The sequence below is a fragment of the Microbacterium sp. SYP-A9085 genome (assembly GCF_009649635.1).
In the GTDB taxonomy this organism is placed as follows: Bacteria; Actinomycetota; Actinomycetes; order Actinomycetales; family Microbacteriaceae; genus Microbacterium.
Window position 1 is genome coordinate 508,629 of sequence record NZ_WJII01000001.1, and the last position, 57,671, is coordinate 566,299.

At 72.0% G+C, this 57,671-nt stretch carries 42 protein-coding genes and 1 pseudogene (2 of these 43 cut by a window edge); 20 read left to right on the plus strand and 23 right to left on the minus strand.

The annotated features are described in order from the left end of the window. The 4 genes in view from GH740_RS02475 to GH740_RS02490 are tightly spaced (at most 45 nt apart) and all read right to left on the minus strand, a layout consistent with a single transcriptional unit that may run on beyond the window. On the minus strand, positions 1-420 hold the 5' end (the start) of the coding sequence (locus GH740_RS02475) for a DegT/DnrJ/EryC1/StrS aminotransferase family protein (protein WP_253941160.1). It extends 726 nt beyond the left edge of the window; only the first 420 of its 1,146 coding nucleotides appear in the window; its start codon is at positions 418-420; the stop codon falls past the left edge of the window. After that, positions 417-1,412, minus strand: coding sequence for an NAD-dependent epimerase/dehydratase family protein (locus tag GH740_RS02480; RefSeq protein ID WP_153744482.1), 996 nt, complete (start codon positions 1,410-1,412; stop codon positions 417-419). The genes GH740_RS02475 and GH740_RS02480 overlap by 4 nt, the downstream gene beginning before the upstream one ends. Beyond that, a complete protein-coding gene (locus tag GH740_RS02485; protein ID WP_367640376.1) occupies positions 1,409-2,491 on the minus strand; it encodes a Gfo/Idh/MocA family protein in 1,083 nt (360 codons plus the stop codon). The genes GH740_RS02480 and GH740_RS02485 overlap by 4 nt, the downstream gene beginning before the upstream one ends. A 45-nt stretch (positions 2,492-2,536) precedes the next feature. Further along, positions 2,537-7,852 (minus strand): DUF4082 domain-containing protein, encoded by a 5,316-nt coding sequence (locus tag GH740_RS02490; RefSeq protein ID WP_153744483.1) that lies wholly within the window; start codon positions 7,850-7,852, stop codon positions 2,537-2,539. Positions 7,853-8,060: 208 nt separating this feature from the next. Here GH740_RS02490 and GH740_RS02495 point away from each other — a divergent pair, with 208 nt between their 5' ends. Beyond that, positions 8,061-8,663, plus strand: coding sequence for an acyltransferase (locus tag GH740_RS02495; RefSeq protein ID WP_367640379.1), 603 nt, complete (start codon positions 8,061-8,063; stop codon positions 8,661-8,663). Between the two features lie 10 nt (positions 8,664-8,673). Here the strand turns inward: GH740_RS02495 and GH740_RS02500 are convergent, their stop codons facing one another. Next, positions 8,674-9,816, minus strand: coding sequence for a glycosyltransferase family 2 protein (locus GH740_RS02500; protein ID WP_153744485.1), 1,143 nt, complete (start codon positions 9,814-9,816; stop codon positions 8,674-8,676). Positions 9,817-9,961: 145 nt separating this feature from the next. On the opposite strand from GH740_RS02500, the gene GH740_RS02505 reads away from it, so the two are divergent. The 8 genes from GH740_RS02505 (at position 9,962) to GH740_RS02540 (ending at position 19,948) form a co-directional block, all read left to right on the plus strand. Continuing rightward, positions 9,962-11,278 (plus strand): UDP-glucose/GDP-mannose dehydrogenase family protein, encoded by a 1,317-nt coding sequence (locus GH740_RS02505; protein WP_153744486.1) that lies wholly within the window; start codon positions 9,962-9,964, stop codon positions 11,276-11,278. A gap of 64 nt (positions 11,279-11,342) precedes the next feature. Continuing rightward, entirely contained in the window at positions 11,343-11,603 is a 261-nt protein-coding gene (locus GH740_RS02510; protein WP_153744487.1) for a glutaredoxin domain-containing protein, read from the plus strand. A gap of 222 nt (positions 11,604-11,825) precedes the next feature. Then, positions 11,826-12,686 carry a tryptophan 2,3-dioxygenase gene (gene kynA / locus GH740_RS02515; protein WP_367640382.1) on the plus strand — a complete coding sequence of 287 codons (861 nt, stop codon included), beginning with the start codon at positions 11,826-11,828 and terminating at the stop codon, positions 12,684-12,686. A gap of 2 nt (positions 12,687-12,688) precedes the next feature. Beyond that, positions 12,689-13,660 (plus strand): hypothetical protein, encoded by a 972-nt coding sequence (locus GH740_RS02520; RefSeq protein ID WP_367640384.1) that lies wholly within the window; start codon positions 12,689-12,691, stop codon positions 13,658-13,660. Beyond that, positions 13,650-14,906: a kynureninase gene (locus GH740_RS02525; RefSeq protein WP_367640386.1), complete on the plus strand. Its 1,257-nt coding sequence runs from the start codon at positions 13,650-13,652 to the stop codon at positions 14,904-14,906. Before GH740_RS02520 ends, GH740_RS02525 begins: the two co-directional genes overlap by 11 nt. Before the next feature lie 122 nt (positions 14,907-15,028). Beyond that, positions 15,029-16,489, plus strand: a complete 1,461-nt coding sequence (locus GH740_RS02530) for an MFS transporter (RefSeq protein ID WP_153744489.1) — start codon at positions 15,029-15,031, stop codon at positions 16,487-16,489. A 79-nt stretch (positions 16,490-16,568) separates the two neighbouring features. Continuing rightward, positions 16,569-18,341 carry an aldehyde dehydrogenase family protein gene (locus tag GH740_RS02535; RefSeq protein WP_367640389.1) on the plus strand — a complete coding sequence of 591 codons (1,773 nt, stop codon included), beginning with the start codon at positions 16,569-16,571 and terminating at the stop codon, positions 18,339-18,341. Continuing rightward, positions 18,338-19,948: a GMC family oxidoreductase gene (locus tag GH740_RS02540; RefSeq protein ID WP_153744490.1), complete on the plus strand. Its 1,611-nt coding sequence runs from the start codon at positions 18,338-18,340 to the stop codon at positions 19,946-19,948. Before GH740_RS02535 ends, GH740_RS02540 begins: the two co-directional genes overlap by 4 nt. Positions 19,949-19,965: 17 nt before the next feature. On the opposite strand, the gene pip is transcribed toward GH740_RS02540, so the two are convergent. Together pip and GH740_RS02550 are read right to left on the minus strand one after the other, a co-directional pair. Beyond that, positions 19,966-20,946: a prolyl aminopeptidase gene (pip, locus tag GH740_RS02545; RefSeq protein WP_367640391.1), complete on the minus strand. Its 981-nt coding sequence runs from the start codon at positions 20,944-20,946 to the stop codon at positions 19,966-19,968. Continuing rightward, positions 20,943-21,809 carry a neutral zinc metallopeptidase gene (locus tag GH740_RS02550; protein WP_153744491.1) on the minus strand — a complete coding sequence of 289 codons (867 nt, stop codon included), beginning with the start codon at positions 21,807-21,809 and terminating at the stop codon, positions 20,943-20,945. The genes pip and GH740_RS02550 overlap by 4 nt, the downstream gene beginning before the upstream one ends. Before the next feature lie 100 nt (positions 21,810-21,909). On the opposite strand from GH740_RS02550, the gene GH740_RS02555 reads away from it, so the two are divergent. Then, positions 21,910-22,335, plus strand: coding sequence for a recombinase family protein (locus GH740_RS02555; RefSeq protein WP_153744492.1), 426 nt, complete (start codon positions 21,910-21,912; stop codon positions 22,333-22,335). Here the strand turns inward: GH740_RS02555 and GH740_RS02560 are convergent. The 6 genes from GH740_RS02560 to GH740_RS02585 are packed head-to-tail and all read right to left on the minus strand — an operon-like array spanning position 22,332 to position 32,093. Next, positions 22,332-23,009: an ABC transporter ATP-binding protein gene (locus tag GH740_RS02560; protein WP_153744493.1), complete on the minus strand. Its 678-nt coding sequence runs from the start codon at positions 23,007-23,009 to the stop codon at positions 22,332-22,334. The genes GH740_RS02555 and GH740_RS02560 overlap by 4 nt on opposite strands. Beyond that, entirely contained in the window at positions 23,006-23,902 is an 897-nt protein-coding gene (locus GH740_RS02565; protein ID WP_367640394.1) for an ABC transporter ATP-binding protein, read from the minus strand. Before GH740_RS02565 ends, GH740_RS02560 begins: the two co-directional genes overlap by 4 nt. Before the next feature lie 16 nt (positions 23,903-23,918). Beyond that, entirely contained in the window at positions 23,919-26,630 is a 2,712-nt protein-coding gene (locus GH740_RS02570) for an FtsX-like permease family protein (RefSeq protein WP_153744494.1), read from the minus strand. After that, positions 26,627-29,314: a hypothetical protein gene (locus GH740_RS02575; RefSeq protein WP_153744495.1), complete on the minus strand. Its 2,688-nt coding sequence runs from the start codon at positions 29,312-29,314 to the stop codon at positions 26,627-26,629. Before GH740_RS02575 ends, GH740_RS02570 begins: the two co-directional genes overlap by 4 nt. A gap of 30 nt (positions 29,315-29,344) precedes the next feature. Next, positions 29,345-29,905 carry a DNA-3-methyladenine glycosylase I gene (locus GH740_RS02580; protein ID WP_367640683.1) on the minus strand — a complete coding sequence of 187 codons (561 nt, stop codon included), beginning with the start codon at positions 29,903-29,905 and terminating at the stop codon, positions 29,345-29,347. Positions 29,906-29,930: 25 nt separating this feature from the next. Then, positions 29,931-32,093 carry an acyl-CoA dehydrogenase gene (locus GH740_RS02585; protein WP_153744496.1) on the minus strand — a complete coding sequence of 721 codons (2,163 nt, stop codon included), beginning with the start codon at positions 32,091-32,093 and terminating at the stop codon, positions 29,931-29,933. Between the two features lie 154 nt (positions 32,094-32,247). Here GH740_RS02585 and GH740_RS02590 point away from each other — a divergent pair, with 154 nt between their 5' ends. Then, complete coding sequence (locus GH740_RS02590) at positions 32,248-32,760, plus strand: GNAT family N-acetyltransferase (RefSeq protein WP_153744497.1); 513 nt, start codon at positions 32,248-32,250, stop codon at positions 32,758-32,760. On the opposite strand, the gene GH740_RS02595 is transcribed toward GH740_RS02590, so the two are convergent. The 3 genes from GH740_RS02595 to GH740_RS02605 form a co-directional block, all read right to left on the minus strand. After that, the gene (locus GH740_RS02595) at positions 32,744-34,426 is read right to left on the minus strand and encodes a formate--tetrahydrofolate ligase (protein ID WP_153744498.1); all 1,683 of its coding nucleotides are present in this window, start codon (positions 34,424-34,426) and stop codon (positions 32,744-32,746) included. The genes GH740_RS02590 and GH740_RS02595 overlap by 17 nt on opposite strands. A 93-nt stretch (positions 34,427-34,519) precedes the next feature. Then, a complete protein-coding gene (gene recQ, locus GH740_RS02600) occupies positions 34,520-36,523 on the minus strand; it encodes a DNA helicase RecQ (protein WP_367640398.1) in 2,004 nt (667 codons plus the stop codon). Between the two features lie 70 nt (positions 36,524-36,593). Beyond that, the gene (locus tag GH740_RS02605; protein ID WP_367640400.1) at positions 36,594-39,212 is read right to left on the minus strand and encodes a DEAD/DEAH box helicase; all 2,619 of its coding nucleotides are present in this window, start codon (positions 39,210-39,212) and stop codon (positions 36,594-36,596) included. A gap of 121 nt (positions 39,213-39,333) precedes the next feature. Here GH740_RS02605 and GH740_RS02610 point away from each other — a divergent pair, with 121 nt between their 5' ends. From GH740_RS02610 to GH740_RS02625, 4 genes are read left to right on the plus strand one after another with little or no spacing between them, the layout of a single operon-like run. Further along, a complete protein-coding gene (locus tag GH740_RS02610) occupies positions 39,334-39,630 on the plus strand; it encodes a GNAT family N-acetyltransferase (protein WP_153744500.1) in 297 nt (98 codons plus the stop codon). Positions 39,631-39,661: 31 nt separating this feature from the next. Next, positions 39,662-40,216: an ECF transporter S component gene (locus GH740_RS02615; RefSeq protein WP_153744501.1), complete on the plus strand. Its 555-nt coding sequence runs from the start codon at positions 39,662-39,664 to the stop codon at positions 40,214-40,216. After that, on the plus strand, positions 40,216-41,994 hold the full coding sequence (locus GH740_RS02620) for an ABC transporter ATP-binding protein (protein WP_153744502.1): 1,779 nt from the start codon (positions 40,216-40,218) through the stop codon (positions 41,992-41,994). Before GH740_RS02615 ends, GH740_RS02620 begins: the two co-directional genes overlap by 1 nt. Then, positions 41,991-42,809, plus strand: coding sequence for an energy-coupling factor transporter transmembrane protein EcfT (locus tag GH740_RS02625; RefSeq protein WP_153744503.1), 819 nt, complete (start codon positions 41,991-41,993; stop codon positions 42,807-42,809). The genes GH740_RS02620 and GH740_RS02625 overlap by 4 nt, the downstream gene beginning before the upstream one ends. A 129-nt stretch (positions 42,810-42,938) precedes the next feature. On the opposite strand, the gene GH740_RS02630 is transcribed toward GH740_RS02625, so the two are convergent. Then, positions 42,939-44,102, minus strand: a complete 1,164-nt coding sequence (locus GH740_RS02630) for an acyl-CoA dehydrogenase family protein (protein WP_153744504.1) — start codon at positions 44,100-44,102, stop codon at positions 42,939-42,941. Between the two features lie 174 nt (positions 44,103-44,276). Next, a complete protein-coding gene (locus tag GH740_RS14180) occupies positions 44,277-45,572 on the minus strand; it encodes a M15 family metallopeptidase (RefSeq protein ID WP_153744505.1) in 1,296 nt (431 codons plus the stop codon). A gap of 110 nt (positions 45,573-45,682) precedes the next feature. On the opposite strand from GH740_RS14180, the gene GH740_RS02640 reads away from it, so the two are divergent. Further along, positions 45,683-46,741, plus strand: coding sequence for an Rv2578c family radical SAM protein (locus GH740_RS02640; protein WP_153744506.1), 1,059 nt, complete (start codon positions 45,683-45,685; stop codon positions 46,739-46,741). A 101-nt stretch (positions 46,742-46,842) separates the two neighbouring features. Here GH740_RS02640 and GH740_RS02645 read toward each other — a convergent pair whose 3' ends face one another. Continuing rightward, entirely contained in the window at positions 46,843-48,696 is a 1,854-nt protein-coding gene (locus tag GH740_RS02645) for a DEAD/DEAH box helicase (protein ID WP_367640404.1), read from the minus strand. A gap of 458 nt (positions 48,697-49,154) precedes the next feature. Between GH740_RS02645 and GH740_RS14275 the strand changes: the two are divergent. Continuing rightward, positions 49,155-49,676: pseudogene (locus GH740_RS14275) on the plus strand (DUF998 domain-containing protein); the annotation flags it as partial. 107 nt (positions 49,677-49,783) lie between these two features. Here the strand turns inward: GH740_RS14275 and GH740_RS02655 are convergent. Beyond that, complete coding sequence (locus tag GH740_RS02655) at positions 49,784-53,161, minus strand: efflux RND transporter permease subunit (protein ID WP_367640406.1); 3,378 nt, start codon at positions 53,159-53,161, stop codon at positions 49,784-49,786. 92 nt (positions 53,162-53,253) lie between these two features. Then, positions 53,254-54,213 (minus strand): DNA topoisomerase IB, encoded by a 960-nt coding sequence (locus tag GH740_RS02660; protein ID WP_153744508.1) that lies wholly within the window; start codon positions 54,211-54,213, stop codon positions 53,254-53,256. Between the two features lie 227 nt (positions 54,214-54,440). On the opposite strand from GH740_RS02660, the gene GH740_RS13845 reads away from it, so the two are divergent. Continuing rightward, a complete protein-coding gene (locus GH740_RS13845) occupies positions 54,441-54,605 on the plus strand; it encodes a hypothetical protein (protein ID WP_172978263.1) in 165 nt (54 codons plus the stop codon). A gap of 107 nt (positions 54,606-54,712) precedes the next feature. After that, a complete protein-coding gene (locus GH740_RS02665; RefSeq protein ID WP_367640408.1) occupies positions 54,713-55,957 on the plus strand; it encodes a CynX/NimT family MFS transporter in 1,245 nt (414 codons plus the stop codon). An 11-nt stretch (positions 55,958-55,968) separates the two neighbouring features. On the opposite strand, the gene GH740_RS02670 is transcribed toward GH740_RS02665, so the two are convergent. Together GH740_RS02670 and GH740_RS02675 are read right to left on the minus strand one after the other, a co-directional pair. Next, a complete protein-coding gene (locus tag GH740_RS02670) occupies positions 55,969-56,202 on the minus strand; it encodes a hypothetical protein (RefSeq protein ID WP_153744509.1) in 234 nt (77 codons plus the stop codon). A 35-nt stretch (positions 56,203-56,237) separates the two neighbouring features. Then, a complete protein-coding gene (locus GH740_RS02675) occupies positions 56,238-56,981 on the minus strand; it encodes a MerR family transcriptional regulator (RefSeq protein WP_153744510.1) in 744 nt (247 codons plus the stop codon). A gap of 126 nt (positions 56,982-57,107) precedes the next feature. On the opposite strand from GH740_RS02675, the gene GH740_RS02680 reads away from it, so the two are divergent. Next, positions 57,108-57,671, plus strand: partial view of a DUF4097 family beta strand repeat-containing protein gene (locus tag GH740_RS02680; RefSeq protein WP_153744511.1) — the 5' portion only. The gene runs 291 nt beyond the window's last position; only the first 564 of its 855 coding nucleotides appear in the window; the start codon lies at positions 57,108-57,110; its stop codon lies off the right edge, out of view.

The following is a 57,671-nucleotide window of genomic DNA, read 5'->3' on the forward strand; positions in this document are numbered from 1 at the left end:
CACGTCGTCGAGGTCGAGCGGCACGCCGCCCTGGTCGACCCCGATCACCGCGCGGGTCGCCGGGGTCAGCGCGGCGCGCACGGTCTCGCCTGTGACGTTCCCGGTGAGCGGGTCGACGTCGGCGAACACCGGGGTGGCGCCGACGTACCGGACGGCGTTCGTGGTCGCGATGAACGAGAACGACGGCACCACGACGTCGGCGCCGGGCCCGATCCCGGCGACGATCAGGGCGAGATGCAGTGCGGTCGTGCAGCTGGTCGTGGCCACCGCGAACGGCGACTGCATGGCGCTCGCGAACTCCTGCTCGAACCGCGCGACCCGGGGGCCCTGCGCCACCCAGCCGCTGGCGATCGCCTCGGCGACGGCATCCGCCTCCTCCTGCCCCAGCCACGGGACCATCACGTTGATGCGCTCGCTCATGACGCGGCCACCGCCCGGCCCGTCGCTATCTCGTCGCGCAGCGGACGCCACCAGTCCACGAGCTGCCGCAGCCCCTCGTCCAGGTCGATCGTGGGCCGCCATCCTAGGTCGCGCTCCGCGGCGCGGATGTCGGCGAGGCGGCGTGCGACGTTGTTGACGACGCGCGCCGGGCCGAACTCGACGCCGAGGTCGGAGTCCATCACTCGCAGCAGGGCCTGGGCGAGCGCGAGGAGGCTGGTCTCGGTGCCGCTGGCGATGTTGTACGTGCCCTCGACCATGCCGCTGCGCGCCGCCAGGACGTTGGCGCGGGCTATGTCCGGCACGCACACGAAGTCCATCGTCTGCTGCCCGTCGCCGAAGATCAGCGGCGGCTTCCCGTCGACGATCCGCTCCATCCAGCGCACCAGCACCTCCGTGTACAGCCCGTGCACGTCCATCCGCGGGCCGTACACGTTGAAGTAGCGCAGCAGCACGTAGTCGATGCCCTTCATCGCCCGGAAGCTGCGGACCAGGCCCTCGTTGAACGTCTTGGCCGCGCCGTACAGCGTGTCGTTGTTCTCGTGGTGATGACGCTCCGTGGTGGGGAACTCCTCCGCCATCCCGTACACCGAGGCGCTGGAGGCCGCCACGAGCTTGCCGACGTTGTGTTTCGCTGCCGCCTCGACGATGTTGAAAGTGCCGTCGACGAGGACCTCGAGGGCCAGCCGCGGCTCCTCCGCGCACTGCGTGATCCGGATCGCGGCCTGGTGGAACACGATGTCCTTGCCGGCGGTGACCTCGTCCACCACACGACGGTCCCGGATGTCGCCGTCGATGAGCGTCGCCCGCCCCGTGGCGATGGCGTCGTCGAGGTTCGCCACGCGTCCGCGCACGAGGTTGTCCAGCACGTCGACGTGTGCGGCCCCGGCATCCAGGAGCTGGTCGACCAGCGTGGACCCGATAGTGCCGGCGCCGCCGGTGACGAGGATGTTCGCGCCTTCGATGCGGGTCATGACTGCTCCACTCGCTCCAGGATCTCCACCGGGTAGGGGGCACCGCCGGCGCCGAGGCTGCCCTTCGCGGCCTCGAGAATCGACAGCACCCGCAGGCCGGAGGCGCCGTCGGTGCGCGCCTGCCGCTTCTCCCGGATCGCGGAGGCGAACTCCGCCGTCATGTTCGAGAGCGCCTCGGTCTCGGCGAGGGCGGGAGCCCATGTGTCGCCGAGCCGGTACGAGATCCGCGCGGCGTGCACGTCGCTGGCCGTGGCCTGTGACTGGCCGGCCAGGTCGACGCCGCGGTCGTAGACGCTGACCCGCTGCTGCGGGTTCAGATCGTCCCAGACCAGGGTCCGCTTCGTGCCGCCGATCACCATCTGCCGGATCTTCGTCGGGCTGAGCCAGTTCACGTGGATGTGGGCTATGGCGCCGCCGGACAGCGGCATCGTCAGGTAGCCGATGCACGACTTGCCGGTGCCGAGGGGGTCCGCGCCGTGCGCGGCTACGCTCGTCGCGTCGATGCCGCCGGGCAGCACGAAGTCGATGATCGACAGGTCGTGGGGCGCGAGGTCCCAGAACACGTCGACATCCGGCTGGATGAGGCCGAGGTTGATGCGGACGCTGTCCACGAACAGGATGTCGCCGAGGTCCCCGGCCGCGATGAGTTCGCGGATCTTCAGCACGGCCGGGGTGTAGCAGTACGTGTGGTCGGCCATCAGCACGAGCCCGTTCGCCCGCGCGGTGTCCACCATCTCGGCGCCGCGCCGCTGCTCGTCGGCGAACGGCTTCTCCACCGTGACGTGCTTGCCGGCGGCAAGGGCCGCCATCACGATCGGATGGTGGGTGCGCGCGGGCGTCGCTATCGCGACGGCGTCGATCGCAGGGTCGGCGAGCACCTCGTCGAGGCTCTGCGAGATCGGCACACCGCCGACGCGGTCGGCGACCCGCTGGGCGCGGTCGGCGTCCAGGTCGCAGATCACGGCGAGGTCCCAGTCCGGGCTCGCGGCGAAGTTGCGGGCCAGGTTCGGCCCCCAGTAGCCGGCGCCGACCACGCCCACGCGCAGGCGCGGCGACACGCTGATTGTTTTCTCGTTCACGGACACGCTCCCCACGTGATCCGATGTCCGACAGCCGACGAGTCGTCAGTTGTCGGGATCGAAGATGATATCGACCCAGTAGTTGTTCCGGGACGTCGTACTCGGATAGGACGTACTGTTGCTGGACGCACCACCGGTGGCGAGCGTGGTGATAGGTCCGTTCGTCACGGCTGCGGTCAGCCCGTTGGTGGTCAGCGCGTAGAACTTCGACGTGCTGTACATGCCGACCCGGTACTCGGTGCCGACCGTGAGCCGCACGGGGGTGGACAGGACGGCGGTCTGCCACCCGGACGCGGTCTCACCCGTGAACGTCACGGTCGCGAGCTTCGTCCCGCCTGCTCGCCAGAGGTACCCGGTGTGGGTGCCGGTGTTCGAGCTGCCCTTGTAGAACCTGATGGCCGTGACCACGCCGGGCGCGGTGGCCTTGAAGCGGGTCGCGACCTGGATCGCGAGGGTCGAGGACGTGTTGGGGGCCGTCGGCGTGCCGGTCGGGAACAGGCTGACCTGGTCCTGCTTGGCCATCGTCGTGAACGACCATGTTCCGCCGGTGACCGCCGCCCCGTTGGCCGTGACGGTCGCAGTGTACGTGGTCGTCCAGCCCAGCGCCGCCGTGGGCGTGAACGTCGCGACTCCCGTCGTGGCGTTGAAGCTGGACGTTCCCGCCACCGTCGTCGTGCCGGTCTTCACGGTGATCGCCGCGGACGTGGCGTTCGTCAGCGTCGCGGTCACCGCCTTCGCCGGGTCCACGCCGGTCGCCCCGGATGCCGGAGTCGTCGCTGTCAGGGCCGGCGTCGGCGTCGGCGTCGGAGTCGGCGTCGGCGTCGGCGTCGGAGTGGGCGTCGGCGTCGGGCTCGGGCTGGGCGACGGGCTCGGATCCGGTGCTGCGCCGAACGCTATCTCGACGTCGGCGAAGTAGGCCGACGACTGGTACGACTGGGTCGGGAATCCGCCACTGGCACCGTAGACGAAGACGCCGTTCGTTCCGGTGATGTCGCCGTTCACCACCGGCGACGTGAAGAAGTTCCGCGTCATCGCGTACCCGCCTCCAGGCGCGAAGTACGACACGGTGTAGGTCTGTCCCGGCGAGACGGCCACGGGAGTGGACAGCGTGGCGCGCACCCACCCGGTCGACGAGCTCGAGAACGTCACCTGCGCCAACCGCGAGCCGCCGCTCGACCACAGCGATCCCGTCGTGGCGCCGGCGGCTCCGGCGCCACGGTAGTACCGCAGGGCCGTCACGCTGCCCGATTGGGCGACCGTGAACGTCGTGCCGACCTCGATCGCGGCCGTGTCCGACGTCGACGCGATGTCCGGTGCGGTCGTGCCGAACAGCGTCGCCACGGGAGCCGTCGCCGGACCGGCCGTGAACTCCACGTCGACGAAGTAGTTCGTCGAGTTCCACGAGGATGTCGGTCGTCCGCTGGTCCCGTACGAGTACAGGCCGTTCGCACCGACGACCGTCGACAACGGGCCGCTGGTCACGGCCGACGCGAGGCCGGCGCTCTGGTACGAGTAGTTCCCGTTCGGAGCGAGGTACGACACCGTGTACGTCTGCCCCGGGTCGATCGTCACCGGCGTGTCGAGGACGGCACGCTGCCACCCGCTGGAGGTCTCGTCCTGGAACGTCACCGTCGCCAGTGGCGTGCTGCCCGCGCCCCACAGCCAGCCGATATGCGTTCCGGTGTTCTCGGGTGCCTTCAGGAAGCGGATCGCGGACACCTCCCCGGAGGTCGACGTCGTGAACGACATCCCGAGGATGACGGCGGTGGTGTCGCTGGTGGCGGTCGTCGGCGTGATGGTCTGCTGCCCGAAGAACGTGATCGGGCCGGACCCGCTTCCGGCCGCGGCGGTCTGGAACGACCAGGACACCGGACCACCCGCCACGCCGTTGGCGCCGGTCACCCCGGTGACGGACACGGCGATCAGGGCGCCGCCGGGAAGCGCGGCGGACGGCGTGAAGGTGACCGTCTTCCCATCGGTGCTGTACGCGGTGCTCCCGGCGATCTGCGTTCCGGAGGAACTCACACCGAACGTCGCGGCCGAGACGGCGCTGTTGAACGTGACGGTGATCGGGCTCGCCGTGCTCACCCCGACGCTTCCGCTCGCGGGCGTCGCCGAGACGACGACCGGCCCGGTGGGCGCGCCCTGGAACACCACATCGACGCCGTAGTCCGTCGTGGACGTGCTGTTCGGGAAGCCACCGGCGTACGTGTACACCGCGCCGTTCGCCGGCACCTGCAGGGGCCCGCGCGTGTAGCTGGAGTTGTACGCCCCGGCGTTCACCGAGTACGCCCCGACCGGAGCGGTGTAGGACGCTATGTACTGCGTGCCCGCGGTGATCGACACCGGTGCGGACAGCACACCCGTCTGCCATCCCTGGGTGCTCTCACCGGTGAACGTCACGGATGCCAGCGCCGTGCCGGAGCTGCTCCACAGCGTGCCCACATGCGTTCCGGTGTTCGCCGAGCCCTTGTAGAAGCGCAGCGCCGTGATGGTCCCCGCCAGCGTGCTCGAGAAGCGCACGCCGAGGGTCACCGAGGCGGTGTCCGCCGCGGAGGCTATCACCGGGGTCGACGTATCGGGGTACAGCGAGCAGGGGCACGTTCCGTCCGGAAGCGTCTGCGCCGCCGTGGAGAACGACCACACGCCACCGCCCGCGGCGAAGCCCACACCGGCCGAGTCGACCGCGGATATCGTGACCGTGTACGTCACGCTCGAGTCCAGCGCCGCCGTCGGAGTGAAGCGGATCGTCTTCGCCGTGGTGTCGACCGTCGTCGTTCCCGCCACGGCTGTGCCCGATGCTGTCTTCACCGTCACGGACACCGACGAGGCGACCGGGGCGCGGTTGAGCGTGGCGACGACGGGGCTGCTGACGAGGTTGCTCGAGGAGCCCGGGGTCGGGGTCGCGGAGACGATCTTCAGCGGCGAGTTGTCGGTCTTGTCGAACAGGACGTCGACGTAGTAGTTGCCGTCCTGGTACGTGTCGGTGGGGAATGTCCCGGGGTCGCCGTACACGCCGGGGTTCGCCGCACCGACGCCGCTGGGCACCGTGACCGGCGTACTCGGGCGCGCTTTGTACGGCCAGTAGAGGGGATCGGCGGCATAGCCGCCGTTGGGCGCGGTGTAGGACACCGTGTACTTCGCTCCGGCGTCCACCGCGATCGGCGCGGCGAACTTCGCCGTCTGCCAGCCGGTCGCCGTCTCACCGGTGAACGTCACGGTGCCCAGACGCGCCCCCGTGCTGCTCCACAGCGAGCCGACGTGGGTGCCGGTGTTGCGCGTCCCCTTGTAGAAGCGCACGCCGGTGATGAAGCCGTCCGTATCCGGCACGAACCGCAGTCCCAGTTCGACGGACGACGTGTCGCTGACCGTCGGCGTCGTGGGCACGGTGGCGCCGAACACCGAGGCGCTCCCGGTCACGGCGACGGTCCGCGACGTTCCGGCCGCCGCGTAGTTCGCGCTGTCGTCGATCGCGCGCGCGATGATCGACGCGGTGCCGGTGCCCTGCTGGATGTACGTGTAGCTCCACGCCGTCGTGCCCGTGGCGGGGTGCCAGGTGGTTCCGCCGTCCGTGGACACTTCGACACCGGCGACGACTCCGCCGCCATCGGATGCCGTCCCGGTGACCGTCACGGAGGTGCCGTTCGCTATCGACGCTCCGGCGGCGGGGCTGGTGATCTGGGTGGTCGGTGCTGTCGTGTCGCTGCTCTTGGCCGTGGCGACGAGGCCGCTCATGAGGGTGGTCGGCTGGGCGCCCATGTCCGCGAACATGTTGACCTGGGCCTGCTGCATCCGCACATCGGCGGGTGCGCCGTTGCCGTCGTGGGTCTGGTCGAGGCCCCACGCCCACTGGATGGTGCCCGCGCCGAACACGAGAGCGCCGCTGGCCGCCCGGTACAGCGTGACGTGATGCTGCGTCGTGCCGGGAACCACCACGCTGCCGTAGTCGGTCAGATACTGCGGTGTGGACCCCACGGTCGTGGAGAGCCGGACGAGGCCCGCCGGCCGGAATCCGTTGTCGACATCCTCATCGGACTCGTAGCCGACGGTGTGCGCGGCGAGCGCCTGCGACGTGCCGGCGGCGAGGGAGGTCAGCGACGTGTTGCGCCACAGTCGCGTCTTGCCTTCCGCACTGCTGACGGTGACCGGAAGGTCCGTGTCGTTGCTCATGTACATGGTGCCGGTGAGCCCGTTCTCGGGCATCGTGCCGCCGTTGGCGGCCGTCGCGAATCGGGGATCGCGCCACGTGCCGGTCCACTCCGGCGTGGAGGTGTCGATCTTGCCGCCGTTCGGGTTGGCGGAGTTGCCCCACGTCTCCTTGTACGACACCAGGGTGCGGTAGGGCGTGCTGGTGCCGCTGGCCGAGGATGCCTCGTAGCGGGTGTGCCAGTAGATCTCGTTGCCGGAGAGGAACTGCAGGTTCACACCGGCATCCCGTGCGGCCGTCACGTTCGTGCGCTGCGCCGCCGACCAGTATTCGTCATGGCCGACGGACAGGAAGACCTTGTGATTGAGCAGCTGCGCTCCGTACCGGTCGCTGTCGACGCCGGCCATGTAGCTCACGTCGTAGCCGTTGCGCTCGAGGAAGCGCACCATGGCGAACTCGCTGCTGAAGTAGAAGTCGCGCCCATTCGTGTTGCCGCGCGTGGCGAACGGACGGTTGTAGCTGATCTTGTAGGCGCGGCCGTTCGCGGCGCCCTGATAGAAGTCCGACCCGCCGTACGTGTTGTACGCCTGCCACGTGGGATCGGAGGTCTGGAAGACGATGTCCGAGTGATTCCCGTCATTGCGGACGATGAAGATGATGTGGCTGTCATCGCCGTTGTCGTTGCGGGTGAGCTTGGCGATGTAGACGCCCGACACCGCGGTGGACGGCACGGTCCAGGACGCCGACACGCCCCAGTTGCCGCAGTCGTAGAGTTCGGTGGTGGTGTCCGAGATGCACTGCGGCTGGCGCTGCGGCAGGGGTGCCGTGACGGGGACCGATGTGATGTACCGGGCACCCAGTCCCTGGTACCACCCGGTGCGGTAGATGTCGATCTTGTACGACGTCGCGCTCGTGTCGATCTTGAAGTCGATGCGGCTGCCCGCGTTCACGCTGATGTCGGTGGCGAAGCCCTGGATGTCGGCGTCGCCGGCACCGTCGATGTCCCAGATGCTGGGATCGGTGCCCGGCTTCGAGTTCTCGCAGGCGATCGGGTTGATGGTCGCCCCGCACGAACTGCCGCCGTCGGCCATGACCGCGGTCGGCACGTCGACGACGATGAGCGCACTCGCGACGACGGCGAGAACCGCCCCCACGGTGATGGCGCGCCAACCGCGCCGTTGCGTGCCGAGACGCCGTTCCCCAGTTTTCAGCATGTCCCCAGTCCCCAGCCGGGGGGATCCCCACAGATCTCCCCAATTCTTCAAGACACCCACACCGACGCCCTGATTGCCCCAGCGGACGACGAGGATGAGTGTCTCCCCGCTGTGCAGTATAGCCACGGACGCCGATGTGCGGCAGTACCCATTTCGAAGTTCCCGCACGGTCCCTATGCTGAGGGGCACCCATCCCTGGAGGTCCGCCGTGAGCATCGCCCCATCCGCCACCGTCCAGGCCACATCCGACATCGACGAGCACGCCGAGATCGGCGAGAACACGCGGGTCTGGCACCTCGCCCAGATCCGCGAAGGGGCGCGCGTGGGCGCCGACTGCAACATCGGCCGCGGGGCGTACGTCGGGCCGGATGTCGTGATCGGGGATGCCTGCAAGCTGCAGAACTACGCCCTGGTGTACGAGCCGGCGCGGCTCGGCGACGGCGTGTTCATCGGGCCGGCGGCGGTGCTGACCAACGACGAGTTCCCGCGTGCGGCGAACCCGGACGGGTCGCTCAAGTCGGCCGACGACTGGCATCCGGTCGGCGTGGTCATCGAGGACGGCGCGTCGATCGGCGCGCGCGCGGTGTGCATAGCCCCCGTGAGGATCGGGGCGTGGGCGCTGGTGGCCGCCGGCGCCGTCGTGACGAAGGACGTCCCGGCCCACGCACTCGTGGTGGGTGTCCCCGCCCGCCGGATCGGCTGGGTCGGCCGGGTGGGTCGGCCGCTCGAGCGGCGCGGCGACGAATGGGTGTGCCCGGACAGCGGTGAACGCTACCGCCAGGACGGGGAGACGCTGACGCTCATGCCGTGACGACGGGCTGTCACAGCTCGCCCGGGGACATGAGCTGCGCGTCGATCTCGTCGACGAGTTCGCGGGCGGCCGACGGTGCGCCGGCCCGCCGCGGGGCGTAGACCACGAGCGAGTGGAACATGAACCGCACGACGAACGCCACGATCAGCGTGATGGCCGCTGCTATCACGCTGGACAGATGCCACGTGTTCACCAGGAGCGCTATCACGGGGATCCGCACGATGGCCTCGACGTTGTTGAACGCGAACGACTTCGCGAAGCGGGTCCACGTGCCCGCGGCATCCGCCCGCATGTCTTGGAAGACGAACCGCTCCTGCAGCAGGAAGTTTCCGATGATCGTGACCTCGGAGCCGATGATGGCGGCCGGGATGTAATGCATCCCCAGCTCGGTCAGGGCCCACATGATGGCGAGGTTCGTCAGGGCGCCGAGCCCGCCGATGACCGCGAACAGCGACATCTTGCCGAACCGCAGGCCGGTCAGCTGGACGAGGAAGTTCACGCCCTGGCGCACCGAGGCCTTCGACTCCCCGGCGAACCGGTCCGCGAACCGGAACGGGATCTCCGCCACCCGCAGGCTGCGGCGCGCGAGCATCTCCAGGAGGATCTTGAACCCCCGCGGCCGCAGGCCGTCCAGGTCAACGCTGCGCCGGTCGACGAGGAAGAAGCCGGTCATCGGGTCGGACACGCCGCGCAGCCGGATCGGGAACATGGCGCGGGTCAGCAGCGTCGACAGCTTCGAGACGAACACGCGGGTGCGGTCGGCCAGTCCCTGCGCCGAGCCGTCACCGATGTAGCGGGATGCCACGACGATGTCGACATCCCCGGCCGCGTGCCGGGCCAGGAGCGCGGGGATGTCCTCCGGGGGATGCTGCAGGTCGCCGTCCATCACGAGGCAGAGATCGAATGCCGCCGCCTGCATCCCCGCCACGACCGCGCCGCCCAGGCCCGCGGTGGCGACATCCCGATGGATGAGCCGCACCGGCAGGGGCGCGGCGGTGGCGACCTCGCGCACGACGTCGGGCGTGGCATCCGTGCTGTCGTCCACGAACAGGATCTCGGCGTCCACGCCGCGCGTCGCCACGGCGATGCGACGCACGAGCTCGGCCACATTGGGCGCCTCGTTGTACGTCGGGACGATGATCGACAGCTGCATGGGTCTTCCGGTTCTGCGGCGGGCGCGGTGGCTCCATCGTCCCATGCGCGCCTGGACATCTCCCGGTCTGCGGACAACTGCATAGCGGATCCGGAGGGACCGCCCCGTCTGCGGGCGGCGACGCGTGTCCCGTAATGTGCTGACCATGCGAATCTCCGTGATCGGATGCGGCTACCTGGGGGCGGTCCATGCGGCCGCGCTCGCGACACTGGGCCACGACGTGGTGGGGGTGGATGTCGATCCGGTCAAGCTGGCGGCGCTCCGACGCGGGGAGGCGCCGTTCTTCGAACCCGGCCTTCCGGAACTGCTGGTGGAGGCCGGCGCCACCGGGCGGCTGACCTTCACGGACGACATCTCGGCGGTGCGGGGCGCCCGCGTGCACTTCATCACGGTGGGCACGCCGCAGCTGAAGGGCTCGAACGCGGCCGACCTGCGGTACGTGGATGCGGCGTTCGACCAGCTGCTGCCGCAGCTGTCGGCGGGGGATGTCGTGGTGGGCAAATCCACGGTGCCGGTGGGCACGGCCGCGCGGCTCGCCGCGAAGGTCGCCGACGGCGGATCCGGCGCGGTGCTGGCCTGGAACCCGGAGTTCCTGCGCGAGGGCTTCGCCGTGAAGGACTCGCTCACGCCGGATCGCCTGGTGTTCGGCCTCCCGCCGCGGCCGGAGGCGGCATCCACCGCCGAGACCGCGCTGCGCGAGGTGTACGCCGCCGCACTCGCCGACGACACCCCGCTCGTGCTCACCGACTATGCGACGGCGGAGCTGGTCAAGGTATCGGCGAACGCGTTCCTCGCGACGAAGATCTCGTTCATCAACGCGATGGCGGAGATAGCGGAGACGACCGGCGCCGACGTCACCCAGCTGGCCGACGCGATCGGCTTCGACGGCCGCATCGGGCGGCGGTTCCTCGGCGCCGGAGTCGGCTTCGGCGGCGGATGTCTGCCCAAGGACATCCGGGGGTTCATGGCGCGGGCGGAGGAGCTCGGACGCGGCGAGTCGGTGGCGTTCCTCAAGGAAGTGGATGCCATCAACCTGCGACGTCGCGCGAAGGTCGTCGACCACGTCGTCGACCTGCTGGACCACGAGCCGTACGGCAAGACCGTCGCTGTGCTCGGGCTGGCGTTCAAGCCGCACTCGGACGACGTGCGGGACTCGCCCGCCCTGGACGTGGCCGTGCGGCTGACGGGGCTCGGCGCGCGTGTCCGGGCCACCGATCCGGAGGCGATAGCGAACGCCCGCGCGCTGCACCCGCAGCTGGACTACCGTGCCTCGTTCGAGGAGGCGGTGGCGGGCGCCGACGTCATGGTGCTCGTCACCGAGTGGGACCAGTACCGTTACCTCGACCCGGACGCTGTCGCCCCGCTCGTGGCTGCGCGCAATGTCGTCGACGGGCGCAACAGCTACGACCCGGCGCGCTGGCGCGCGGCCGGCTGGACGTACCGCGGCCTTGGGCGCCCCTGACCCGGGTTCGGGGCGCGGCGGCGCGCTCGGCGCCCACCCAGCCGGGCTCCGCGAGAATGGAGGCATGACGACCTCTACGACCCGCATCACGATGTTCGGCGCCGACTGGTGCCGCGATTGCCGCCGCACCAAGACCCAGCTCGACGAGTTGGGCATCGACTACGACTACATCGACCTCGTCGCCGACCCTGCGGCCGCGGATGTCGCCAAGGAGATCTCGGGCCGCACGAACATCCCCGTGGTGGTCTACCCGGACGCGAGCCACCAGGTCGAGCCCTCGAACGCCGACGTGGACGCGAAGCTCCGCGAGCTCGCCCTCATCTGAGTCGCGCCGGCGCGCGCCGCGCGCGACGTGTCACACAACCTGCGGGTTGCGTCACCGACATCCCGCACCGTGTGCGACGCGGTGCTGGGGATGTCGCAGCACCTGCGGCTTCGGTGCCCCGGATGCCGCATCTTGTGCGACACGTGAGGGCGGCGCCGTCCGCGCCGTCGCGCCGGGATCGAGTCGGCGATCACGCCGCAGACCGCGCTCTAGAGTGGACACGTGGACGACGGAGTCGAGCGGAACACCCGGACGATCGAAGACACGGTGGTCACCGACTTCGAAGATCGCATGAGCTATGGCGGATATCTCGAGCTGCACACCCTGCTGTCGGCGCAGCATCCCCTGAGCTCCCCCGAGCATCACGACGAGCTGCTGTTCATCGTGCAGCACCAGACCACGGAGCTGTGGCTGAAGCTGATCCTCCACGAGCTCGCGGCGGCGTGCGCCCACCTCCGGGACGACGAGCTCGCACAGGCGCTGAAGTGCGTCGCGCGGGTCAAGCACATCCAGAAGACGATCACCGACCAGTGGTCGGTGCTGGCCACGCTCACCCCCGCCGAATACGCGGAGTTCCGCGGCATCCTCGGCAACGCCAGCGGGTTCCAATCCGCCCAGTACCGGGCCGTCGAATTCATGCTCGGCAACAAGCACGCCGGGATGCTGCGGGTCTTCGCCGCGGATCCCGACAGCCTCGCTCTCGTGCGCACTGCGCTGGAGGCGCCCAGCCTGTACGACGAGTTCCTCCGACTGCTGGCCCGCAAGGGCTACGCGATCCCCGCCGGTGTGCTCGAGCGCGATGTCACGAAGGCCTGGGAGTTCACGCCGGAGCTGGTGCCGGTCTTCGCCGGGATCTACGCCGACACCGCCGCGCACTGGGGCGCGTATGAGACGTGCGAGGAGCTCGTCGACCTGGAGGACAACTTCCAGCTGTGGCGATTCCGCCACTTGAAGACGGTCGAGCGGATCATCGGCTACAAGCGCGGCACCGGCGGGTCCAGCGGCGTTTCCTTCCTGAAGCGGGCGCTCGACCTCACGTTCTTCCCCGAGCTGTACGCCGTCCGCACCGAGATCGGAGCCTGAGGGTGACGCATCCCGACGTCGAGGCGCTGCAGCAGCTGCTCGGCCCCACCGCCCGGTTCTGCCGGCGAGCGCTCTCGAACGACGAGGGCATAGCGCTCGCGCCGTTCACGGACCACCACATCCACCTGCACCTGGTCGACGAGCACGCCCTGCCGCTGCACGGGATAGCGGCGGCGCTCGATCTCGGCGGCGACCCAGGCTACTTCGCACGGCGCCCGAAAGACGGTATGCCGCACGTGGCATATGCCGGTGCGTTCCTCACCGTGCCCGGCGGATATCCGTCGTTCCGCGCGTGGGCACCCGCGCAGATCGTGCACATCGTGACCTCCGCATCAGATGCGCCCGGCGTGCCCGGCGGGGCGCGCACGGCCGTCGACGAAATGGCGGATGCCGGCGCGGCAGTGATAAAGGTCGCGCTCAACAGCGACGACGGCCCCGTGTTCGACGCGGCGACCCTGGACGTCGTCGTCGCGTCCGCGCACGCGCGCAGCATCCCGGTGATAGCGCACGTGGAGGGCGAGGGGATGACGCAGCGCGCCGTGGACGCGGGCGTGGACGCGCTCGCGCACGCTCCGTTCACCCAGACCGTGGATGCCGCGCTCCTCGCCCGCGCCGTCGAGGCCGGCCAGCGGTGGATCTCCACACTCGCCGTGCACGAGGATCCGAGCGTGGCGATCACGAACGTCGCCGCGTTCGCGGCCGCCGGCGGCACCGTGCTGTACGGAACCGACCTCGGCAACGGCGACCGGCCGAGCGGCCTCGACCTCGCCGAGCTGCGCTGCCTGCACCGCGCGGGCCTGCGCGGACCGGCGCTGATCCAGACCCTCACCGACCCATGGCCTCGGCAGCGCCGCGACGAGGCCGTGTCCACGTTCGTGCCGGGCCCGCCGCCGGAGGCGGCCCGCGACATCCCGCACTGGCTGGCCGGTGCGCGGGTCGTCCCCACCGAGGAGCTTGTCACCCGTGAACCCTGAGACCGGCCTGAGCTTCCCGGATGCTCACGCCGAGGCATCCGCCCTCGACGCCGCCGACCCGCTGCGCGCCCATCGCGACGCGTTCGTCGGCAGCGAGGCGCCGCTCGTCTACTTCGACGGCAACTCGCTGGGCCGCCCGCTGCGCGAGAGCGTGGAGGGCCTCGCTGTTTTCGTGCGTGAGGAGTGGGGTGGACGCCTGATCCGCGGATGGGACGAGCAGTGGATGGCGCTGCCGTTCGCGCTCGGAGACCGGATCGGCGCGGCTGCGCTGGGCGCGGCCCCGGGCCAGACCGTCGTCGGCGACTCCACGACGGTGCTGCTGTACAAGCTCGTGCGCGCCGCGTTCGATGCGGCCCAGGCAGCCGACCCCGCCCGCGTGGAGATCGTCGTCGATCGCGACAACTTCCCCACCGACCGGTACCTCGTGGAGGGCATCGCCGCCGAGCGCGGCGGCGATGTGCGATGGATCGACGTGGACCTCGACGCCGGCGTCACCGCCGACGCGCTGAGCGCCGCGGTGGGCCCGCAGACGGCGCTGGTGCTGCTGAGCCACGTTGCATACCGTTCCGGGTATATGGCGGATGCGGCGGCCCTCACTGCGATCGCGCACGCGGCGGGAGCGCTCATCGTGTGGGACCTGTGCCACTCGGTCGGCGCGGTCGAGGTCCAGGCCGATCGGTGGGAATTCGACCTCGCCGTCGGGTGCACGTACAAGTACCTGAACGGCGGACCCGGCTCACCGGCGTTCGCATACGTTGCGACGCGACACCAGGAGACGCTGAGCCAGCCCATCCACGGATGGATGGGCGCAGCCGACGTGTTCGCGATGGGCCCGGAGTACACACCGGCGGTCGGCATGCGCCGGTTCCTGTCCGGGACACCGCCGATCACCGCGATGGTCGCGCTGCGCGACATGGTGGCCCGCGTCGAGGATGTCGGGATCGGGCCGATCCGGGAGAAGTCGGTGGCGCTCACGGAGTTCGCGATCCGTCTCGCCGACGCGTGGCTCGCGCCCCTCGGCGTCACCGTCGCGTCGCCGCGTGACCCTGCATTCCGCGGCGGCCACGTCACGCTCGCGCATCCGCGGATGCGCGAGGTCACCGCGGCACTGTGGGAGCAGGACGTCATCCCCGACTACCGCGACCCCGGCGGGCTGCGGATAGGCCTCTCACCGCTGTCGACGTCGTTCGCCGAAGTGGCGGACGGCACCGCGAAGGTCGCCGCCGCGCTGCGCGCGGTCGGCTGAGCCGGGCCCCTCGGCCGAGCCGAGGAGTTCGGCCCAAGCGAGGACCGAAATACCGGAGAATGTCCTCTCCTCGGCCATTCCCCTCGGCCCAGCCGAGGAGGGCCGGGCAATACACTGGCGCGATGAGCAACGACGCTCCCGACGCGGCACCCGAGACCGCCGCCGCACCCGGGACACCGGCACCCGGGACACCGGCACCCGACACACGGGCACCCCGGACCGCCGCACCCGCCGTGCGGCTTCCCGCCGGCGTCGTCACCCGCTATGCGATCGGCTCGATCGGCACGGGTGGGTTCGCGACCCTGCCCGGCCTGGTGCTCACGTACTACCTGACGGATTCGCTCGGCGTCGCCGCTCTCGTCGCCGGCATCGTGATCACCGCGGCGAAGATCTGGGATGTCGTGATCGACCCGGTGGTCGGCGCCCTCAGCGACCGCGAGCTCGCCCGCCGCGGCTCGCGCCGGCGCCTCATGCTCGTCGGCGCGGGCACCATCTGGCTGTTCTTCGCGCTGACGTTCTCCGCGCCCGCCTCTTTCGGCCCGGTGGTGGGTGCCGGCTGGGTGCTGCTCGCGTTCCTGCTGACCGCGACATCCTTCAGCCTGTTCCAGGTGCCGTACATAGCGCTGCCCGCCGAGCTCACGCCGGGCTACGACGAAAGGACCCGGCTCCTCACCTGGCGCGTGGTCGTGCTGACGCTCGCGATCCTGCTGTTCGGCGCGGGCGGGCCGATCCTGCGCGACAGCACCGGCGATCCCGCCACCGGGTACCTGCTGATGGGAGTGGTCTCCGGGGTCGTGCTGACGGTCGGGATGCTGGTGGCCACGACGGTCGCCGGGCGCGCAGCGCGCGCCGCGGCACCATCCCGTGCCGCGAGCCCGGCGCTGCCCGGCGGGATCCGTGCGCACTACGCGGCGGCGATAGCGACGCTGCGCCGCAGCGCCCCGTTCCGGGCGCTGCTGCTCACGTATCTGCTGCAGGCGCTGGCGACCGGGCTCATGCTGGCGGGAGCGCAGTACGTGGCGACGTGGGTGCTGCACTCGCAGGCCGCCGTGACGCTGCTGTTCGTCGCGCTGATAGCCCCGGCGTTCCTCGCCGCGCCGCTGTGGGGAGCGGTCTCCGCGCGCACCGGCAAGGAGCGGGCTTTTGCCGCGGCCGGCATCCTGTTCGGCGTGGCCGCGCTGGCCCTGCTCGGCCTGCAGTGGGCGCCCGGAGCGTGGGCATACATCCCGGTCGCCGTCGCCGGCGTCGCGTACGCGGGGATGCAGTCGCTGCCGATGGCGATGCTGCCCGACGTGATCTCGCACGACGAGCGGACGCACGGGCCGGGCCGCGCCGGCGCGTTCAGCGGCGTGTGGACCGCCGGTGAGACCGTCGGCTTTGCGCTGGGCGCGGCCGTGCTGTCGCTCACGCTCGCGGTGACCGGGTACGTCTCGTCCACCGCCGCCGTGACCGTCGTGCAGCCGGATGCCGCGGTCACCGGCATCGTGGTCGCGTTCAGCGCGCTGCCGGCGGCGCTGATAGCGCTGAGCCTCGTGTCGCTGCGCCGCTACCGGCTGCGGCGATCGGATATCGACGTCGGCTGAGGAATCCGGTCGCACGCGCCGTGGGACCCGGTGCCACACGTAGACTGACGCCGAGAACAGCGGCCCGAAGGAGAGCGTCGTGTCGACAGCCGCGAACAGCACCTCGTCACCCGCGAAGAAGACGGCGCGGACACGCCCCCCGCGCCTCCCCGCCGCCGTCCGCGCCGATCTCGACGCCGCCATCGACGCCGTCGGCACCGGCTCACGCACGTGGTCCCACCTCACGCTCGACCAGCGCGCACGGCTGTTCGAGCGGATCCGGGCGGCCGTCGTCGCGTGCGCCGAGGAGTGGGCGCTGACCGCGGCGCGGTCCAAGGGCATGGACGAGACGCATCCGCTGCTCGGCGAGGAGTGGCTGTCCGGCCCGTACGCCGTGCTGGCCGCCGTCGACGGCTACCTGCGGAGCCTGCGCGCCCTCGCCAAGGGTGCAAGTCCGCTGGAGGGTCTGCGGATGGATGCCGCACCCGGCGGGCGGCTGCGGGCGCACGTGTTCCCGGCGGCGGCCATGGACCGGCTGCTGCTGTCCGGCTACACCGGCGAGGTCTGGTTCGCGCCGGGGACGACGGCCCCGCAGGCGCGCGCCGACGCGGGTCTCGGCCAGCGGCATCCCGCCGACGAGGCGGCGGCGGGGCTCGTACTCGGCGCCGGCAACGTCACGTCGATCCCGGTGCTCGACGTGTTCTACGAGCTGCTCGCGCACAACCGCGTGAGCGTGCTCAAGGTGAACCCAACCCAGGATCCGCTGATCCCCGTGCTCGAGCGCGCGCTGGCGCCGCTCGTCGAACCGGGCTTCCTGCGGATCGTCCGGGGCGCCGGCGACGTCGGCGCGTATCTCGCCGCGCACCCCGCCATCACGCATGTGCACATCACCGGATCGGTCACGACGTTCGACGCCATTGTGTGGGGCACGGGCGCCGAGGCCGCGCGGCGACGCGCCGCCGGGGATCCGAAGCTCACGGTGCCGATCACCGCGGAACTGGGCGGGGTGTCGCCGATCATCGTGGTGCCCGGCGTGTGGACCCGCGCGGACCTGCGGTACCACGCCGCGCACATATCGACGATGCGGCTGAACAACAGCGGTCATAACTGCATCGCCGGGCAGGTCGTGATCCTCAGCCGCGACTGGCCGCAGCGGGACGCGTTCTTGCGGGCGCTGCGCGCGGCGTACGCGGCGGCCCCGCAGCGCCCGGTCTGGTACCCGCACAGTGACAGCCGGCTCGCCGCGGCGGCGCAGGCCCATCCGGGGGCGACCTGGTCGGCGGGCGGCACTCGGGCGCTCGTCGAGACGGCGCCGGGCGGGGATGCCGCGGCCCTGGAGCAGACGGAGTACTTCGCGCCGGTGCTCGGCGTCGTGGAGTTGGGCGGCACCGGTCAGGAGTTCCTGGATGCCGCTGTCGCGCACGCGAACGACCGACTCGCCGGCACGCTCGGCGCGAACGTGCTGATCGACCCGGATACCGAGCGGGCGCTCGGCGACGGTGTGGAACGCGCGATCGCCGACCTGCGGTACGGCGGAATAGCCGTCAACGCGTGGACGGGTGTCGTGTTCGCGACGCCGATCCTGACGTGGGGCGCGTACCCGGGCGGCACGCTCGCGGATGCGTCCAGCGGCATCGGCGTGGTGCACAACACGCTGCTCCTGGACCACGTTGAACGGTCCGTCATGCGCGGGCCGTTCCGGCCGTTCCCGCGGTCGCTGGGCGCACGCAACAGGTTCTCGGTGCTGCCGAAGCCACCGTGGTTCGTCGACGCGCGCACTGGCACGGCCGTCGCCGAAGGACTCACGCGCTGGCACATGCACCACCGGGTGGCCGCCCTCGCCGCGACCCTGGCCACGGCGATGCGCGCATGAACCTCGACGCCGACTACATCGTCGTCGGCGCCGGCTCCGCGGGGGCGGCGCTCGCGGCGCGGCTCAGCGAGGACCCCTCCGTTCAGGTGCTGCTGCTGGAGGCCGGCGGCCCCGACCGCGCACTCGAGCTGCACGTTCCGGCGGCGTTCTCCCGGCTCTTCCGCGGGCCGTACGACTGGAACTACGACACCGTGCCGCAGGCGGCGCTGGAGAATCGCACCGTGTACTGGCCGCGCGGCAAGACGCTCGGCGGATCGTCGTCGCTGAACGCCATGATGTGGGTGCGGGGCTTCGCGGCGGACTACGACGCGTGGGCTGAGGCCGCCGACGAGCGCTGGTCGTGGGATGCGCTCATCCCGTACTTCCGGCGCGTGGAGAAGACGCAGGATGCCGCGGATGCCAGCCAGGGCGTCGACGGCGCGCAGTCCGTCGAGCATCAGCGGGACCCGCGACCGCACACGGCCGCGTTCCTTCAGGCCGCGCGCGAGGCCGGGTATCCGGTCACGGCGCCGAACCTGCCGGCCGGACAGGGCTTCTCGCAGGCGATGGTGACGCACCGCCGCGGGGCCCGCGCCTCCACCGCCGACGCGTACCTACGGCCGGCGCGCGGCCGGCGCAACCTGCGGGTACTCACCCGCGCCCTGGTGCGGCGCGTGACGTTCGCGGATGCCGGGACCGCGCCGCCGCGCGCGACCGGTGTGTACGTGGAGATCGACGGCATCACCCGGCAGGCCGTCGCGCGGCGCGAGGTGATCCTGTGCGGCGGCACCGTGAACACGCCGCAGCTGCTGCTGCACAGCGGAATCGGCCCCGCCGCGCACCTGGCCGAGCACGGCATCCCGCTCGTTAGGGACGCCCCGGAGGTCGGCGCGAACCTGCAGGATCACCTCGTCGCCGGGCTCGCCCCGGCCGCACGCGGCGGCACGCTGTACACCGCACAGGCCCGCTCGCAGCTGGTGCGGTACCTGGCGGCGCGACGCGGGATGCTGACGTCCAACGTCGCGGAGGCGTACGGCTTCGTGCGCACCGACGTCGCCGACCGCGTCGGCGCGCCGGACGGACTGCCCGACATCGAGATCATCTTCGCGCCGGCGCCGTACGTCGGCGAGGGGCTCGTGCCGCTGCCGGGCGAAGGGCTCACGGTCGGCGCGATCCTGCTGCAGCCGCGCAGCCGCGGTACGGTGCGGATCGCATCGGCCGATCCCGCCGACAAGCCCGTCATCGATCCCGCCTATCTCAGCGACCCGGTCGACGCGGACACCCTGCGCGCGGGGCTCGCCGTATGTGAGCGCCTCCTCGACACGACGGCGCTGCGGGCTCTGACCACCGGCGGCTGGGTGCAGCCGGAGGGCGGCGAGCGGATGACGGCGGACGAGCGGGCGGAGCTGTCGCTGCGCCGCTATTCGCACACGCTGTACCACCCGGTGGGCACGGCGCGAATGGGCCGGGATGCGGCATCCGTCGTCGATCCTTCGCTGCGCGTGCGCGGCGTGACCGGCCTGCGGGTGGCCGACGCGTCGGTGATGCCGGGGATCATCCGCGGGCACACGAACGCGCCCGCGATCCTGATCGGCGAGGTGGCGGCGGACCTCATCGCGCAGCGCTGAGGGACGGCCGGCTCAGCTCACAGCGCCGCGAACCGGTCCGTGGCCGCCCGCAGCGCACGGGCGATGCCCGGCTCGCTGACGGAGTGACCGGCGTCGGGCACCATGACGAACTCGGCCTCCGGCCACGCGCGGTGCAGGTCCCACGCGGTCATCGCGGGGGTGCACACGTCGTATCGGCCCTGCACTATCACGGCCGGGATGTCGCGCAGCGCGGCGATGTCCTGGATCAGCTGACCCTCCCGGAGCCACCCGCCGTGCAGGAAGAAGTGGTTCTCGATGCGTGCGAACGCGACGGCGTGCTCCGGCTCGGTCGCCTCGGCCACCCGGTCGGGGTCCGGCAGCAGGGTCAGCGTGGAAGCCTCCCAGCGGCTCCAGGCCACGGCGGCCGGGAGGTGCACGGCGGGGTCCGGGTCGCTGAGCCGGCGGTGGTAGGCCTCGATCATGCGGGTCCGTTCCAGCACCGGGATCGGCGCGACGAAGTCCTCCCACAGGTCGGGGAACAGAGCCGCCGCGCCGCCCTCGTAGAACCATTCCAGTTCGTGGCGGCGCAGCGTGAACACGCCGCGCAGCACGAGCTGGGTCACCGCGGCGGGATACGCCTGCGCGTACGCGAGCGCCAGGGTGCTGCCCCACGACCCGCCGAAGACCTGCCACGCGTCGATCCCGAGGTTCTTGCGCAGCAGTTCGAGGTCGGCCACCAGATGCCACGTGGTGTTGTGGCGGAGGTCGGCGTCCGGCACTGATGCGTGCGGGGTCGACCGGCCGCAGCCGCGCTGGTCCAGCAGCACTATCCGGTAGACCGCCGGGTCGAAGAACCGGCGGTGCCAATCGGCGCTGCCGCTGCCGGGCCCGCCGTGCAGAAACACGACCGGCTTTCCGTCGGGGTTGCCCGACTGCTCCCAGTACACACGGTTGCCGTCGCCGACCAGCAGCATCCCGCTGTCATACGGGTCGAGGGGCGGGTAGAGGATGTCCTCCAGGAGGGCGGGTCCGCTCACAGCTCGCCCGCCCGGGCCGCGAACGTGTCGCAGGCCTCGACGCCGCCCTGGTACCCGGTCGTGAACCAGCGCTCGCGCTGTGCGCTTGAGCCGTGCGTCCAGGTCTCGGGGGAGACCGCGGCGCCCGCCTGCCGCTGGATGTGGTCGTCGCCGACGGCCGCCGCGGCGCTGAGCGCCTGCCGGATCTGATCCGGTGTCGGCTCCTTCAGGTAGTGCACGCCCTGCGCGTCGGTCTGCTCGGCGGCATCCGCGACCCAGGCACCGGCGAAGCAGTCCGCCTGCAGCTCGGTGCGCACCCCGTTGCTGGTCGGCCCGGTGCCGTTCGCGGGATGCTGCTGCATGATGCCGGTGATGTTCTGGATGTGGTGCCCGTACTCGTGTGCGAGCACGTACATCTGGGCGAGCGGGCCGCCGCTGCCGCCGTACTGCTGCTGCAGGATGTCGAAGAACGAGGGGTCGATGTACACCGTCTCGTCGGTCGGGCAGTAGAACGGGCCGGTGGCGTTGGACGCGGTTCCGCACGGCGTGGCCGCAGACCCGCCGACGATCGTGAGCCCGGGGCCCTGGTAGCCGCTGACGACACTCGACCAGAAGTCGTCGAGGACCACCGAGGTCGCCGACAGCCGGCACGTGTCGTCGCGGTTCGCGTCGGCGCCGGTCTGACAGCCCTCGACGGCGCTGCCGTCGGACGGCTGCGCGGTTCCGCCGCCCAGCAGCGAGGAGAGGTCCCCGCCGGTCAGCAGGTTGAACAGCAGCACGGCCAGAACGCCGAGCCCGGCGACCCCGCCGCCGGCCGCGGCGATCCGTGGTCCGCGGCGGCGAGCCTTGCTCTCCCCGACGTTCGCATTCTCATTGAACGTCATGGGGATACGTTAGCGTGCACACGCCCCTGCGGAGGAATGCCGCTTTCGGCATATAGCGCCGGATCCGTCGGCGAGGGAGCGGACGGGCCACAATAGAGGGATGAACGAGACCGGTTCGCTCCCGCTGCCGCACGCGGCCTCCGCCTGCCCGGAGTGCTTCGTCGAGCTGCAGCGCGACCGCGACTGGTGGCAGGCGCGGCCGGCCGGCTCACGTCTGGTCGGGCTCGTCGTCGCGCGGGAGGACATGCCGTCGATCATCCAGCAGCGCGAGGACCTGACCCGGTTCGGCGTCCCGATCGAGGGGTTCCGGCATCCCGCACCGGAGACGCTGGAGTCGTGGGAGGAGCGGCTTGTCCGCCTGTTCGGGACGCTGCGCCGCGGAGATGTGCTCGTGGTCGCCAGCATCCACGCGCTCGGACGCGACATCGACGAGGAGACCCGCACAGTGGCGGCGCTGCATCGCCGCGGCGTGGTCGTGAAGGTGCTCAGCCATGAGGGGCGGCACCTTTTCGACACCGGGCGCTAATTCTCCGGTGCCGTCTGCGCGAGGCGACCGTCGTGGAGTTCGAGGACGCGGTCGGCGCGTGCCAGCATTGCGGGGTCGTGCGTCGCCACCACCGCCGCCGTGCCCTGATCATGGACGAGCCGGGCGATCAGCTCCATGATCTGCGCGCCGGTCTCGGAGTCCAGCTGTCCGGTCGGCTCGTCCGCCAGCAGCACCGCCGGCGCGGCCACCAGGGCGCGGGCGATCGCCACCCGCTGCTGCTGTCCACCGGAGAGCTCGGCCGGTCGCTGGCGGATATGATCGGCCAGACCCACGGCGTCCAGAGCCGCCGCGACACGTCGCTCCCGCTCCGACGCCGGCACGCGCCGGATCCGCAGCGGCACCTCCACGTTCTCTGCCGCGGACAGGATCGGCACCAGCCCGAACCCCTGGAAGACCGACGCCACGCGCACGCCGAGCGATGCCTGCCCGTCGCGGCCGTACAGGTCCGTCCCGTCGATGTGCACGGTGCCGGCGGTGGGGGCGTCCAGTCCGCCGAGCATCGTGAGCAGCGTGGTCTTGCCGGCCCCCGACCGGCCGCGGACCGCGACGAGCTCGCCGGCGGCGACGGCGAGGTCGACTCCGCGGACGGCGGCCACCTCTCCCGCGGGCGTCCGATAGGTGCGGACCAGTCCGACGGCCTCGAGCACGGTCATGACGCGTCCTCCTCGGATGCAGCCGATCCGGGCCGCACCTCGATCCGGTCGGCGCGCAGCGACAGCCGCACCCGATCGCGCAGCTCGAGCGCGTCGACGTACTCGGTCGGCAGCTGCATCCGTCCCGCACGGTCCAGCACCGCATATTCGGCGGCGGTGCGGACCTGGCGGCCCGCCTCGTCGGTCCGCGTCGTGCGCAGCGTCTCGGTGGCGGTGCGTCCGTCGCGGATGCGCACCGTTCGATCGACGTGCTCGGCGACCGCGGGATCGTGGGTGACGACGAGCGTCGTCACGGCGTGCTCCCGGTTCACCGCCTCCATCGCGGCCAGCACTTCCGCGCCGGTGACCTCGTCGAGCTCACCGGTGGGCTCATCGGCCAACAGCACCCGGGGCGCGTTGGCGAGAGCGACCGCGATCGCGACCCGCTGCTTCTGCCCACCGGACAGCTGCGCGGGGCGCCGGTCCGCGACCTCCGCGACGCCGAGCAGGTCCAGCAGGTCGCGGGCCCGCGCCGCGCGGCGGCGACGCTCGATCACCCCGGCCACCGCGAACACCATGCCGATGTTCTCGCGGGCGGTCAGGTACGGCAGGAGGTTCCGGCCGGACTGCTGCCACACGAAGCCGACGCACCGGCGCCGGTATTCGAGCCGCTCGCGGCCGCGCATCGCCACGACGTCGTGCCCGGCCACGCGTGCGCGGCCGGCGCTGGGCGTGTCCGACCCGGACAGGATGTTCAGCAGAGTCGACTTGCCGGATCCGGACGCGCCGACCAGCGCCACCATCTCGCCCCGCTGCACGCTCAGATCGAGTCCCTGCAGGGCCTGCACCTCCACCCCCTGCGCGGTATAGATGCGCACCAGCGCCTCACATGCTATTTCCGGCGCGTCAGCCACGGTGTCCTCCTCCGGATCACGTCTCGCCCTCCTCGTCGATACGTCGCAACGCCATCGCCGCCGTCACCCGCGCCGCCACCGCGGCGGCTGCAGCGACCGCGGCGACGGCGACGAGCAGGAAGCCGCCGCCGACGGCCCACGGCATCCACGCCGGCACCAGGATCGCCGGCTGCGCGCTGCCGCCCACGAACCGGGTCAGGTCTACCCCGGACAGCAGCAGCGGCGACAGCGCCCAGCCGGCGACCATGCCCACCGGCAGGGCCAGCAGCAGCGCGGGCCCCACCTCCCAGGCGGCGAGCGGCAGTCCGCGGCGGCGCGGATAGCCCAGAGCGGCGAGCAGCCCGAGGACACGCCCGCGCTCGGGCGCCCCCCGCAGCAGCGTCATGGATGCCGACAGGACCAGCAGTACCACGACCGCGGCCAGAGCCGCCCACAGCGACAGCCGCACCGTCTGCAGGGCCGGATCGTCGGCGATGTCGGCGGCCACCTGCGCCGGGACGACCGCGGCAGCACCGGCGCCGACGGCTGCGGTCGCGGCGGATGCCACCGCGACGGCATCCGCGTCGGACTCCAGCGCCACCAGCAGGGTGTGCACGGTCGCCGTGGGACCGATGAGCCGCGGGGCATTCACCCGGTCGACGACGATCCAGCGGGAGGTGGACGCGAACGCGAGCGAAGCCGCCGTGCCGAGCACGTGCACGCCGGTGCCGTGGATCTCGAGGCTACCGTCGCCGACCGACCGGGCCACGGCCTCCGACGCCACGGCCGGCACGTCCTCGCCGTCGGTGCCGCGGACGCCGCCGGGCAGCCGGAGCGCACCCGGTATGCCGTGCTGCACGGCCGCGAACTCAGCCGGGTCGACCGCAAGGACGGTCACCGTCATCCACTGCGCGGTGCCGCGCGCAGGAACCTGTACGTCGGCGTAGACCGGGGCGACGGTGCGCACGCCCGGGATGGCGCGGACGGCGGCGATCGCCTCCGCTCCCACCTGCGAAGCGGTCACGCGCAGGTCGGCGCCGGTCCGGCTCTGAGCGGTGGACTGGATGCCGGCGGCCACGGTCGCCGATGCGACGCCAGCGAACAGAGCGGTGGCCAGGCACACGAGCGATGCGAGGACCGGGATGACCGGGAGGGTGCGGCCGCGCGCGGCGTGGGCGGGGCCCAGCACGGCCATCACGCCGCGGTCGCGCAGCATGAGCCGTCCCACCCCCCGGATCGCGGGCGGGACCAGACGGAGGACCAGGATGCATCCGACCGCGAAGACCGCGACGGGGGCGGCCAGCAGCACGGGTGCGGCGTCCGCCCGGGGGTCGGACCGGGCGACGGCGGCGACGAGGATCGCACCGGCCCCCAGAGCGATCCCACCCTCGATGAACAGACGTCGGCGGCGGACGGGGCCGTCGCCGACACCGAGGTCGATCCGGGCGATGCGCGCGGCCGCCGACACACCGGCGAACATCGCCGCCAGGGCGGGGGCGACCGCCGCGAGGGCGGGCACCGCGAGAGAGACCGGGCCGGCCCACCCGGTCGTGACGGCCGCCGCGAACGCTCCGGCGCCCGCACCGATCATCCCGAGGATCAGGCCCTCGCCCGACAGCAGTGCCCTCAGGCGGCCGACCGACGCGCCACGAGCTCGGGCCAGGCGCACGATGCCGCGCCGACGGAAGGTCAGCATCCGTCCCGTCATGGCGATCGCCGCGATGGCGACGGTCAGCGGGCCGATCGCGACGAGCGCGACGAGCGCACCCATCGCATCGCCGCGTGCGGCTCCCGCCTCGAGCAGCTGCGGCGCCGAGCTGCGGAAGCTGAGGGCCTGCGTGAACCAGCTCGCGGCGCGGACATCGAACGACAGCGGCGTGGCGGCGAACCCGCGCAGCTGCGCGGCCAGCGCCGCCGCCTCGGGCCCGTCGATGCGATCGGTGCGAAGCGGCATCCACGTCGTCGTCCCGGCGTCGCTCACCCACGGGCCCAGCCCCGGCAGCAGCTGCGGCGCGGCGTACGCCATCGCCAAGTGGATGGGGTTGCCCAGACCGGTCTGCTCGATGTCGGGGTACAGCCCGGTGCGCTGATGCCGCCAGGCCGCATCCGCGGCATCCCGCGCCTCGTAGATCCCGGACAGCACGACGGTCATCGGGTCGGACGGATAGCGCACTGTCCGGCGCTCCCCGACCGGCCAGGCCAGCACATCGGCCGCCTCCCGTGACAGCGCTATCTGCACGACCCGCGCGCCGTCGCCGACCGGCCGCGGGAGGGCGCCGTCGACGATGTGGATGCGCGACGCGTACAGCGGGTCGAGGGTGATCTCGATCCTGTTGGCGGGTCGCGGGGATCCGTCCTCCGGGCTGGCGGCGGTCCCGTCGAGGGTGATGTACACCTGCGGGTCGCCGAGCACACCGTGCAGCGGCTGCGGCAGCCGGTCGTGGACGCGCCGCAGCTGCGACACGGTGCCTCCCCACGTGTCGGCGAGGTGGCCGAGCCCGGCGTCGGCGGAGCCGCCCCCCGCGGTCGGCAGTCCCCGCACCTTCGCGGTGGGGTCGAGCACGTCGGCCCGCAGTCCGCTGAGCGCTCGGTGCACGGTGGCCGTGCGAGCGTCGTCGAGAACAGCGGGGAGCGCTGCCCCTGCAAACGACACGAGGGCGACGAGCACGGCCACGACCGTCGACGCGACCGGCGCCGTGGCCGCGGCACGCAGGACGACGCGGATGCCACCGGCCCGTCGCGCGCTCACGACACGCCTCCGACCGCTGCGGCGGCCGTCAGCGCCGGCCCCAGCCACACCGCGACCGCGAGTCCCGCGGCGACGCCGCAGACCACGGCGAACGCACCGGCACCGCCCAGCTCGAGGACCGCGGTGACGCGCATCCGCGCGGCGGTGAAGCCGAACGCTCGCAGCGGCACAGCCTCATCGCGGCGGGCGCCGACCACGCCCACGGTGACGGCCGCGAACGCCACCAGCGCCAGCACGGCGACGACGCCGGCGCCTGCGGCCGCCAGCCCCAACACCGGTCCGATGACGGCGGCGGTCCCGACCGCGTCGGCGGTGAGCACGCGCACCGGCTGCTCGGCGACGGCGCGCAGCACTGCCGCCGCTACGGGGATGTCCGTCGTGTCGGCCCACAGCTCGCCCGCGGCGGGGACCGATCCGCCGGCCTGAAGCGCCCGGGCCACGAGGACGTCGAGGTCCACGGCTACGCCGGGAACCGTGCCGATGCCGGGGAGCCAGTCGCGCACGGCGACCACGCGTCCGGCGAGCGGCTGGGCGAGGGTGCCCAAGCCCACCGAGACCGACGCGCCCGGCGTGAGCGCGAGCCGCTCGGCGAGGGAGCGCGTGACGACGACCGGCGCCTCTTCGGTAAGGCCCGTGACGGTCAGCCCGCGTGCACGGCCGGACGGAGGGTCGACCGTCAGCGAGAGCGGCGTGGAGATGCCGCGGACGGCGACCTGCACGCCGACGGTTCCCGGTGCGGACGCCGCGGACACCTCGACGGCGGCGAGCGAGAGCCCCGCCGGCACGTCGGCGCGCAGGCGGTGCGGCTTCCCGTCGACCCGGGCGACGCCGACCTCCTGCGTGCGAGCGGCACCGTCCCGGTCGACGAGCCACGCCGATACCGTGAGCATCCCGCCCGGCCAGCCGCCGGCTTGAGCCATCGCAGCGGCCACCGTCAGGTCCACGGCCCCGTCCAGTGCGAGCGGTAGCGCCGGGCCGAGCTCGCTGGCGGACACGTCCGCCCCGGCGCCCAGCCGAGGCGCCGCGAGCCCGACCAGCGTCGCGGGTACGTCCCCCGCCGTCGCCGGCGAGACGAAAGCCGCAGCGGCGTGGATGCCGGGCACCGCCGCCGCCGAGACGGCGGGATGCCCTGCGTCGACGATCGGCGAGCGATCGTACACGGCGCGCACGTCGGCGCCGACGGCGTGGCGGACATCCGCCTCGACGATCGCCGCGGTGCGCGCGGTCGCCGACAGTGCGAACGCGAGACCGCCGGCGGCCAGGCTCAGACTGAGCACACCCGCGACGACGACGGCCGACTGCCGTGCGACGCGGCGCAGTGCCAGCGTCGGGGAGAGGGAGCGGCCGCGGCTGACCGCCCTCTCGGTGATCATGGCACAGGGCCCCGCCAGCAGCGCGGAGGCCAGCGCCGCGGCGATGAGCGTCAGCGCGGGGGCCGCCGCGGCGGCGGCATCCGCCTGCGCGTCGCGCAGGAGTCCGGAGGTGAGCAGCTGCGCCACGGCGACGACGGCGAGCACGACGGTCAGGGCGAGAGCACCCGCGATACCGGCGAGAGCGCGGCGGCCGACATCGCCGCGGGGCCGGGGCGTGGCCAGCGATCCGGCCGCCATGACGGTGGTGACGAGCACGGCCGCCACGACGGCTACGATCCCGGGGATGCCGAGCGCCGCGCCCAGATCCGCTCCGACGGCGAGCGCAGCGCCCGAGGCGGACACCGCGGCGGCCAACACGACGGCGCCGGCGATCCCCGCCGTCTCGGTGACGACGGCGGTGCGGGAGACACCGCGCGCTCGCAGGACGAGGATGTCGCCGGCGCGCCGGCGTCCCCCCGCATGGCCCAGCACGCCGAGGGCCAGCAGACCGACGGCGACCACCAGTGCCAGCGGCACGCCCAGCATGCCTCGCGCGACGGCGGCGGCCGACGCGGCGCGCGTGAGGGTGGCATCCCACCCGCCGGTGATCCGGCCGCCGAGTCCCTCGATGTCGTCGAGCGCCGCCTGCAATCGGACGATGCCGGCGCGGTACCCGGAGATATCGGCGGCGGTCACCCGGTCGGCGGCGCTGACCGTCCACCGAGCGCGGGCGCCGGTCCGGGTGACGAGCGACTCCTCGGCGACGAACGGGCCCACCGCGCCACCCTGTCGTCCGGAGGCGACGGCGGGGACCCCCGCCCAAGCTGTGGCCGCGGCATCCGTCGCCTGCCATACGCCGGTGACGACCACCCGCGTGCCGCCGACGGTCAGGGCATCGCCGACGGCGATACCCGACCGCGCGGCGGCGGGCGCGGCGACGGCGATCTCGGCGTCATCGCTCGGCCAGGCGCCGGCGAGCAGTACGGCGTGATCGGCGATGCCGTCGTCGGTCAGGAGCAGGACCGAGCCGATCACGGTGTCCGCGGTGGCCGTGGCCTGCAGCGTGCGCACGACGGTGACGGCGGTGCCACGGAAGGAGCGGGCCACCGCCGTGTCGACCGCTCGCCGCGCGTGGGAATCCGCGGGGGCGTCCACGACGATGCTGCGATCGGCGGGGTCGGCGTGGGCGACGAGCCGGGCGGTCCCGTCGTCGACGAACCGTTCGGCCAGGACCGCACTGACCGCGAGCGTGCCGCCGAGCATCGCCGTCACCGCGAGGAGCGCCACGAGCTGGCCCGCGCATCGCGCGGCCCGTCGGGTGGCGAACAGCATGCAGATCCTTCCGTGGCCCGCGCGCGGGCGCTAGTGCGCGCGCCAGCACCCTTCCACGTGGTCGTCGACCATTCCCGATGACTGCATGAGCGCGTAGAGGGTCGTCGGGCCGACGAAGCGGAAACCGCGACGGCGCAGCGCGGCGCTCATCGCCGTGGATTCGGGAGTGACCGCGGGGATGTCGGCGAAGCCGGACGGACGAGGCCTGCCCGGCGGCGGCGCGAACGACCACATCAGGGCGTCCAGTTCGCCGTCGTCCATCTCTGTCACGAGGCGTGCGTTGCCGATCGTGGCCTCGATCTTCGCGCGATTGCGGATGATCCCGGCATCCGTCATCAGGCGCTCCACATCGTCGTGCCCGAATGCGGCGACGACGGCCGGGTCGAACCCCGCGAACACCTCGCGGAACCGGGGGCGCTTGCGCAGGATGGTGATCCACGACAGCCCGGCCTGGAACCCCTCGAGGGCGAGCTTCTCGTACAGCGCGCGGTCGCCGTGCAGCGGCGTGCCCCACTCCTCGTCGTGGTAGCGGGCGTACTCGGCGTCGCCGGCCGCCCACCGGCAGCGGGCGCGGCGGTCCGCACCGGTCACGACATCAGCGCTGCGCGTCACCCGGTCAGACTATCCGGCCGCGCGGCGCGGCATCCCGCACCGGCTCCTTCTGCCGCTTGCGAAGCGCCTTCTCGCTGATCGGCGCGGCGCCCGCGGCTTCCAGCGCGGCGTAGTGGGCGCGCGCCTCGTCCTGCCGCTGCTGCTCGGCGCCCGATGCTATCGGCGCGCGGACGTGCTCCGGGGCGAAGCCGAAAGCGTCGACGAGATCCTGAGCGTGCGGGCGCAGCCGCGCGCAGAGCCGGTCGATGTACCGGGTGACGGATGCCGCCCGCTGGGCGGAGAGCCGCCCGCCGATGAGATACCACGCGAGATGCTTCTCGATCAGCCACAGCCCGAACAGGTCGCGTTGCCAGGTGAGGACCTGCCGGGTGTCGGCATCCTCGATCCCGGCGACGGCCTCGGCGAACGCCTCCCACTGCAGCAGCTCGCCGTGCGCGCGGGCGGCCTCGATGAGCTCGCTCTGGTGCTCGTTGAAAAGGGCGGCGGCCTCGGCCGGCGACAGCGTCGACGCCGGGCGCAGGGCGATCCCCAGATCCGTCACCATCTGCTCGACACGTCCGGCCAGCAGTTCATGCTGCTGCTCGGCGCGCAGCCCCAGCTCGACCGATCGGGCGGTGGAGCCGAAGTCCGCGACGGCCTGGCCGAGCTGGCGCAGCCCCGCACCGTGGAAGATCCTGCCGGCGGTCTGGCCCACCGCGTACCGGGCCAGGGCCGCGGCATCCTTGCGCGTGAACCGGGCGGCGAAATCGCTCAGCAGGCGCTTGCCGACCAGCTGCAGCAGCACGTTGTTATCGCCCTCGAACGTGGCGTACACGTCGAGGTCGTGGTGCAGACCGACGAGGCGGTTCTCGGCCATGAAGCCGGCGCCACCGCACGCCTCGCGGCATTCCTGGATGGTGTCCAGCGCGTTCCAGGTGGCCAGCGGCTTGAGCGCGGCGGCGAGCGTCTCCAGGTCCTCGCGCTCATCGGGGGTGTCCTTCGCGCCGCTGAAGACGCCGTCGAATCGGCGCAGCAGCTGGTCGTGCGAGAAGAACTGCGCGTACGTCTGCGCGAGCCGCGGCAGCAGCCGCCGCTGGTGCTTGCCGTAGTCGAGGAGCACGACCTCGTCGGTGCCGGTCCCGGAGTCGAACTGGCGGCGCTGGTTCGCGTATGTCACGGCGATGTACTCGGCGAGCGCGGCCCCGGTCGTGGCGGCCCCGTCGAGTGACACGCGTCCCTGGACGAGGGCGCCGAGCATCGTGAAGAAGCGGCGGCCGGGGCTCGGGATGTCGCTGGAGTACGTGCCGTCGGCGGCGACGTCGCCGTAGCGGTTGAGGAGGTTCTCGCGCGGGATGCGGACGTTCGCGAACGCTATCCGCCCGTTGTCGATGCCGTTCAGGCCCCCCTTGACGCCGTCGTCCTCCGTGGTGACGCCCGGCAGGTCGCGTCCGTTTTCGTCGCGGATCGGCACGAAGAAGCAGTGCACACCGTAGGTCACCCCGCCGGTGATCAGCTGCGCGAACACCGTGGCGGCGCGCCCGTGCAGTGCGGCGTTGCCGAGGAACTCCTTCGTGGCCGCGCGGAACGGGGTGTGGATGACGAACTCGGAGGTCGCGGGGTCGTACGTGGCGGTCGTGCCGATCGCCGCGACATCCGACCCGTGCCCGATCTCCGTCATCGCGAAAGCGCCGGGCAGTTCCAGCGTCCGCACCGCGTCCAGCCACTTGTCGTGGTGCGGCTTCGTCCCCAGCTGCTGGATGGCCGAGCCGAACAGTCCCCACTGCACCCCGGCCTTGATCTGCATGCTGGGATCGGCGAGCACGAGCTCTTCGAACGAGGCCAGGTTCGCGCCGTTGTCGTTGTGCCCCCCGTACTCCTTCGGGAACGCCCGCCCGGAGGCACCGGACTCCACGAACCGCCGCAGCTGCCCGTACACGCGCGCGCGGTGCTCCGCCATCGGCTGGCCGGGGATCTGCCAGAACGCCTCGTCCTTGATCATCTCGCGCGCGGCGCGGCGCGCATCCGCCCAGGTGCCCAGGAGCAGGTCGGTCACCGCGGCGACGTCGATGCGCGGCTCGGCCGCGTCGGTGCGTCGGGCCTCCTCGACGGTGCGCGGCGCCGTGGGCGCGCCGCCGGCGGGGGTGTGTCTGTGCGTGGAGGGCTTCTTCGTGCGGACGACGTCGACCATGGCTCACCTTTCCGGGGAATCTCCTCGACCGTAGGACTCCTCCAACGGCGAGGGAAACCGATTGGGCATGTTCGACAATATCGGGCGCGGGGGCGGCCCACCGTCATTGTGCGCAGTCCACACCGATGTCGGCGGCTCGGGCGAGAATCGGACAATGCGCGTGACACTCGAGGCTTGGGCCGAGACGGACCTGCCGCTGCTCGAGCGCGCCAACACACCCGCGATGACCCGGTATCTCGGCGGACCGGAGACCGCCCAGCAGCTGGTGGAGCGCAATCAGCGATACCTGCGGCTGCGAGCGGCAGGGGAAGCCGAGATGTTCCGCGTCGAGGTGGACGGCGAGCCCGCCGGCGGCATCGGCTTCTGGCAGGTCGACCACGAGGGGACGCCGGCGTACGAGACGGGGTGGAACACGCTGCCGGAGTTCCAGGGCCGCGGCGTCGCCCGCGAGGCGCTGCGGATGCTGATCGAGCGGGTCGTCGCGCGCGGCGACCGTGACCTGCTGGTCGCGTATCCGGGCGTCGACAACCCCGCCTCGAACGCGCTGTGCCGGGGTGCGGGTTTCACGCACGTCGGGTCCGGCACCGAGCCGTGGCGCGGCGGCGAGCTCACGTACAACGTGTGGGTGCTGCGGGTGCGGCATCCCACTCTCAGAAGAGTCCGGTGATCCGCCCGTCGTCGTCGACATCGATGGATGCCGCCGCCGGCCGCGCCGGCAGCCCCGGCATCGTCATCATGCTGCCGCAGATCATCACCACGAAGCGCGCACCGGCGGCCAGCCGCACCTCGCGCACGTTGACGGTGTGACCGTCGGGCGCGCCGAGCGCGGAGGGGTCCGTGGAGAACGAGTACTGCGTCTTCGCCACGCACACCGGCAGGTCGCCGTAGCCGTCGTCCTGCAGGCGCTGGATCTGCGCGCGCACCGCGGCGTCGGCGGTCACGCCCGCCGCCCCGTAGATGCGCGTGGCGATCGCCGTCATCTTGTCCCACAGGCTCGCGTCGGACGGGTACGTGTAGGTGGGCTCGCCGGGATCCGGATGCTGCGCGCATACCGCTATCACCTTCCGGGCCAGATCCTCGGCGCCGGCGCCGCCGTCGGCGAAGTGGGTCGCCACCGACACGCTCACGCCGAGCCGCTCACACGCCGCGATCAGCGCCGCGATCTCGGCATCGCCGTCCTCCGCGCGGTGGTTGACGGCGACGACCGCGGGAAGGCCGAGGACGTCGCGGACGATGTGCAGATGCCGTTCCAGGTTCACGAGGCCGCGCTCCACCGCCGCGACGTCCTCGCGCGGCAGATCCGCGACATCCACCCCGCCCTGGTATTTCAGCGACCGCACCGTTGCCACCACGACCGCGAGCGACGGGCGCAGCCCGGTGGAGCGGCACAGGATGTCGACGAACTTCTCGCCGCCGAGGTCCGCGCCGAACCCGGCCTCGGTGATCACGTAGTCGGCGAGCCGGAGCGCCGAGCTCGTGGCCAGGTACGAGTTGCAGCCGTGCGCGATGTTCGCGAACGGCCCGCCGTGGACGAACGCGGGCGTGTGCTCGATGGTCTGCACGAGGTTGGGGGCCAGCGCGTCGCGCAGCAGCGCGGCCATCGCGCCATGCGCGTTCAGGTCGCGGGCGCGGACCGGCGCGCGGTCCCGCGTCTGCGCGACGACGATCTCGCCGAGGCGGCGCTTGAGGTCGTCGATGCCGGTGGCCAGGCAGAAGATCGCCATCACCTCGCTGGCCACGACGATGTCGAAGCCGGTCTGGCGCGGGTACCCGTTGCCCGTGCCGCCCAGCCCGACCACGATGTCGCGCAGAGCGCGGTCGTTGACGTCGAGCGCACGCCGCCATGTAATGCGGCGGACGTCGATGCCCAGCGCGTTGCCGTGGTGGATGTGGTTGTCGATCAGGGCGGCGAGCAGGTTCGCGGCGGCGGCGATAGCGGCGAAGTCGCCGGTGAAGTGCAGGTTGATGTCCTCCATCGGCACGACCTGGGCGTACCCGCCGCCGCACGCGCCGCCCTTCATGCCGAACACAGGCCCCTGTGCCGGTTCGCGCAGGCAGATCATCGCCTTCTCGCCGAGGCGGGTCAGCGCGTCGCCGAGGCCGACGACCGTCGTGCTCTTGCCTTCGCCGGCCGGTGTCGGCGAGGTGCCTGTCATCAGGATCAGCCGTCCCTGAGGCCGGTCGGCGATCTCGTGCAGGTACGGCAGAGCTATCTTCGCCTTCGTCGTGCCGTAAGGGACCACGGCATCCTCGGGAATGCCCAGCCTCGCCGCTATCTGTCCGATCGGGTCAAGCTGCGCGGCTTGCGCGATCTCGATGTTGCTCAGGCCCATCGTCGAACCCCCTCGTCCGGTGGCGGCCGTCGTCGGCCTGGGCCTCAGCCTAGGGAGTGGGTGCGTCCGGCGGGAGGCCCCGCGCGCGCCGTGTCAGGAGTGCGCGGCGATCACGCCGATCACGGCTTCGCCGTACGCCTCGCGCTTCTTCGCGCCGATACCGGTGATGCCGTCCAGCTCCTCGAGCGATCCGGGGCGGTGCTCCGCGAGCGCGCGCAGCGTCGCATCCCCGAACACTATGTAGGCGGGCACGCCCTGTTCCCTGGCCTGCTCGCCGCGCCAGCTGCGCAGCGCCTCGAACAGGTCGCGATCGGCCGGATCCACGGCGTCGGATGCCGCCGCCTTGCGCACGCGCGACGACGACCCCCCGCGGCCCAGCACGTCGCGGCGCAGCGGCACGTCGGTCTCGCCGCGCAGCACACCGGCCGAGGCCTCGCTCAGCGCGAGCGTCCCGTATTCGCCCTTCGCGACCAGGAGCCCGCGCGCCAGCAGCTGCCGTACCACGCTGCGCCAGTCCTGATCCGAGAGATCGGCGCCCAGGCCGTACGTCGCCAGCCGCTCGTGGCCGAACCGGACGATCCGCTCCGTGGACGCGCCGCGCAGGATGTCGATGAGGTGCCCCGCGCCGTACGCCTGCCCGCGCTCGCGCTGCAGCCGCACGATGGTGGACAGCAGCTTCTGCGCCGGCACGAGGCCGTCCCACGTCTGTGGCGCCTGCAGGCACGTGTCGCAGTTCCCGCACGGGCCGGATGTCTCGCCGAAGTACTCGAGGAGGTTCTGGCGGCGGCATCCCACCGTCTCGCACAGCGCCAGCATCGCATCCAGATGCTGCCCCAGCCGCATCTTGTAGGTCCGGTCGCCGGGCGAGGAATCGATGAACCGGCGCTGCTGCACGACATCGCCGAGGCCGTACGCCATCCACGCCACCGCCGGCTCGCCGTCGCGGCCGGCGCGACCGGTCTCCTGGTAGTAGCCCTCGACGGATTTCGGCAGGTCGATGTGCGCGACGAAGCGCACGTCGGGCTTGTCGATGCCCATGCCGAACGCGATCGTCGCGACCATGACCACGCCGTCCTCACGCAGGAACCGGGACTGGTGCCGTGCGCGCGTCGCGGCATCCAGCCCGGCGTGGTACTCGAGCGCATCGATGCCCTGGCCGCGCAGGTACTCCGCCGTCTGCTCGACGCTCTTGCGGCTGAGCGCGTAGATGATCCCGGCCGCTCCGGCGGGCATCGTGTGGATGAACTGCAGGAGCTGCCGCCGTGGGTCGACCTTGGGCTCGATCCGGTACTGGATGTTGGGCCGGTCGAAGCTCGCCACGAAGTGCGCGGCGTCCGGCAGCCGCAGCCGCTGGGTCAGCTCGCGGTGCGTCGCACGGGTCGCCGTCGCCGTCAGCGCCATCCGCGGGACACCGGGGAACCGCTCGGCGAGGTCGCCCAGCGCGAGATAGTCGGGACGGAAGTCATGGCCCCACTGCGACACGCAGTGCGCCTCGTCGACCGCGATGACGCTGAGGGTGCCGCGCTGCAGCAGCGCCGTGGTCTGCGACAGGTTGAGCCGCTCGGGCGCGACGTAGAGCAGATCGAGCTCGCCGTCCAGGTACGCCTGCTCGACGGCCGCGCGTTCGGGAGGCGTCTGGGTCGAATTGAGGTACGCCGCGTGCACGCCGTTGGCGAGCAGCGCCTCCACCTGGTCGTGCATCAGCGCGATCAGCGGGCTCACGACCAGGCCCGTTCCGGGCCGCACGAGCGCCGGCACCTGATACGTGACGGACTTGCCGCCGCCGGTCGGCATCAGCACGACCGCGTCCCCGCCGGCCACGACCTGTGCGATGATCGCCGCCTGGTCGCCGCGGAACGCGTCGTACCCGTACACCTCGTGCAGTACCGCGAGCGGGTCGGTGCCGGCGAAGTCGCGGCGCGGACCGGCCGTGGATGCCGCGGTGGCGGATGCGGCGGCCGCTCGCGCTCGCTCAGGGACGTGGATGTCGGGCGGCGGCATCCACCCGTCGTCCTCGGGCGGAGTCTCGTCGTCGGGCGGTACGGCCGCATCGTCCCAGACGATGTCTGCGTAGGGGTCGCCGGCGGGGATGCTCACCCCCTCCACGTTAGCCGCGGGCGCGGACACCGGTCCCCTCCCGCGCCCCCGTCGTGCGACGCCGCGGCGGTCACAGCCGGACCACCTCGGTGACCCGGACGACCGCCGCCCCCACCTCCGCCGACTCGTCGAGGTCGACAACGGCGCGGATGCGCCAGTCGTGGTTCCCGGCTGGGTCGTCGATCGTCTGCTCCACTCGCCACACGGTGGGCTCCTCCTCGATGGCGCACAGCCGCGGCGAGCGCGCGCGGCCGTCGACGCCGACAGCGTCGTGCTCGGCGAAGTACGCGTCTAGCGCGTCCGGCCACCCGGCATCCGGATCCAGCTCGACGAGGTCGTCGTCGCGCTGCAGCGCCGCCAGCTGCACGCGCCGGAACAGCTCATTGCGCACCAGCACCGTGAACGCGCGATGGTTCGCGACCACCGACGGCGGCGCCGGCGGCACGATCGGCTCGTCGGACGCGGCGGTCGGATGCACGAGCTGCTCCCACTCGTCGACAAGGCTCGAGTCCACCTGCCGCACGAGCTCGCCGAGCCACTCGATCACGTCCAGCAGCTCGCTGGTCCGGGCCTCCAGCGGCACTGTCTGCCGGATAGCGCGGTACGCGTCGGACAGGTACCGCAGCACGAGGCCCTCGCTGCGGGCGAGCCGATAGAACGACACGAATTCGGCGAACGACATGGCCCGCTCGAACATGTCGCGCACGACGGATTTCGGTGCGAGCGCGAAGTCGCGCACCCACGGCTGGCTCGACGCGAACACCTCGTACGACTGCCGCAGGAGCTCGTCGAGGGGCTTCGGATACGTCACGTCCTCCAGCGCGTCCATGCGCTGGTCGTAGTCCAGGCCCTCGGCCTTCATCGCGGCCATGGCCTCGCCGCGGGCCGCGAACTCCTGCTGCGACAGGATCGCCCGCGGATCGTCCAGCGTCGCCTCGATCACGCTCACCACGTCGAGTGCGTAGTGTCCGGTGCCGGCGGCGCCGGGTGCGTCATCCGGATCCAGCAGCGCTATCGCGGCCAGCGCGAACGGGGACAGCGGCTGGTTCAGCGCGAAGTTCGGCTGCAGGTCGACGGTGAGCCGGATGGCGGCGCGGTCGCCCGCGCGAGCGACGCCCTCCGCTCCCGCGAGACGAGGGGATTCCGTCGAGGGGAGGGCATCCCCTCCGGTTTCGCCCTCCTCCGGGTGGAAAGCCCTCGCCTCGGCGGAACCGCCGGACGGGCCGACCTCGACGATTCCGGCGTCGCGCAGCGTGCGGAAGATCGCCAGCGCGCGTCGCGCGAGCGCGAGCTGCTGCGCACGCGTCTGATGGTTGTCGAACACGAGCGAGCGCACGTGGCCGAACACATCGCCGCCGCGGGCTATCACGTTGATCAGCATCGCCGCGGTCAGCGGCAGCTGCGGGACGAGCGCTTCGGGCGTGGCATCCACGAGCCGCTCGAACGAGCCCTTCCCCCAGTTCACGGTCCCGGTCGGCGCCTTCTTGCGCACGATCTTCTTGCGCTTGGCGGGGTTGTCGGCGGCCTTCGCGAGCGCCGCCGCGTTCTCGATCTCCCACTCCGGCGCCATCACCACGACGTTCCCGTACGGGTCATACCCGGCGCGTCCGGCCCGCCCCGCGACCTGGTGGAACTCACGGGCCGACAGCTGCCGCATCCGGGTGCCGTCGAACTTCGCGAGCTCGGTGACCACGACCGTGCGGATCGGGACGTTGATGCCGACGCCGAGCGTGTCGGTGCCGCAGATGACGCGCAGCAGGCCACGCTGCGCGAGCGTCTCCACGAGCCGGCGGTACCGCGGCAGCATCCCGGCGTGATGGATGCCGATGCCGGCGCGGACGAGCCGCGACAGCGTCTTGCCGAACCCGGTCGAGAAGCGGAACTCGCCGAGCGCCTCCGCGATGGCATCACGCTGCTTCCGCGACGCGATCTTCATGCTCGACAGCGCCTGCGCCCGCTCCACGGCGGCCGCCTGCGAGAAGTGCACGATGTACACGGGCACCTCGCGGTCGGCCAGCAGCAGCTCGAGCACCTCGTGCACCGGCCGGATCTCGTATGAGAAGTGCAGCGGCACCGGCCGCTCGACCCCGGTGACCTGCGCGGTCGGCCGCCCGGTGCGGCGGGACAGGTCCGCGGCGATCGCGGACACGTCGCCGAGCGTGGCCGACATCAGCAGGAACTGGGCCCGCGGCAGCAGCAGCAGCGGCACCTGCCACGCCCAGCCCCGGTCGGGGTCGCCGTAGAAGTGGAACTCGTCCATCACGACCTGGTCCACCGGGGCGTCCGCGCCCTGGCGCAGCGCCATGTTCGCGAGGATCTCGGCCGTGCAGCACACGATGGGCGCATCCGCGTTCACCGACGAGTCCCCGGTGACCATGCCGACGCTGGGCGCCCCGAAGATCTCGACGAGCGCGAAGAACTTCTCGCTGACGAGCGCCTTGATCGGCGCGGTATAGAACGTGCGCCTCCCGGATGCCACGGCCGCCGCGTGCGCGGCGACGGCCACGAGCGACTTGCCGGTGCCGGTCGGGGTGGACAGGATCACGTTCGCCCCCGAGACGAGCTCGATCACGGCCTCATCCTGCGCGGGATACAGCGTCAGTCCCCGTTCGGCCGCCCACCGCACGAACCCGTCGTACACGCCGTCGGCGTCGGCACCCGCGAGGCGTTCGAGAAGAGAGGGGTCCACCCCTCGAGTCTGCCCCACCCGGTCCGGCCCACCGCGCGGGGCCGGACGTCGTCTCGCGGAACACGGCGCGCGCCCCGTACGTTGGTCGCAGGAAGAAGAGGCAGGAAGAACAGGAGCCCCGATGACCGGACCCACCGTCACCCGCGACGACGACAACGACCGCTACACGCTGTCCGTCGACGGCGAGCTCGCCGGCTACACCGAGATCCGGCCCGATGCGCAGGGCCGCCTGCACATGCCGCACACCGTCGTGATCCCCTCGTTCCGCGGCCGGGGCCTGGCATCCGTTCTCGTCGCCGGCGCGCTGGATGACATCGCCGCGCGCGGCGAGACGATTGTGCCGACGTGCCCGGTCGTGCAGAAGTACCTGCACGAGCACGACGTGGACGGTCTGCGCGTCGCCTGGCCCGCCCCCTGAGGGCAGCCGCACCCGCCGTTAGACTGACTCGATGCCCGCTCCCGCCGCCCTGTCGACTCGCGTGCTGCTGGTGTGCGCGGCCATCGGCGTCGCCAGCGGGATCCTCGGCGCCGTTGCGGGATGGATCACGCCGGGCGTGATCATCCTGGCTCCGATCGTCTACGGGTTCGTGCTCGGCGCGCACGTCATCCCCGGCATCATCGCGCAGGAGACGCTGCGGATGCCGTGGGTCGCGCTGCTCGCGCATGTGCTGGCCGCGCTCGTGGCCAGCGCGATGGCGCCGCAGTGGGCGGGCCGATTCCTCGGCACCGCGCTGCTGTTCGGCGGCATCCAGGAGCTCGTCGCCGCCGTCACCCGGTATCGCGTCTGGCGGGCGTGGCGCTTCTTCATCTCCGCCGTGGTCATCGGTGTGCTGGTCGCCGTGGTCGTCGGGCTCGTCGTGAACCTCACCGCCCTGCCGCTGTGGGCGCAGATCGCGTATCTCGTCTGCGCGGTGCTGGGCCCGGTGGCCTGGACCGGGATCGGCCTCGCCGTCGGCGCGGCGCTGCGTCAGGCCGGCGTCGGGCGCCGCGCGATCCCGCGCTGATGGTGGACACGCCGCTGCTGCGCGTGCACGACCTCGCCGTCCGCCACGACGGCGAGGAGCTGTTCACCCCCGCCGGCGCCTCCTTCCAGGTGCGCCGCGGCGAGGTCGTGCTGCTGCTGGGTCCGAGCGGTTCCGGGAAGTCGACGCTCGCGCTCGCTCTCAACGGGCTCATCCCGCAGGCGGTGCCGGCCGAGGTGCAGGGATCCGTCAGTGTGATGGGGCTGGATGCGGCATCAACCCCGGTCGCGCAGCTGTCCACGCGCGTGGGCATGGTGTTCCAGGACCCGGACGCGCAGCTGGTCACCGGCACGGTGCTGGACGAGGTCGCGTTCGGGCCGGAGAACCTGCGGCTGCCGGTCGCGGAGGTGCTCGGCCGCACCGAGACGGCGCTGCGCCGCGTCGGATTGTGGGACCGGCGCGCGGAGAATCCCGACGCACTGTCCGGCGGCGGCCGCCAGCGGCTCGCCATCGCCGCGGCCCTCGCCCTGGGCTCGCCGGTGCTCGTCCTCGACGAGCCGACCGCGAACCTCGACCCGCAGGGCGTCGAGGAGGTCTACGCCGCGCTCGCCGACATCGTCGCGTCCGGCGACCGCGCCGTCGTGCTCGTCGAGCACAACCTCGACCAGGCGGTCGGGTTCGTGGACCGGGTGGTGGTGCTGGATGCCGCCGGCCGCACGATCGCGGACGGCCCAGCCGGCGACATCCTCCGCACCCGGGCGGCCGAGCTGCAGGAGCTCGGCGTGTGGCTGCCGACCTCGACGCTGGCCGCCCTGAAACTGCGCCGCGCCGGCTATCCGCTGGATCCACTGCCGCTGACCCCGGCCGAGCTCCGCGCCGCGCTGGAGGCGGCGCCCGCGCCCGCGGCGCCCGCGCCCGCGGCAGCCGAGCGGAGGGGATTCGGCCGAGCGGAGGACGTCGCGCCCGCGGCGGCCCTCGTCTCGGCGGCATCCCCTCGTCTGGGCGGCGCCCCCCTCATCGCCGTGCGCGGCCTCACCCTGCGCCGCGGCCGCGCCGAAGTGCTGCACGACGTCAGTCTCGACGTGCGGGCGGGCGAGTTCGTCGCCATCGTCGGCGCGAACGGCGCGGGCAAGACGAGCCTGCTGCACGCTATCGCCGGGATCGGCAGGCCGCCGCGCGGCACGGTGCGCATCGGCGGCGACGACATCACGCGGCTGCGGCCCGCCGAGATCGCCTCGCGGATCGGCTTCGTGTTCCAGAACCCGGAGCATCAGTTCGTCGCGCACACCGTCCGCGACGAGCTCGCGTACGGGCTCGCGCACGCGCCGGATGCCGATGCCCGCGTTGCCGACATCCTCGACCGGTTCGGGCTCGCCGCCCGCGCCGACGTGCACCCGTTCCTCCTGTCCGGCGGGCAGAAGCGGCGGCTGTCGGTGGGGACCGCGCTCATCGCGGGCGCACCGGTGCTCGCCCTGGACGAGCCGACGTTCGGCCAGGACCGGGCGCGCGCGGACGAGCTGCTCGAACTGCTCGCCGCGCTCAACGCCGACGGCACGACCGTCCTCGTGGTCACGCACGACATGCAGCTCGTGACCGAGTACGCGATGCGCACGATAGTGCTCGCGGAGGGTCGGGTGGTCGCCGACGCCCCGACGGCGGATGTCTTCGCCGACGGAGATCTCGTGGCCGCGGCCGGGCTCCGCGTGCCGCCGCTGTGCGACGCGCTGCGGGGCCTCACCCGGCATCCGGAGCTCGAGGGCATCGCGCGACTGGCGGAGCTGCCCGCCGGCCCGCCGTCTGCGGCGGGAGCACCGGCATGAGCACGGCATCCCTCCCGCTGGACCCGTACGCGGACGCGCCCGGCGCCTCGCCGGTGCGCTTCCTGCACCGGCTGAACCCGCTTGCCAAGCTGCTGGGGCCTGCCCCGGCGATGGTGGTGCTCGTGTTCGTCCGCGACGTCGCGACACCCGTCGCGTTCCTCGTGCTGGCGTACGCGATAGTGCTCGTCGGGGCTCGGATGACGGCGCGGCTCGCGTCGATGCTCGTGCTGATCCCGGTCCTGGCGGCCGCGATGGGTCTCGGGTTCGCGCTGTGGACCGACCCCGCCCACGTCGCCGACACCGTGCCGCTGCTGCGCCTGGGCGACTGGACGCTGTCGCGCGGCGCGCTGTGGACCGGGATCGCGACCGGCCTGCGGCTGGCCGCCATCATCGCGCTGGCGCTGATCGCCGGAATCACGACGACCGGCCCGGACCTCGCCCGCTCGCTCGTGCAGCAGCTGCGCGTGCCGTACCGGATCGGGTACACGGCCATCGCCGCGTTCCGGTTCGTGCCGCGGTTCCGGCGAGAACTGGAGATCATCCGCCAGGCGCACCGCGTGCGCGCCGCCGGCCACCTCCGCGGGCCGATCGCTGCTGTCGGCCGCAGCGTCGGCTCCGTCGTGCCGCTGCTGGCGGGCGCCATCCGGCACGCCGAGCGGGTGGCCCTGGCGATGGACGCGCGCGCGTTCGGCGCCTACCCCGACCGCACCGAGCGCCATCCCGTGCCGTTCCGCACCCGCGACACCGTGTTCGTCATCCTGCTGTCGGCGGCCTCGGCCGTGCTGTTCTGGGTTTTCTTCCCCTGGGGGCTGTGACCCGGCGCGCCCGCGCGGTGCACAGTGCAGGAGATCCTCCGCGACACGCCGGGCAGCGGCATCCGTCACCGGCGCGCCGCCCACGATCTCCTGCACCGGGTACGGGAGATACGGGATGCCGCGCCCCGGCTACTTGCGGCCGGTCACCTCGCGGGCGACGATCTCGCGCATCACCTCGTTCGTGCCGCCGTAGATGCGGTGCACGCGGGCGTCGGTCCAGGCGCGGGCGATCGGGTACTCCAGCATGTAGCCGTAGCCGCCGTGCAGCTGCACCCCGGCATCGAGCACCTCCCACTCGCGCTCGGTGGCCCAGAACTTGACCTTCGCGGCCTCTTCGGGCGTCAGCCTGCTGTCCTTGTACAGCATCATCGCCCGGTCGATGTACGCCCACAGCACGTCGACGGTCGTGGCCATGTCGGCCAGCGCGAAGCGCGTGTTCTGGAAGTCGGCGACCGCCTGCCCGAACGCCTCGCGGCTGGTGGTGTACTCCAGCGACCACAGGAAGCCCGCCTCGGCCGCCGCCGCCGCCGCGACCCCGATCGACAGGCGCTCCAGGGGCAGGTTCATCATGAGCTGGACGAAGCCCTTGCCCTCGACGCCGCCGATGAGGTTCTCGTCGGGCACGAACACATCCGTGAAGCTCAGTTCGGCGGTGTCCCACCCGTGGAAGCCGACCTTGCTGAGCTTCTTGCCGTGCTCGAAGCCCGCCATGCCGTTCTCGATCAGCACGAGGCTGAACGCGTCGGGACGGTTGCCGGAGCCGGTTTTCACGAACGTGACGACGACGTCGGCGGTCTTGCCGCTGGAGATGAACGTCTTCGCGCCGTTGACGATGTATCCGCCGTCGACCTTCTTCGCGGTCGTCTTGATGCCGCGCAGGTCCGACCCGGCGCCGGGCTCGGTCATCGCGAGCGCGCCGAGCACCTCGCCGGTGGCCATCCGCGGCAGCCACTTCTCCTTCTGCGCCTGCGTGCCCATGTGCACGAGGTACGGGATGGCGAGATCGTCCTGGATGCCGAGGGCTCCCGCGAGCGACCCGTTGCCCGCCTTGATCGTCTCCTCGAGCACCACGGCCCGGAACCGGTAGTCCTGCAGCATCCCGGCACCGCCGAACTCCTCCGGGACCGACAGGCCCAGGATGCCGGCCTCGCCCGCCGCGAGCATCGTCTCGCGGTCGATCTCACCGTCGGCATCCCACTTCTCGCGCTTCTCGTTCGTGGCGTAGCGCTTGATGAACTCCTTGACGACGTCGCGGAACGCCTCGTGGTCCTCGTCGTAGATCTCCCGTTCCATGGCAGGCGGAACCTCTCTTCTCACCGGGTCTTTCGTCAGGCGGGCGCAGCGCGCCGCCGGTGCCCCGATCCTACGCGGCATTCAGTGTCACGGTCGATGGTATTCAGTACCAGCGACAAGGAAACGACGGATGTCGTCGCCCGGCGCCGCGGGAGTGCACAACCGGCGCGCGGTTCAGCGGTGATAGTCGGGCGCGGCGGGCAGGCCGAAGAACTCCTCGAGCGTGTGGAAGCCGCCGGCGCGATACGCCGTGGACAGCTCGGTCCCGAGGTAGCGCAGATGCCACGGCTCGGACAGGTAGCCGGTCTCGCCGGTGCGGCCGGGCTCGTAGCGGACGACCCAGCCGTACTCCCACGCGTGCGCGGCGAGCCACCGGCCCTGGGCGGAACGGGCAAGCTCGTCGAGACTGCCGCAGCGACCGGCCGTGCACGCCACCAGGTCGCCGGTGAGTCCGGACTGGTGCTCGCTGTATCCGGGGCGGGCGCTGACGAGGTCGGCCTTGGCCGTGCCGCGGAGATCCACCTGATACGCGTACGAGCGCTGCTGGGTCGCGAACGACCGGTAGCCGCTCTGCAGCCCAATCTCGCCGACGCCGGCCTTCGCGGCGGCGCCCACCATGCGGGTGAGCGCGTCGGCGGCGTCGTGGCGCAGCAGGTCGCCCTCGACGCTGTGGACGCCGGCGGCCGGCTTCAGCGGCGCGGGCGCGTAGTCGATCGGCTGGTAGGGGCGGCGCTTGTCCACGACGACCCACAGCCGGGTCGGGTCCGACAGCTGCACGCAGGGGGCCTGCCCGCTCGCGACGGCGTCGCGGAACCGTGCTCCGCCGCCGGCGGCCTCGATCGCCGCGACGTCGTCGTGTCGCGCGAGGGCGGCGGTGAAGCTCGGCGAGGCGCACAGCGGCAGGGATGCCGGGGCCACCCGCTGGCGGTCGACGTCGCCGGCGGCCAGCGTGGCCGACGTCGCGGTGGGCGAGTGCGTCGCGGCATCCGTCGCTTCTCCAGTCGCGTCGGTCTGCGACCCCGTGATGACGTCGGTGGTGACGACGGCGTGCGGAGCGGCGCCGGGCGGAGTGAGGGCGATGGCTATGCCGGTGGTTCCGGCCGCGAGGGCGACGACGGATGCCGCGGCCAGCGTGATGCGCGCACCGAAGCGTCGCTGCCCGCGGGCGAGATGCCGGCGGCGAGCGTGGCGCGCCGCGACATCCCCGCCCTGGGCGACCAGCGGCGCGCGCGACGGGAGCGGGGCGCGAGCCATGCCGGGGCGCAGCGGCGGGGGCGGCGGCTTGAAGATCGGCGGGTGGGACGGCTCCGCGTCGCCGGCCCGCGCGGCCTCGCCGACGATGGCGATCGGCTGGGTGGAGACGGACTCATCCGCGCCCGCGGCACGACGGGCGGCCGCGCGCTGGTGTGCGTCACGCAGCGCCCGGCGACTCGATGGCGCGCGGGAACCGTGCGGGTCGGGAACCGTCACCCGGCCTATTCTGCCCCCGATCGGCCGGAATGACGAAGGGGTATTTTCACGGTTTCGATTCTCATCCGTCTCATCTTGACAATGCTTAGTATTTCTGTTCGACTTATTCTATGCGGTGGCGTGGGCAGGAGTTGGGTGTCGCGGATCCCGCCGCCCTGCCCGGACTCGAGCGCCTGGACGGCCTGGTGCGCTCCGTGACGACGCCGGAGTTCGCCGGGATGACGTTCCACGAGGTGGCCGCCAAGAGCGCCCTGAACCGGGTGCCCGCGTCGTCGGCGATGCCGTTCGACTGGACGGTGAACCCGTACCGGGGATGCAGCCATGCGTGCGTCTACTGCTTCGCGCGGGGCACGCACGAGTATCTCGATCTCGACGCCGGCCACGACTTCGACTCGCAGATTGTGGTGAAGGTGAACGTCGTCGACGTGCTGCGGCGCGAGCTGGCCCAGCCGTCGTGGGCGCACGAGCCGGTGGCGCTGGGTACGAACACCGACCCGTACCAGCGCGCCGAGGGCCGGTACGCGCTGATGCCCGGCATCATCGACGCCCTGACCGAGTCGGGCACGCCGTTCTCGATCCTCACGAAGGGGTCGCTGCTGCGGCGGGATCTGCCGCAGCTGGTGGATGCCGCTTCCCGCGTACGGGTGTCGCTGGCGATGTCGATCGCGGTGTTCGACGACGCGCTGCAGCACACCATCGAGCCGGGGACGCCGAAGGCGCAGGCGCGACTGCAGACGGTGCAGGCCGCGGCGGAGGCGGGATTCCGGGTGACGGTGTTCCTGATGCCGATCCTGCCGCACCTCACCGACTCGATCCCGGCGCTCGACGACGCGCTCGCGCGGATCAAGGCCGCGGGCGCGGCACGCGTCGTGTTCGGCGCGCTGCATCTGCGCCCCGGGGCGAAGGCGTGGTTCCTGCAGTGGCTTGACCGCGAGCATCCCGAGCTCGTGTCGTCGTACCGCGGGCTGTATCCGGGTGCGGCGGCGTACGCGCCGCAGGGCTACCGCACGTGGCTGAGCAGACGGGTGCGACCGCTGCTGCGCGTGCACGGCCTGGACGGCCACGACGAGGACGACAGCCCGCGCGGCACGCCGGTTCCGGGCCTTGCCGCGCGGGCCGCCGTCGTGACGACGTCGCGCGGCCGCGCGGCGGCCGATCGCCTCTTCTGAGGGGCGGGTCGGGCGCGCGCGGCAACTCCAGCGACTTCCCGTCCCTTTGCTGCCGCTTCGCGCGCGGGATGCGACAGCCGGGGACGGCAAGTTCCGCGGCGTCAGGCGGTGGGGTCGACCTGGCGGCCGGCGAGCTCCTCGATGAGGTCGTCACCGGGACGCACCTCGTCGAACGGCGCGTCGATCTCGGCCCGCTCCAGCAGCTCGACCATGCGGCGGCGTCGGGCGCGCGGGATCAGCGTCACGACCGTGCCCTCCCGGCCGGCGCGGCCGGTGCGGCCCGCACGGTGCAGATACGTCTTGTACTCGCTGGGGGCATCGGCCTGGATGACGAGCCCGATGTCGTCGATGTGGATGCCGCGGGCGGCGACATCCGTCGCCACCAGCACGTCGGCCTTGCCGTCGGTCAGGCGCTGCAGGTTGCGCTGGCGTTTGGCCTGGTTCAGGTCGCCGTGCAGTGCGACCGCGCGGATGCCGGCTTCGTCGAATTGCTCGGCGAGCATCTCCGCGTAGGCGCGGGTGCGCGAGAAGACGAGGGTCTTGCCGGCGCGGTCGACGAGCGAGGTGAGGATCTCCGCCTTGTCCCGATGGTCGATCACGAGCACCCGGTGCGCAATGGTGCCGGAGTCCTGGTCCTCGCCGGCGACCTCGTACACCTCCGGCTCGACGAGGAACTCGTCGACCAGCGCGGCGACCTCACGGTCGAGGGTCGCGGAGAACATCAGCTTCTGCGCGCCCGCGGCCACGAGCCGCAGGATTCGCTGGATGGGCTCGAGGAACCCCAGCTCGGACATGTGGTCGGCCTCGTCGAGCACCGCGATGGCGACCTCGGACAGGTCCAGCTTGCGCTGCTCGACGAGATCCTCGATGCGGCCGGGCGTGCCGATGATGATGTCGACGCCCTTCTTCAGCGCGCCGACCTGCCGAGCCTGTGGCACACCGCCGTAGATCTGCGTCGTGAAAAGGCCCACGCTGCGGGCGATCGGCTGCACGGTGCGGTCGATCTGCAGCGCCAGCTCACGGGTGGGCGCCAGGATCAGCGCCTTCGGCGCCCGACCGAACTCGCGCTTGCGGCCGGCCTGCGCCCGCAGGACGGACTCCACCAGGGGCGCGCCGAACGCAATGGTCTTGCCCGAGCCGGTGCGCCCGCGAGCGAGCACGTCGCGGCCGGCGAGGATCGGCGCGATGGTGGCCGCCTGGATGGGGAAGGGATGCTCCGCCCCCAGCTCCGCGAGCACGCGCACGATGTTCTGCCCGATGCCGAGATCCTCGAACGACGCGGTCGCCCCCGCGTCCGCCTGCACGGCCTGCGCCTGCAGCCGTTCGTGCACGACGTCGACGTGCTCGGCGTGCGCAGCGTCATGGGCGCGCTGATGCGGCTCGGACGAGTGGCGCACGTCGCGGCGGTCGTGACGCTCGTCACGGTACGGCCGACGCTCGTCGCGCCGGTCGTGACGGAAAGATCGCTCGCTGCGCGCGTCGTCGCGGAACGACGACCGCTGCGCCGGGCGCGCCGGACGATCCGGACGCGCTGCACGATCCGTGCGCGGTGCACGGTCCAGGCGCGCGGGGCGATCCGTCCGGGGTGCTCGCTCGTCGCGCGGACGACGCTGATCGGTGCGGTGGCCGTGATCCTCGCGCACCGGCCGCTCGTCGAAGCGGCGCCGCCCGCGATCCTCGCCATCGCGGCCCGCCGGGCGCGCGGCGCCGGGCCGGCGATCGGAGGAGCGGATGGCGCGTGCCTCGTCGCGGCCGGCGCGCTCCTGCGCGCTCCACCGGGATTTGCGTGCGGGCGCCTCCGTCTCGTCCGGCCGGTACCCGCGGTGGTGCGGGCTGCGGCTGCCGGGCTTGCCGGCCGAGGAGTCGCCGGGCCGGCGCTTGGTCTTGGCGGCGTACCGCGGGTCGAAGTTGCGGGCGGGGCGTCCGCCGGCGGGCTTCTTGCTCTTGGGGCTCACGGGTGTCCTTCTGGGCTCTCTCGCACGAGAACAGCGCCCGAGGCGCAGCTCGGGCATCCCGGAGCAGCGTCGGCCGGGGCCATTCATGTGATGGTCATGTGCGTCGATCGACGCTCACCATCGGCCCCTGGGACTCACAAACCCTTCGCCGCGCGTCGCGGCGGTGTCCTGAGCCGACCGAGCAAGCCTACCCGGTGGCCGCTGGGAACTCGCCCGGCCGCCATAGCATGCCCGCAGGGGAATCAACAGATACTCCCGTTTCCCTGCAAAAGCGGAATACTATCGTCTCGACGGCTTGCCGTCACCCTGGGGCCGGGATTCCACATCCGGCGTCACGCACGTATCCGGGAAGGCTGGGGAGCCGGGGGGCCCGGTTCCTGTGGGACGCCCCGAACACTGGGGACCCGATGGCCCAGATAGCACTTCCCCCGCCGGCATCCGTGTCCGCGGTCTCCCGCATGCCGTTGCTCGACCTGCGGGCGGCGTTCACCGGACCCACCCTGTCCGGGCTCGCCATCGCGTTCCTCTCGGTCGGCACGCTCCTCTCGATAGTGACCACCCCCGACCACACCTGGTGGCGCGTCGCGTTCAGTGAGCTCGGTACGTTCGACGACTTCTCCGGTCGCGCGTTCAACGCGACGATGCTCACGGCGGGCCTTCTCATCGTGCTGCTGGCGGGCCGGGTCGGCCGCGACCTCGACGCGCTGCAGCAGCTGCGCGGGATCAAGCGGTCGAAGTGGTTCGGGGGTCTCGTCGCCTCGGCGGGCATGCACCTGGCGGCGGTCGGCGCCATCCCGGTGAACGTCAACGGGTTCTGGCACGACCGCGCCGCGTCCGGCATCATGCTGTCGTTCCTCGGGATGCTGATCGTGGTGACGATCCGCCGCCGTCACCACACCGCCGGGATCCTGCGCGCCACCGCGGCCGTCGGCAGTGTGCTCGGGACGACGATCGTCGTGTTCCTGTTCGGCGTGATCTCGCTGGCCGCGCTCGAGCTGATCGGCTTCGTGCTCATCTTCGGCTGGATGAGCGTGTACTCCGCACAGCTGCACCGCACGCTGTGGCTCGCGCGCCACCGCGCCGCCGCTCAATCGCGTCGGGACCGCCGCCGCGAGCGGCCCTCGTCGGCGCGGGACTGCTGCACCGGCGCCGCCTGGGGCAGCCCGGACAGGAACGGCTCCGCGTTCGGCGCGCTCTTGCCGCGCGGTCGCTCCACGGTGCGCACCTGCACCGCGGGCCGGTCCGTCACCGTGGCCCGGTCGACGATCACGACCGCGCCGGCGTCGTTCGCGGTGACGGCGTCCTCGTCGACGGCGACGGCAGCGACATCCCGCTCGGCGGCCTCCCGGGGCGCCCCGGTCTCGTCGTCCCGGCCCGCCGACCGCGCCGCACGGCGGGCGGCGCGACGCTCCTTGGCCCCTTCGACGAGGTTGTACAGCGTCGGCAGCACCAGCAGCGTCAGCACGGTCGAGGATACGAGGCCGCCGATCACCACGATCGCCAGCGGCTGCGAAATGAAGCCGCCGTGGCCGCTGATGCCCAGCGCCATCGGCGTGAGCGCGAAGATCGTCGCCAGCGCCGTCATCAGGATCGGGCGCAGCCGCCGAGAACCGCCCGCCATGACGGCGTCGTGCGCGGACAGCCCCTTCTCGCGGTACTGGTTGACGAGGTCCACGAGCACTATCGCGTTCGTCACGACGATGCCGATCAGCATCAGCACGCCGATCAGCGAGGCGACCCCGAGCGGCACCCCGGTCGCCAGCTGGAGCAGGATGGCACCGGTCGCCGCGAACGGCACCGACACCAGCAGCAGCAGCGGCTGCCGCAGCGAACGGAACGTCGCCACCATCACGATGTAGACGATGAGGATCGCCGCGAGCATCGCGAGCCCGAGCTGCGAGAACGCGGTGCCCTGCTGGGAGAGCACGCCCCCGATCGAGGCGGTCGCCGATTCCGGCAGATCAGCGCCGGCCAACGCGTCGCCGATCGTCGCGGAGGCCGCGGTGAGGTTGTCGGTGGACGGCGTCACCGTCACCGTCGCCGTGCGCACGCCGCGCTGGGTGGAGATCGAGGTCGGCCCGTTCGCCTGCGTCACGGCAGCGACGCTGTCCAGCCGCACCGGGCCCGCGGCGGTGGGGATCGTCAGCGCCTTGAGCGCGTCGATCGAGCCGGGGACCTCGGATGCCGCGAGGTACACGGTCACGCCGGTGCCGTCGATCTCGACGGTGCCGATCGACTGGGGGCGCATCGTGTGCGAGACGATGCCGCCGACGGCGACCTCGCTGAGGCCGAGCTCGGCGGCCTTCGCCCGGTCCACGGTCACGGCGATGTACGGCAGCGACGCCGCCAGGTTCGTCGTCACCTGCCCGATGCCGGCCTTGCCCTGGGCGGCGGCGACGACCGCGTCGGTCGCGGTCTGCAGCGTCGCGCCATCGGGGGCGGTCACGTCGATCTCGACGTCACTGGATCCGAAGCCGCCGCCGCTGGAGGCGACCGTCAGCGTGCCGACGTCGTCAAGGTCCGCGACGGCGGTCTGCACATCGGTGCGCACCTTCTCCTGGTCGGCGTCGGGGTCTGTCGTGATCGAGTAGGTCACGCCGTTGCCGCCGCCGGAGAAAGCGTCGCGCAGGGCCGAGCCGCTGGACCCTATCGACACCTGCACGGTCCGGATGCCGCGGACGCCGCGGAGGGCGGCCTCGACCTTCTTCGCGGCGGCGTCCTCACTGGCCAGGGACGCGGCCGGGCCGAGATCCTGCGAGACCGTGAAGGTGTTCTGGCCGGAGTCGCCGAGGAAGTTCGTCTTCATGTGCGGCGCTATCGCGATGGTGCCGCCCATCACCAGCACCGCCAGCAGCACGGTGACCCACGAGTGCTTGAGGGTCCAGTGCAGGATCGGCAGATACGACCGCTGCAGGCGGGACGGGGGCGCGGCGGGCGACTCCGGATCGACGGCGACGCCGGCGGCATCCAGGATCGCCTTCCCGGGCTTCAGGAACCAGTACGCGAGCACCGGGACAATCGTCAGCGCCACCAGCAGCGACGCGGCCATCGCTATCGTGACGGTGAGCGCGAACGGCCGGAACAGCTCGCCGGTCATGTCGCCCACGAACGCTATCGGCAGGAACACCGCGACGGTCGTGATCGTCGACGCCGACACCGCCATGGCCACTTCGCGCACGGCGCGGGTGATCGCCGTGAGCTTGTCGGCGCCGTCGACGTAATGCCGCTTGATGTTCTCGATCACGACGATGGAGTCGTCGACCACGCGCCCTATCGCTATCGTCAGCGCGCCCAGGGTGAGGATGTTCAGCGAGTAGCCGAACGCCTGGATGCCGATGAACGTGATCAGCACGCTCGTGGGGATCGAGATGGCGGTGACCAGGGTCGAGCGCACCGAGAGCAGGAAGATGAGGATGACGATGACGGCGAACAGCAGGCCGAGCAGGCCCTCCTGCGCGAGGGCGTCGATCGACTGCTGGATGTACGGAGCCTGATCGAACACCACCGTGAAAGTGGCGCCGTCCAGCTTGGACTCCAGGCTCGGCAGCGCGTCGCGCACCGCCTTGGACACGTCCACCGTGTTCGCGGACGGGAGCTTCGTGACGGCCAGGGTGAGCGCCGACTTCCCGTCCACCCGGGAGATGGTGGTGACCGGATCCTGCTCGAGGGTGACGTCCGCGACATCCCCGACCGTCGTGGCCGCCGCGCCGGCCTGCGCTCGGCCCGTGGGCACGAGCGGCAGGTCGTCGATCTTCGTCACGGCGTCGAGCTTCGAGCCGGTCTGCACGGTCAGCGTCTGACGGCCCTCGGTGATCTGTCCACCGGGGAACAGGATGCCGTTCTGCGACAGCGCGTCGGTGAGCGCCTGGGTCGTGAAGCCTGCGCGCGCCAGGGCCGCGGCGTCCGGGGTTATGGTGACCCGCTGGCCGCGGCCGCCGACGATCTGGGCGGCGTTCACCCCCGGCAGGTCCTGCAGATCCGGCACTATCGTCGACTGCAGCCGTGCCTGCGTCTGCTCTTGATCCGCGTAGCCGGTGACAGCGAGCTGGATGACGGGGAAGTCGTCGATCGACGCCGAGATCACGTTCGGGTCGACGCCCGACGGCAGCGTGCTCTTGATGCGGCTGATGGCCAGGTCGATCTTCTGCTCGGCGGTGGCCAGGTTCGTGCCGTACGTGAACTGCGCCTGGACGATCGACGAGTTCGTGGTGCTGGTGGCGCTGGTCTGCTCGAGGCCCGGTACCCCCTGGATCGCCTGCTCGATCGGCGTGGACACGTCGCCCTCGACGACCTGCGGGGAGGCCCCGGGGTAGCTGGAGATCACGACGAGCTGCGGGAACTCGATCGACGGGATGAGCTCCTGCTTGAGATTGACCAGGGCCAGCGAGCCGAAGACGGCCGCGACGATCGTGACCAGCGCGATGAGCGCACGGTTGCGCAGACTGAGGACGGCGAGCTTCGACACGGGGAACCTTCACAGCTGCGGATGACGTGACACGGCGTCGGAGGCGGCACACCGCCGCGCCCGGGCTCAGTATTCCATGCGCCGTTGTGCCTTCAGCCCAGAAGCCGCACGAGCGCGGCCTCCCGCGAGCCCTCCGGATCGAGCACCTGGCCGCGGCGGTAGCGCGCGAACACGCGGGGGTCGATGTAACTGCGCCGTGCGACGGCAACGGTGTTGCCCAGGACGTCGGCGGCCGCCTGGGCGGCCACCTGCTCCGCGTGCCGGGCGTCGCGCTCGTCGCGCGCCGGTCCGACCGCGGCGAGCGCCTCGGCCGCCGCGATGGTGCCGCGCAGGGTGCGGAAGTCCTTCGCGGTGAACCGGGCGCCGCTCAGGTGCGCCAGGTGCGCGTTGACGTCCCGCGACCGGATCGCCGCCCGGCGGCGCCCGCGCCGGTAGGCGAGCAGGGGCGCCCGCGGCCGTCCGCGCGCGAGTTCGGCGAGCACGACCGCGAGGTCGGGATCGTCGAATTCGAGCGTCAGGCGCCTGCCGCTCTTGGCCGGGAAGACCAGGCGGATCCGATCCCCGTCGACGCTGGCGTCCCGGCACTGCAGCGTTGCCAGCCCGCGGCTTCCGTGCGCGGTGAAGTACTCCTCGGAGCCGATGCGCAGGGCGCCGTCGTCCAGCATCCGGATCGCCGCCGCGAGCACCTGCGCGCGGGGGTCCTGCGGCGCGCGCAGGGCACGCGTGACCTGGGCGCGGATGCCGGGCAGGGCCTGCGCGAGCGCCACCGCGCGGGCGAACTTGCCGCGGTCGCGGCGCTGCGACCACGCCGGGTGGTAGATGTACTGCCGCCGGCCGGCGTCGTCCTCGCCGACGGCCTGGATGTGCCCGGCGGGGTCCGCGCTGATCCACACGTCGGTCCACGCCGGCGGGATCACCAGGTCGTCGATCCGCTGACGCTCATCGGCGGTGAGCGTGCCTCCGCGCTCGTCCACGAAACGGAAGCCCCGCCCCGATCGGATGCGGCGGTAGCCGGGATCCCGGTCCGGATGTGAGCGCGTCAGTCGTGGCATCCCGGTCCCGCAGACATCACCGCTCCCCTCGCGCGGGCGCCACAACCGGCCCGCCGGGCACGACGATACGGCCGGGATCCGGCCAGGACGGAGGGGCTTGACTTCCCCCCGGAGTGCGCTATCACCCCTCCGAGAGTGCGTCAACCCCTTGCCCGCCGTGGCCCCGCCTTGCCACTGTGGGGCATGCTGACGCGGCCGACCGCAGCGGCAGAAGGAGGAGATCGTCCATGAACATCGCCCTGGTCATCATCATCATCATCGCCATCATCCTGGCGATCACCGGAGGCCTCGTGCAGGCGCTGAACTGGTTGCTGTGGGTTGCGATCATCGTCGGGGTGATCGCCCTTATCGCGTTCCTGTTCCGTGTCCTCAGCGGACGCAACCGCGTCTGAGCGTCCCCACCTCCACGCGCCGGCCCCTCGCGGGCCGGCGCGTGGCGTGTGTGGGGCCGGGTCGAACCGATTCGCCGGGGAGCCGCGCCCGGGCATAGCCTGAGGACGTGTCCTCCCTTCCGGCGCCCGTGTCCACGCGGCACGACGGCGCCGTGCGCGCAGGGCTGATCCTCGCCGGCGTGCTGCTGGTGGCGATGAACCTGCGGGCGAGTATCACGGCGGTGGGTCCGGTGCTCGGCGACATCCGCGCCGACCTCGGCATCGGCGGCGCGGCGGCGTCGTTCCTCGTGGGCGTGCCGGTGATAGCGTTCGCCGCCGTCTCCCCGATGGCGCCGACGATAGCCCGCCGCGTCGGGCTGGAATGGGCGCTCGGCGGCTCGCTGCTGGTGCTCGCCGCCGCGACCGCCCTGCGCTCGGTGCCGATCCCCGGTGCCATCTGGGTGGGCACCGCGGTGCTCGGCGGCGCGATAGCGATGCTGAACGTCCTCATCCCCGCCCTCGTCAAACGCGAGTATCCCGACCGGGTGGGCCCGATGACCGGGATCTACTCGGCGGCGCAGGGCACGGTGGCCGCCCTCGCGGCGGGACTCGCGGTCCCGATCGCGGGACTGTCCGATGCGGGGTGGCGCCTGTCGCTGGGCGTCTGGGCCGGGCTCGCGCTGATCGGGTTCGCGGTGTTCCTGCCGCAGATCCGGCGCCGGCACGACAGCGCGGCACGGCGCGCCGCGGCCGCCGCGGACAGCGGCGCCCCGCTGACCCCTGCCCGTGTGGGGTCGATGTGGACGTCGCCGCTGGCGTGGTCGGTCACGCTGTTCCTCGGCCTGCAGTCGACGATCTACTACACCGTGATCACGTGGTGGCCCACGATCGAGCACGACGCCGGCGTCGACCTGGCGACCGCGGGCGCGCACCAGTTCGTGTTCCAGGCCGCGGGGATCGCGGGGAGCCTCACCGGCGCGTGGCTGCTGCACCGGCTGCGCAGTCAGAGCGTGCTGGGCGCGTCCCTGGCCGTGATCGCCGTGGTGGGCCTCATGGGTCAGATGGTCGTGCCCGAGCTGGCCCTCGTCTGGGTGGTGCTGCTGGGGTCCTCCGGCGGCGCATCGATCACCATGGCGCTGTCGCTGTTCGGCCTGCGCACGCACAACCATCATCAGGCGGCAGCGCTGTCCGGCATGGCGCAGTCGGTCGGCTACCTTGTCGCGGCGCTGGGGCCGATCCTGGTGGGCGCCCTGCACGACGCCACCGGCTCGTGGACGGTCGCGCTGTCGTTCGTCGCGGTGTGCCTGGTCGGCATGTTCTTCTGCGGCATCCTCGCCGGCCGGCCCCGCTACGTCGGCGATCCGCGGTCCTGACCCGCGCCGGCTCAGTCGGCGGTGCGGCGCGCGCGCCGCGGCGGGGGCTCCGGGACCCGGACAGCGTGGGTCACGGCGTCCAGCGGCACCGCGACCGGTCCGCGGCGCGTGTCCACGACGCAGGCGACGTCGGTGACCTCGCGCAGATAGCCCAGGGCGTCAGCCCACCCGCCCTCGAGGCGGCGGCGGACCGTGACGCGCGTGCCGGGGGCGCAGGAGCGCAGGAAGGCGACCGGGTCCGGCATATCGTCAGCCTAGGCCCCGCGGCCGGGGCGGGATGTCACAGGTGGGCGTCGGCGTAGACGCGCAGCGCGTCCCGGACGAACGCCGCCCCGGCCTCGCCGCCGTAGTTCGCGGCGAACCGCGGATCGGCGACGTACATGTCACCGAGCCCGATCACGTACGGCTTCACCGCGCCGGGGGTCCCCGGGATCCCGGCGAGCCACTGCACGTGCTGCGCGGCAAGGGCCTGCGCCTCTGCGCTGTCGGTCGGGATGCCGCGGGTCGCGGCATCCCGCCACTGGTGCGCGAGCTGTGCCGTCTGCTCCTGCCACGCGGCGCGCTCGTCCTCGCTCATCCCCCGCCACCACGCGTCGCCGCGCGCATACGCGTCGGCGCCCCAGCGCTCGGTGACCTCGTCCTTGTACTGCGCGTGGTCGAACCCGTCGAACATCTTCTCGGCCATGGGCCTTCCCCCCTTCTTCAGTGCGTCGATCGTGGAGGAGACCGCGGCGATCTGCCGGCCGAGGCGCTCCTGCTCCTGCCGCAGCAGGGCCAGGTGCGTCGCCAGGGCGCCGGTCTCGCTGGCCTGATGGGCCAGGACGTCCGCTATCTGCGGCAGCCCGAGCCCCAGCCGCCGCAGCAGCAGGATGCGCTGCAGCTGCACCAGCGCTGTCTCGTCGTAGTGCCGGTAGCCGTTGGACGCTATTCGCGTGGGCGCCAGGAGCCCGACCTCGTCGTAATGACGCAGCGTGCGACTCGTGGTGCCGGCGAGCTTCGCGACCTCCTGGATCGACCAGTCCATCGGTGCCTCCTCGTCGGACACGCTAACGGTTGACGTTGCGTCAATGTCAACACACACTCGCGATATATCGTGTTAGAGTGTCGCAACGCGATATATCGCGAAAGGGCATCGACAGAGGAGCACCCCATGACCCTTGAGAAATGGCTCATCCAGCCCGGCCAGGAGCGCGTGATCGACATCGAGGACGTGCGTCGGCTGAAGATCGGCCTGGTCGGCGGCCAGATCGACGTCATCGCCCACGACGAGCCGGGCGCCCGCATCGAGGTGCACTCCGTCACCGGCAAGGACCTGCGCATCGAGGTCACCGACGACGTCGTGGAGATCGACCACCCGCAGCTGCGGTGGGACAACTTCCTCGACGTGTTCCGCAACTTCGGCGGCGGCGGTCCGAAGGCCGAGATCAGCGTCGCGGTGCCCCGGGACGTGGCGCTCACGCTCGGCGTGGTCAGCGCGAGCGCGCTGGTGTCCGGCATCCGGCACGACGCGCGGCTGAACACCGTCTCGGGGGACATCATCGTGGACGGCCTGACCGGCGACCTCACGGTGAACGCGGTCTCCGGCGACGTCCAGATCCGGGACCTCGAGGGCACCCTGTCCGCGAACAGCGTCTCCGGCGACATCGCCGCCACCGGCAGCATCCGCAAGACGGTCATCGACACCGTGTCCGGGGCGACGCTCGTCGACTCCACC

Excerpts from the sequence above, each read along its gene's own strand:
- GH740_RS02480 (WP_153744482.1), bottom strand. The coding sequence starts at position 1,412 with ATGACCCGCATCGAAGGCGCGAACATCCTCGTCACCGGCGGCGCCGGC.
- GH740_RS02490 (WP_153744483.1), bottom strand. The coding sequence starts at position 7,852 with ATGCTGAAAACTGGGGAACGGCGTCTCGGCACGCAACGGCGCGGTTGG.
- GH740_RS02500 (WP_153744485.1), bottom strand. The coding sequence starts at position 9,816 with ATGCAGCTGTCGATCATCGTCCCGACGTACAACGAGGCGCCCAATGTG.
- GH740_RS02505 (WP_153744486.1), top strand. The coding sequence starts at position 9,962 with ATGCGAATCTCCGTGATCGGATGCGGCTACCTGGGGGCGGTCCATGCG.
- GH740_RS02510 (WP_153744487.1), top strand. The coding sequence starts at position 11,343 with ATGACGACCTCTACGACCCGCATCACGATGTTCGGCGCCGACTGGTGC.
- GH740_RS02530 (WP_153744489.1), top strand. The coding sequence starts at position 15,029 with ATGAGCAACGACGCTCCCGACGCGGCACCCGAGACCGCCGCCGCACCC.
- GH740_RS02540 (WP_153744490.1), top strand. The coding sequence starts at position 18,338 with ATGAACCTCGACGCCGACTACATCGTCGTCGGCGCCGGCTCCGCGGGG.
- GH740_RS02550 (WP_153744491.1), bottom strand. The coding sequence starts at position 21,809 with ATGACGTTCAATGAGAATGCGAACGTCGGGGAGAGCAAGGCTCGCCGC.
- GH740_RS02555 (WP_153744492.1), top strand. The coding sequence starts at position 21,910 with ATGAACGAGACCGGTTCGCTCCCGCTGCCGCACGCGGCCTCCGCCTGC.
- GH740_RS02560 (WP_153744493.1), bottom strand. The coding sequence starts at position 23,009 with ATGACCGTGCTCGAGGCCGTCGGACTGGTCCGCACCTATCGGACGCCC.
- GH740_RS02575 (WP_153744495.1), bottom strand. The coding sequence starts at position 29,314 with ATGCTGTTCGCCACCCGACGGGCCGCGCGATGCGCGGGCCAGCTCGTG.
- GH740_RS02585 (WP_153744496.1), bottom strand. The coding sequence starts at position 32,093 with ATGGTCGACGTCGTCCGCACGAAGAAGCCCTCCACGCACAGACACACC.
- GH740_RS02590 (WP_153744497.1), top strand. The coding sequence starts at position 32,248 with ATGCGCGTGACACTCGAGGCTTGGGCCGAGACGGACCTGCCGCTGCTC.
- GH740_RS02595 (WP_153744498.1), bottom strand. The coding sequence starts at position 34,426 with ATGGGCCTGAGCAACATCGAGATCGCGCAAGCCGCGCAGCTTGACCCG.
- GH740_RS02610 (WP_153744500.1), top strand. The coding sequence starts at position 39,334 with ATGACCGGACCCACCGTCACCCGCGACGACGACAACGACCGCTACACG.
- GH740_RS02615 (WP_153744501.1), top strand. The coding sequence starts at position 39,662 with ATGCCCGCTCCCGCCGCCCTGTCGACTCGCGTGCTGCTGGTGTGCGCG.
- GH740_RS02620 (WP_153744502.1), top strand. The coding sequence starts at position 40,216 with ATGGTGGACACGCCGCTGCTGCGCGTGCACGACCTCGCCGTCCGCCAC.
- GH740_RS02625 (WP_153744503.1), top strand. The coding sequence starts at position 41,991 with ATGAGCACGGCATCCCTCCCGCTGGACCCGTACGCGGACGCGCCCGGC.
- GH740_RS02630 (WP_153744504.1), bottom strand. The coding sequence starts at position 44,102 with ATGGAACGGGAGATCTACGACGAGGACCACGAGGCGTTCCGCGACGTC.
- GH740_RS02640 (WP_153744506.1), top strand. The coding sequence starts at position 45,683 with ATGCGGTGGCGTGGGCAGGAGTTGGGTGTCGCGGATCCCGCCGCCCTG.
- GH740_RS02660 (WP_153744508.1), bottom strand. The coding sequence starts at position 54,213 with ATGCCACGACTGACGCGCTCACATCCGGACCGGGATCCCGGCTACCGC.
- GH740_RS13845 (WP_172978263.1), top strand. The coding sequence starts at position 54,441 with ATGAACATCGCCCTGGTCATCATCATCATCATCGCCATCATCCTGGCG.
- GH740_RS02670 (WP_153744509.1), bottom strand. The coding sequence starts at position 56,202 with ATGCCGGACCCGGTCGCCTTCCTGCGCTCCTGCGCCCCCGGCACGCGC.
- GH740_RS02675 (WP_153744510.1), bottom strand. The coding sequence starts at position 56,981 with ATGGACTGGTCGATCCAGGAGGTCGCGAAGCTCGCCGGCACCACGAGT.